At 32.2% G+C, this 42,848-nt stretch carries 40 protein-coding genes and 1 pseudogene (1 of these 41 cut by a window edge); 27 read left to right on the top strand and 14 right to left on the bottom strand.

Annotation, left to right across the window (positions count from 1 at the left end; translation table 11 throughout):
• On the bottom strand, positions 1–1,296 hold a 1,296-nt coding region (locus KA833_RS02275), incomplete at its 3' end, for a YSIRK-type signal peptide-containing protein (RefSeq protein WP_210128258.1).
• A gap of 439 nt (positions 1,297–1,735) precedes the next feature.
• Between KA833_RS02275 and KA833_RS02270 the strand changes: the two genes are divergently transcribed.
• Positions 1,736–2,617, top strand: a complete 882-nt coding sequence (locus KA833_RS02270) for a mechanosensitive ion channel family protein (RefSeq protein ID WP_046206882.1) — start codon at positions 1,736–1,738, stop codon at positions 2,615–2,617.
• A gap of 102 nt (positions 2,618–2,719) precedes the next feature.
• Here KA833_RS02270 and KA833_RS02265 read toward each other — a convergent pair whose 3' ends face one another.
• Entirely contained in the window at positions 2,720–3,454 is a 735-nt protein-coding gene (locus KA833_RS02265) for an NAD-dependent protein deacylase (protein ID WP_210128259.1), read from the bottom strand.
• A gap of 213 nt (positions 3,455–3,667) precedes the next feature.
• Here KA833_RS02265 and KA833_RS02260 point away from each other — a divergent pair, with 213 nt between their 5' ends.
• The 12 genes from KA833_RS02260 (at position 3,668) to KA833_RS02205 (ending at position 13,237) form a co-directional block, all read left to right on the top strand.
• Positions 3,668–4,234 carry a PadR family transcriptional regulator gene (locus KA833_RS02260; protein WP_052722081.1) on the top strand — a complete coding sequence of 189 codons (567 nt, stop codon included), beginning with the start codon at positions 3,668–3,670 and terminating at the stop codon, positions 4,232–4,234.
• A gap of 22 nt (positions 4,235–4,256) precedes the next feature.
• Positions 4,257–5,405 (top strand): FAD-dependent oxidoreductase, encoded by a 1,149-nt coding sequence (locus KA833_RS02255; RefSeq protein ID WP_210128260.1) that lies wholly within the window; start codon positions 4,257–4,259, stop codon positions 5,403–5,405.
• 218 nt (positions 5,406–5,623) lie between these two features.
• Positions 5,624–6,487 (top strand): MurR/RpiR family transcriptional regulator, encoded by an 864-nt coding sequence (locus KA833_RS14030; protein WP_046206885.1) that lies wholly within the window; start codon positions 5,624–5,626, stop codon positions 6,485–6,487.
• Between the two features lie 14 nt (positions 6,488–6,501).
• Complete coding sequence (locus KA833_RS02245; RefSeq protein WP_046206886.1) at positions 6,502–6,801, top strand: PTS sugar transporter subunit IIB; 300 nt, start codon at positions 6,502–6,504, stop codon at positions 6,799–6,801.
• A 36-nt stretch (positions 6,802–6,837) separates the two neighbouring features.
• A complete protein-coding gene (locus KA833_RS02240) occupies positions 6,838–8,133 on the top strand; it encodes a PTS sugar transporter subunit IIC (protein WP_046206887.1) in 1,296 nt (431 codons plus the stop codon).
• Positions 8,134–8,151: 18 nt separating this feature from the next.
• Positions 8,152–8,472 (top strand): PTS lactose/cellobiose transporter subunit IIA, encoded by a 321-nt coding sequence (locus KA833_RS02235; RefSeq protein WP_046206888.1) that lies wholly within the window; start codon positions 8,152–8,154, stop codon positions 8,470–8,472.
• A 295-nt stretch (positions 8,473–8,767) separates the two neighbouring features.
• Entirely contained in the window at positions 8,768–9,856 is a 1,089-nt protein-coding gene (locus tag KA833_RS02230) for a DUF871 domain-containing protein (RefSeq protein WP_210128261.1), read from the top strand.
• A 667-nt stretch (positions 9,857–10,523) separates the two neighbouring features.
• Positions 10,524–10,673 (top strand): stapholysin S, encoded by a 150-nt coding sequence (gene stsA / locus KA833_RS02225; protein WP_107365368.1) that lies wholly within the window; start codon positions 10,524–10,526, stop codon positions 10,671–10,673.
• Between the two features lie 62 nt (positions 10,674–10,735).
• Positions 10,736–11,599: an ATP-binding cassette domain-containing protein gene (locus KA833_RS02220; protein WP_064209936.1), complete on the top strand. Its 864-nt coding sequence runs from the start codon at positions 10,736–10,738 to the stop codon at positions 11,597–11,599.
• Complete coding sequence (locus tag KA833_RS02215) at positions 11,596–12,330, top strand: ABC transporter permease (RefSeq protein WP_192947823.1); 735 nt, start codon at positions 11,596–11,598, stop codon at positions 12,328–12,330. The genes KA833_RS02220 and KA833_RS02215 overlap by 4 nt, the downstream gene beginning before the upstream one ends.
• An 11-nt stretch (positions 12,331–12,341) precedes the next feature.
• Complete coding sequence (locus KA833_RS02210; RefSeq protein WP_064209934.1) at positions 12,342–12,635, top strand: LlsX family protein; 294 nt, start codon at positions 12,342–12,344, stop codon at positions 12,633–12,635.
• Positions 12,632–13,237, top strand: a complete 606-nt coding sequence (locus tag KA833_RS02205; protein ID WP_226955457.1) for a nitroreductase family protein — start codon at positions 12,632–12,634, stop codon at positions 13,235–13,237. The genes KA833_RS02210 and KA833_RS02205 overlap by 4 nt, the downstream gene beginning before the upstream one ends.
• Positions 13,238–13,406: 169 nt before the next feature.
• On the opposite strand, the pseudogene KA833_RS02200 reads toward KA833_RS02205, so the two are convergent.
• Positions 13,407–13,613, bottom strand: a pseudogene (locus KA833_RS02200) (recombinase family protein); the annotation flags it as partial.
• A gap of 389 nt (positions 13,614–14,002) precedes the next feature.
• On the opposite strand from KA833_RS02200, the gene abc-f reads away from it, so the two are divergent.
• Complete coding sequence (gene abc-f / locus KA833_RS02195) at positions 14,003–15,619, top strand: ribosomal protection-like ABC-F family protein (protein WP_210128262.1); 1,617 nt, start codon at positions 14,003–14,005, stop codon at positions 15,617–15,619.
• 520 nt (positions 15,620–16,139) lie between these two features.
• Here abc-f and KA833_RS02190 read toward each other — a convergent pair.
• Complete coding sequence (locus KA833_RS02190; protein ID WP_014287283.1) at positions 16,140–16,235, bottom strand: type I toxin-antitoxin system Fst family toxin; 96 nt, start codon at positions 16,233–16,235, stop codon at positions 16,140–16,142.
• A 188-nt stretch (positions 16,236–16,423) separates the two neighbouring features.
• Positions 16,424–17,257: a LysR family transcriptional regulator gene (locus KA833_RS02185; protein ID WP_064209932.1), complete on the bottom strand. Its 834-nt coding sequence runs from the start codon at positions 17,255–17,257 to the stop codon at positions 16,424–16,426.
• A gap of 118 nt (positions 17,258–17,375) precedes the next feature.
• On the opposite strand from KA833_RS02185, the gene KA833_RS02180 reads away from it, so the two are divergent.
• The 4 genes from KA833_RS02180 (at position 17,376) to KA833_RS02165 (ending at position 21,703) form a co-directional block, all read left to right on the top strand.
• The gene (locus KA833_RS02180; protein WP_210128263.1) at positions 17,376–18,527 is read left to right on the top strand and encodes an MFS transporter; all 1,152 of its coding nucleotides are present in this window, start codon (positions 17,376–17,378) and stop codon (positions 18,525–18,527) included.
• Between the two features lie 369 nt (positions 18,528–18,896).
• Entirely contained in the window at positions 18,897–20,000 is a 1,104-nt protein-coding gene (locus KA833_RS02175; protein WP_210128264.1) for a helix-turn-helix domain-containing protein, read from the top strand.
• The gene (gene yidC, locus KA833_RS02170) at positions 20,000–20,806 is read left to right on the top strand and encodes a membrane protein insertase YidC (RefSeq protein ID WP_348634288.1); all 807 of its coding nucleotides are present in this window, start codon (positions 20,000–20,002) and stop codon (positions 20,804–20,806) included. Before KA833_RS02175 ends, yidC begins: the two co-directional genes overlap by 1 nt.
• 114 nt (positions 20,807–20,920) lie before the next feature.
• On the top strand, positions 20,921–21,703 hold the full coding sequence (locus KA833_RS02165; RefSeq protein WP_070038784.1) for a hypothetical protein: 783 nt from the start codon (positions 20,921–20,923) through the stop codon (positions 21,701–21,703).
• 188 nt (positions 21,704–21,891) lie between these two features.
• Here the strand turns inward: KA833_RS02165 and KA833_RS13965 are convergent, their stop codons facing one another.
• From KA833_RS13965 to KA833_RS02150, 3 genes are all read right to left on the bottom strand, one after another.
• The gene (locus KA833_RS13965) at positions 21,892–21,984 is read right to left on the bottom strand and encodes a type I toxin-antitoxin system Fst family toxin (protein WP_107360142.1); all 93 of its coding nucleotides are present in this window, start codon (positions 21,982–21,984) and stop codon (positions 21,892–21,894) included.
• 344 nt (positions 21,985–22,328) lie between these two features.
• The gene (locus KA833_RS02155) at positions 22,329–22,694 is read right to left on the bottom strand and encodes a cupin domain-containing protein (protein ID WP_210128266.1); all 366 of its coding nucleotides are present in this window, start codon (positions 22,692–22,694) and stop codon (positions 22,329–22,331) included.
• Positions 22,695–22,708: 14 nt separating this feature from the next.
• Complete coding sequence (locus KA833_RS02150) at positions 22,709–23,662, bottom strand: NAD(P)-dependent oxidoreductase (protein ID WP_210128267.1); 954 nt, start codon at positions 23,660–23,662, stop codon at positions 22,709–22,711.
• Between the two features lie 277 nt (positions 23,663–23,939).
• Between KA833_RS02150 and ahlS the strand changes: the two genes are divergently transcribed.
• Positions 23,940–24,788, top strand: a complete 849-nt coding sequence (gene ahlS, locus KA833_RS02145) for an AhlS family quorum-quenching N-acyl homoserine lactonase (protein ID WP_210128268.1) — start codon at positions 23,940–23,942, stop codon at positions 24,786–24,788.
• A gap of 15 nt (positions 24,789–24,803) precedes the next feature.
• Positions 24,804–25,931, top strand: coding sequence for a zinc-dependent alcohol dehydrogenase family protein (locus KA833_RS02140; protein ID WP_192947813.1), 1,128 nt, complete (start codon positions 24,804–24,806; stop codon positions 25,929–25,931).
• A 96-nt stretch (positions 25,932–26,027) separates the two neighbouring features.
• Here the strand turns inward: KA833_RS02140 and KA833_RS02135 are convergent, their stop codons facing one another.
• Together KA833_RS02135 and KA833_RS02130 are read right to left on the bottom strand one after the other, a co-directional pair.
• A complete protein-coding gene (locus tag KA833_RS02135) occupies positions 26,028–27,446 on the bottom strand; it encodes an anion permease (protein ID WP_046206908.1) in 1,419 nt (472 codons plus the stop codon).
• Positions 27,447–27,789: 343 nt separating this feature from the next.
• On the bottom strand, positions 27,790–28,566 hold the full coding sequence (locus tag KA833_RS02130) for a 3-hydroxybutyrate dehydrogenase (RefSeq protein ID WP_145381065.1): 777 nt from the start codon (positions 28,564–28,566) through the stop codon (positions 27,790–27,792).
• Between the two features lie 201 nt (positions 28,567–28,767).
• On the opposite strand from KA833_RS02130, the gene KA833_RS02125 reads away from it, so the two are divergent.
• The 3 genes from KA833_RS02125 to ptsG all read left to right on the top strand — a co-directional run bounded on the left by KA833_RS02125 (position 28,768) and on the right by ptsG (position 32,973).
• Positions 28,768–29,727, top strand: coding sequence for a cation diffusion facilitator family transporter (locus KA833_RS02125; RefSeq protein ID WP_210128269.1), 960 nt, complete (start codon positions 28,768–28,770; stop codon positions 29,725–29,727).
• Between the two features lie 213 nt (positions 29,728–29,940).
• Positions 29,941–30,777 carry a glucose PTS transporter transcription antiterminator GlcT gene (gene glcT, locus KA833_RS02120; RefSeq protein ID WP_064209921.1) on the top strand — a complete coding sequence of 279 codons (837 nt, stop codon included), beginning with the start codon at positions 29,941–29,943 and terminating at the stop codon, positions 30,775–30,777.
• Positions 30,778–30,957: 180 nt separating this feature from the next.
• Positions 30,958–32,973, top strand: coding sequence for a glucose-specific PTS transporter subunit IIBC (ptsG, locus tag KA833_RS02115; protein WP_070658132.1), 2,016 nt, complete (start codon positions 30,958–30,960; stop codon positions 32,971–32,973).
• Positions 32,974–33,058: 85 nt separating this feature from the next.
• Here ptsG and panC read toward each other — a convergent pair whose 3' ends face one another.
• Both panC and panB read right to left on the bottom strand, forming a co-directional pair.
• Complete coding sequence (gene panC, locus KA833_RS02110) at positions 33,059–33,907, bottom strand: pantoate--beta-alanine ligase (RefSeq protein WP_210123909.1); 849 nt, start codon at positions 33,905–33,907, stop codon at positions 33,059–33,061.
• Positions 33,904–34,716, bottom strand: coding sequence for a 3-methyl-2-oxobutanoate hydroxymethyltransferase (panB, locus tag KA833_RS02105; RefSeq protein WP_204179812.1), 813 nt, complete (start codon positions 34,714–34,716; stop codon positions 33,904–33,906). The genes panC and panB overlap by 4 nt, the downstream gene beginning before the upstream one ends.
• 289 nt (positions 34,717–35,005) lie before the next feature.
• On the opposite strand from panB, the gene KA833_RS02100 reads away from it, so the two are divergent.
• The 4 genes from KA833_RS02100 (at position 35,006) to KA833_RS02085 (ending at position 40,208) form a co-directional block, all read left to right on the top strand.
• Positions 35,006–36,502: a glycosyltransferase gene (locus KA833_RS02100; RefSeq protein ID WP_210128270.1), complete on the top strand. Its 1,497-nt coding sequence runs from the start codon at positions 35,006–35,008 to the stop codon at positions 36,500–36,502.
• Between the two features lie 301 nt (positions 36,503–36,803).
• Positions 36,804–37,484, top strand: coding sequence for a M15 family metallopeptidase (locus tag KA833_RS02095; RefSeq protein ID WP_046206916.1), 681 nt, complete (start codon positions 36,804–36,806; stop codon positions 37,482–37,484).
• A 60-nt stretch (positions 37,485–37,544) separates the two neighbouring features.
• Positions 37,545–38,744 carry a penicillin-binding protein PBP4 gene (gene pbp4 / locus KA833_RS02090; RefSeq protein ID WP_040030581.1) on the top strand — a complete coding sequence of 400 codons (1,200 nt, stop codon included), beginning with the start codon at positions 37,545–37,547 and terminating at the stop codon, positions 38,742–38,744.
• A gap of 192 nt (positions 38,745–38,936) precedes the next feature.
• A complete protein-coding gene (locus KA833_RS02085; protein WP_210128271.1) occupies positions 38,937–40,208 on the top strand; it encodes an amidohydrolase family protein in 1,272 nt (423 codons plus the stop codon).
• 199 nt (positions 40,209–40,407) lie between these two features.
• On the opposite strand, the gene KA833_RS02080 is transcribed toward KA833_RS02085, so the two are convergent.
• Both KA833_RS02080 and KA833_RS02075 read right to left on the bottom strand, forming a co-directional pair.
• Positions 40,408–42,816 (bottom strand): heavy metal translocating P-type ATPase, encoded by a 2,409-nt coding sequence (locus KA833_RS02080; RefSeq protein WP_210128272.1) that lies wholly within the window; start codon positions 42,814–42,816, stop codon positions 40,408–40,410.
• Positions 42,809–42,848, bottom strand: partial view of an ArsR/SmtB family transcription factor gene (locus tag KA833_RS02075; RefSeq protein ID WP_073344805.1) — the 3' end only. Its footprint extends 305 nt past the window's final position; only the last 40 of its 345 coding nucleotides appear in the window; its start codon lies off the right edge, out of view — the gene reads right to left on this strand; the stop codon is at positions 42,809–42,811. Before KA833_RS02075 ends, KA833_RS02080 begins: the two co-directional genes overlap by 8 nt.

Here is a 42,848-nt window from a genome sequence, read left to right as displayed (position 1 = left end):
CGGGTTGCTAGGGTTATCCGGATTGCTAGGGTTATTCGGGTTGTTAGGGTTATCTGGGATTTCGCAGACTTCGTTTATATACTCAATTTGCTTCGGACTTAGGTTACTTTTTAGATAATCTAATTGCGCATTATTAATTTCATCTTCGGTAAAACCTTGCGTTCGCATGTTTTCTTTTTTTAATTCTAACTGTCTTTGGAGGTCATCTTCGTTCCACGTTCCACCTACATTTGCACTTGTAGAAAGTAATCCATTACTCAAATTTTGCGGTGTATCAAATTGTTTAGTAAACATTATGCCATAAGCACTATTGGCTTCGATGTTACCAAAATTGACAATTGCTACATTACCATTAAATGTTACGCTTACCGGAGTTAGTATATGTTGATACTTACTCATACCGTTAGTTGAAACTGCAGGGTAATATCGATTTACTACCCAGTTTGATACGTCTGTTGTGGTTACATTTTCATATGGTAGTGTAACTCTCATCTCGGCGTTGTCTATTGCATAATCAGTAGCGAAAACGGCTCTCCAATACTGTGTTTTAGTAGCTTCATTTGGACCATCTTGCCAATGTTGAATTTCTAAATTACCAGGACCATAATTTTCTGTATCTACCGCATTTGGATGATTATTTGGATTTTTAACTTTTTCTTGGTATCCATTATTCGAATAGTCATCTAAATTTGTATCCATGATACTTTTTGCATTTAAATCAACATTATTTGTATATGACGTAGTTACTTCGTCCGCAGTACAATTTTCACCTGTTTTGACACCATTTTGAACAGTTTGAGTACGTTGTGGTATATAGCCGTTTTGTTCTTGGAAATATGTTAAATTGCCATCTTTATCAGCATCTTTATTTATATCTGACGTAGTTTCAACTGTCTTTGAAGTCGTTTCTTGGGTAGGATATTGATTTTCAGCATAAGAAGTTGGCGTATTGTTTGTTACTTCGGGTTGATTTACATCGGATGTATTTTCATTAGTGTTTAGTGTTGTGACTTCTTCTGTCGTATTTGTAGATTCAGTCATATCATTCGTACTTGCTGAGGACTCTGATTCTGTTATTTCTGTTTTATTATCATTTTGATTAGTTGATTCATTAGGTTTAGTGGTTATCTTATTGTTATCCTCGACGAATGTTTGATGAGCTGTTTGTGTTGAATCTAGTTCGCTAGCATTTGCTTCATTGTGCATACCTACCATTAAAAATGTACCCAGTAATATGGATCCAGTACCAATTTTAAACTTTCTTAAAGAAAATCGTTGAAAACTACCATTTTTCATAAAATCATTCCCATCCCAATTTATAAAATTACATCATTCTTTACTATTTATACAGTACAATCTATTATAAAGCAATATAATTTTACAAAGTTTATTAAAAAAATACAAAAGTTGTTAAACGTTTAAATATTAAAGACTGTTATAATGTTATTTTTTAGTAAGAATGACAGATAAAGTAATCAATCATTAAAGATTTTTTATAATTTATATTTACACAAAATAAAGCAGGATAGTGAATATCTATCCTGCTTTTAGACTTCATATTGAAATAAAAGTGTCACTTTATGTTAAAGCAAGTTGTCCAAAACCTTAAAGGGTTTAGATAACTATTAAAGTATGATAACTTTTGTAATGGGAAAAGCAATTTCTTAATAAATCACTACTATTTGATGTATTGTAACACAACCGTATAACGAGCTGAGAATGGAGGAAATACAATATGAATCAATTGAAGCAATTTTTTATGAAGTTGATTGAACCACTTACACAGGTAGAATTTTATCAATCACTCTTAGTCAATATATTAATTATCGCGGCATATATTTTGATGGGTATTATAGTGATTGCCATTGCGAAGAAATTAGTGACGAAATTCTTCAAAGCGAATGCAAAGAAAAAAACACATTATAAAATTAAGCGAAGTGAGACATTATCTACACTAGTTCAGAATTTAGTTAGCTATGTTGTATGGTTTATCGTGCTCACCTCAATATTATCACGCTTTGGGATAAGTGTATCGGCGATTTTAGCCGGTGCCGGTGTAGTCGGTCTAGCGGTCGGCTTCGGTGCACAAACAATTGTCAAAGATATTATCACTGGTTTCTTTATTATATTTGAAGGACAATTTGATGTGAGTGATTATGTGCAAATTAATGCTTCTGGTGTAACGATTGCGGAAGGTACAGTTAAAACGATTGGTTTAAGATCCACACGTATACAATCCGATACAGGTGAAATATATACTTTACCCAATGGAACAATAAGTGAAATCGTCAATTATTCTGCAACAGATGTATCACCACTTGTGATGATACCCGTTTCGCCATCAGAGGATTATGAAATGATTGAGAAAAAATTATTAGATTTTTTACCAACATTAAAAGATAAATATGATATGTTTGTCGCAGCGCCTGATTTATTAGGATTAGACAGCATCGATGGCAATCAAATGATTATTAAATTATTAGCTCATGTGAAGCCAGGCATGCATTTTCCGGGTCAAAGATTGTTGCGTAAAGAAGTTTTACATTACTTTAATGAAGAAGGTATTTCTACACCAAAACCAACGCTGGCAAAATTTGAAGAACCCGAAGTTGAATAATAATGTAATTATAAATAAAGAAGCGTATCTACATGTTAATCGTGCATGTAGGTACGCTTTTTATTTTTTAAACTATGCGAGCACACTAATTTATTTGGAATTTTACGATATCGCAAACAGTTCATTAATGACTGGGACCATATCATCGTGAATTACTAAATTTGCATCACTATCATAAGGTGTAGGGTCTCTGTTAATAATAACTAAGTTTTGACCCTCAAAGTTTGAAATAAGACCGGCGGCAGGCTGAACGACCAGTGAAGAACCTAAAACAACGAGCGTGTCAGCAGATTTGATTTTATGCAAGGCGTCAAAGATCGTGTCTTGGTTTAGCATTTCTCCATAAAGTACGATATCTGGTCTGATGGGACTGCCACAAGTTTCACAATAACGTAAGTTGTGGTGAATCACGTATTGTTTAGAATATTTTTGGTCGCAGTTAATACAATAAAATCGGTTTAGTGTACCATGTAGTTCATCTGTGTGTGAACTCCCAGCATCTGAATGTAGACCGTCAATGTTTTGAGTAATGACACCAAGGGATTGTTGATGCTTTTCAAGTTGTGCAATCCACTGATGAACGATATTTGGTTTTTTATCAGCAAACAGTAAATAATCATGACAAAAATTAATAAAGCCCTCAGGGTCATTTTGGAAATAGGTTTCACTTAATAAATACTCAGGTGAGTAACCATTTTTTGAAATTTCTTCATATAAACCGCCAATAGAACGAAAGTCAGGAATACCACTTGCGACAGATATACCTGCTCCTGTAAAAAATGTAATGCTATTAGAAGTATCGATGATATTTTTTAATGATTCAATATTATGATTCATAAGATCACTCCATTAAAATATTTAGCACTTATTGTAATTTTGAAATTTCAATATTACATTCAAACCAATTTTAAAATGAAGTATTGATTTTAGCAAATTTAGGATTATGAATATATCTAACTAGCAACGGTTATTATTTTTCGATATATCGCTTGACGAGTAACGATATATCGTTTAGTATTTCGATATATCGAAATGGAAGGATGATAATAAATGTTTAATAGATCATTTCACAATAGAAGACATATCATGATGCAACACGGAGAAGGTGGATTTGGACAAGGGTTTGAAAAGATGTTTGCAGCCGCACGCGGCAGGGACCGCTTTTTTAAAAAAGGAAATTTGCAATATAGCATTTTACGATTATTGTTAACCGAACCCAAACACGGTTATCAAATTATTAAAGATCTTGAGGCACAATTTAAAGGATTTTATTCGCCAAGTCCAGGCAGTGTTTATCCTATTCTTCAAATGTTAGAAGATCGTGGATTTGTTTCTGTATCAAAAGAAGGAAAGAAAAAAATCTATACAGTAACAAAAGAAGGTAAGGCATTTTTAGAGGACAATATTGATAATGATGAATTTACAAAACGTATGGAACAATTCAAAAATATGGATATTGACAAGATGAAAAAATCACGTGATGAGTTACAAGCACTTTTCCAATCATTTATGTTAGCAGGACAAAGTGCAATGAAAAATGAAGAGAAATATGAGCAGTTTCAACAATTAATCAAAGAAACTGAAACAAAGCTAATGAATTTTATTGAAGAAAAATAAAAATAATGAAAAAGGTGTAAAAATGAAAAAAGAAAATTTAAATCATATTGCGATTATTGGTGGGGGGCCAGGAGGCTTAATGTTAGGATTACTTCTACAACAACAAGGCTTACCATTTACAATCTATGAACGTGGTTACCCTAATATGCATGCTGACCGAGGTGGTTCATTAGATATTCATGAAGACAGTGGTCAGTTACCATTGAAAGAAGCTAATATTTTTGAAGATTTTCTAATGCATGCGCGCTTTGAAGGAGAGGATACACGAATTGTGCGTAAAGATGGCACGATTTTGTTCGACGAAGACGCAGGAAAAGAAGGTAGTAGACCAGAAATTGATAGAGGTAAGTTATGCGATATCATCCTTGCACAAATTAACCCTACAAATATTAAATATGGTTATAAATACGAAAAGTTAATACAACATGATAATAGGGAAATTGAACTCGTTTTTGAAAATGGGAAGACAGTGATGACAGGATTAGTAATAGGGGCAGATGGAGCCTTTTCTAAAATTCGCCCGTATTTAACAGATGCTAAACCAACGTACACTGGTATATCTATGATAGAAATGAACTCGAATGAAAAAGAACATCCAGACCTTTTGGCATTTAATAAAAATGGAAAGGTTATGGGACTAGGAGGAGATCAAGCGATACTAGGACAACGTAATGGCGATGGTCGTATTATGGCCTATGTAAGTCTTAAGACAACATATGAAATGCTAGATGAATATCGTGCGTTATCACTAGAAAAATTAAAAGAAAGACTATTAGTTGAATTTAGTGATTGGGGTACAGAATTAAAAAAATATATTGCATATAGTTATGATGATATTAAATTTCGTCGTATCTATCAGTTGCCAATTGGTTTGAAATGGATAACACAGCCTAATATCACACTTATTGGTGACGCTGCACACTTAATGAGTCCGTTTGCAGGAGAAGGTGTCAATATGGCATTATATGATGCATATTTGTTAGCACAATCATTCAAAAATAAAGAAAATGTTATTGATATATTGAAGGCTTATGAAAAGAAAATGTTTGAAGTTTCAGAAGTTCATGCTCAAGCGTCTCAAGATAATTTAGAGCTAATGTTTTCAAACGATGGCGCAGAAAAGATGGCAAACTTCTTTATAGATATGGAAGCACAACTCAGTGAATCATAAATTATTCATATCATATATTTAATTTAATATCAGTTGCGTAATATCAAAGGTTTATCTCTAAATCAAAATGGAGGTAAACCTTTAAACATACATAGATCTAAATTCAGCTTGTGAAAAGCAACATTTTCAAAAGTATCATTTTACAAATAAAATATAATTTGACACACGAAATAATATTTTGTAAATTGTAGCTAAGGTGAAACAATATTTAAAAAGGGGTGATAGTCATTCGTAATATTTTAATATTATTGGAATCATCATTAGCGACATTGAATCCCTCGGAATATAGAGTGGCACAGTATATCATCGATTATCCGCATAGAACGATCAACAGTTCAATACAACATTTAGCAGACCTAACAAATGTCAGTGAAGCGACGATTGTTAGGTTATCTAAAAAAATAAAATGTAAGGGCTTTCAAGATTTAAAGATGGAAATTGCTATGGCGTTAAATAGACATAATGAAATTGAAGATGATTATGAAGAACTCAATATTACTGATTCCAATGAAAGCGTGATTAACAGTATTTCTCAAAGTAATGCTAAAGCGATAAGGAATACAGCTCAAATTTTATCACCAGTAGCGTTAGAAAAAGCGGCTTTAATGATACATCAGGCTAGGAAAATTTGTGTGTTTGGTATTGGTGCTTCAGCAATTATTGCAGAAGATTTAAAGCAAAAGCTCACACGCATTGATAAGTGGTGTGAGGTTGGCAAGAGCTATGATGAGCAAGCGACATTGAGTGCCAATGTGACAAAAAATGATGTTATTATTGCTATTTCGAATACTGGCCAAACAGAAGATATTTTGCAGTCATTAGCATTAGCACATAAAGCGGGGGCTCAAATTATTTCCATAACTAAATATAGCAATAATGATGTAGCAGACTTAGCACATATTAACTTGTTTTATAGCTCTTCAGAAAAGCCAGTGAGAAGTGCAGCAATGAGTTCACGTATAGCTATGCTCAATGTCATAGATATTTTATTTGTATCATTAGCCAGTAGAGATTATGAACGACATACGAAATTATTAGAGCGTACACGGCAAGCAGTTAAAGTTAAAAAAAGAAAATATTGAAAGGGTGTTGTTTTATGAAAGTAATAATGGTTTGTTCAGGTGGCATGTCTAGTTCTATGATTGTTGATGCTGTGAAGAAAGAGGCGGCAAAAGAAAATTTTGATTTGGAAATCGTAGCAGTTGGTACCGAAGCATTTGAAAATGAAATTGCTGATTACGACTTAGGTTTAGTAGCACCTCAAGTGAGACATCGATTAGATAAATTTAAAAAAGTCGGTGAAGCAGTTAATAAACCTGTAGATGTCATAGATCCAATGGGCTATACACCGATTGGCGCACCTAAAATTTTAAAGCAAATAAAAACGTATGTATAAGTACTAAATTAAATAAGTAAACAGAGGGTGTATGTTATGCAGAAATTTTTGAAATGGATTGAAAAGGTATTAATGCCACCCATGGCCAAAGCTTCTGAGCAACGACATTTAACTTCTATTCGTGATGGTATTATTGCAACACTACCACTTATCATAGTTGGATCGTTCTTTACTTTATTTGCGTCTCCTCCCATACCAGCTTTAGAAAAATTAGTAGAACCGCATGCTGAGAAGATAATGATCGCTAATAGAATGACGTTGGGACTGATGGCAGTTTACGCTGCATTTTCAATGGGCTATAGTTTAGCAAAATCATATAAAATGGATGGCCAAGCAGGTGGATTACTTTCACTAGCAACATTTTTAATGATGACGTTACCGCTCAACTTAGATGATAAATTACCTAAAAGCGATGCTGTGGGTTATGTGTTGCCTATGGCAGATTTAGGTGGTTCCGGCTTGTTTGTAGCAATCATTTCAATGATATTTGCTGTTGAGATGATGCGACTCGTAGTGAAGTCAGGGTTTACGATTAAAATGCCGGATCAAGTTCCGGGATCTGTTGCACGTTCGTTTGAATCTTTGGTACCTGCAATCGTCATTATCGTTATTTCTTGGTTTGTAAGAGTGATATTAAACATAGATTTAAATGCTATTATTAATAAAATCTTTGAACCTTTAGGTAATTTTGCCGGTGACAGTTTATTAGGTGCTTTGATTCCTGTGTTTTTCATTGTACTTTTATGGTCAGCAGGTATACATGGTGTGGCAGTAATGGGGGCAGTCTTCCAACCTATTTGGTTTTCATTATTAGATCAAAACATAGATGCTAAGGCTGCTGGGGAACCATTACCACATATTATTGTCGAACCATTTTTCCAGTGGTTTGTATGGATAGGCGGTGCAGGAGCGACACTGAGTTTGTGTATATTGATGATATTCTCAAAATCTGAATATTTGAAGAAAGTAGGACGTTTTTCCATTATACCGAGCATATTTAATATCAATGAACCACTTATATTTGGTGCGCCGTTAGTTATGAATCCGATTCTTGCGTTACCGTTTATAGGGATTCCACTTATTTTAACGACGATTACTTATTTTGTATTTAAGTTAGGTTTGATAGCTAAAATCACGATACTTGCGCCATGGACATTACCGGGGCCTTTAGGGGCATTATTTGCAACGAATGGTGACTGGAGAGCACTGGTGTTAGTCGTATTTAATCTTTTAGTAGCAGTAATCATATACTATCCGTTCTTTAAAATGTATGAGCGTAAAATGTTAGAGCAAGAACAAGGCACTACAAATGATACTTTTAACGACGATTAATTGAGATGGGGAGATTTGATGAGTGAACAAAACGAACAAATTATTTTTGAAATTATTTCACATGGTGGTAATGCGAAAAGTTTAGCATATGAAGCTTTGGATGCGGCTACCGCATTTAATTTTGAACAAGCGAATGAACTGATGGCAGAGTCGAAGCAAGAAATGAGTAAAGCACATAATATACAAACAGAATTAATACAGTCTGAAATAAATGGTGACAAAGTGCAAACATCTTTATTGATGATACATGCACAAGACCATTTAATGACAGCGATTAGTGAGAAAAATTTAATTGAAAAAATGATTGAGTTATATCAAAAATTAGAAGAGAAGTGTTAATATGATGCGATTGATTTATTTAATAGTATTATTTTTACTCATATTTTGCTTTTATAAAATAGCCCATTTTATAGTCAATAAATTTCATTTTAATAGATGGTTATTACTGATAGGTATACCATTTATCGTCGTTGTCCCTGTAGTTATATTTGAAAATATTAATTTGTTTGGATGGGGAATAATATTACTTTTATTAATATTTACGAGTATCCTCTTTTTTGAAAAATCTCGTGTATTGATTGAGCAACGTCAAATGCGTGGCATTATATATAAATCAAATAAGGAGTAAATATATATGCATAATTTAGGAATATCAGTTTATCCGACCCAATCAGATTTAGGAGAAATGTGTGACTATATTAAAATGAGTGCAAAATTCGGATTTAAGCGCATCTTCACAAATTTACTTTCGGTTAAAAGTGATGAAGAAGCGGTTTTTAATAAATTTAAGTCAGTGGTGAAAGTTGCTAAAGAGAATGATATGACAGTGATTGCGGATATTAACCATAAAGTTTTTGAAGCATTGAATTTAAAGCGTGATGATTTGTCCTTTTTTAAAACACTAGGCGTATCAGGAATACGTGTAGATGCAGGATTTTCAGCTCAAGAAATAGCGCAGCTGAGTTATAACAAACAGCATATGTATGTAGAGTTAAACATCAGTGTAAGTGATACGTTTATTGAAGATGTGTTAAGTTATCAACCTAATTTAGACAAACTTGTAGGTTGTCACAATTTTTATCCTCAAACCTATACTGGTTTATCATATCAACATTTTGTAAATACGAGTGAAGCTTATAAAAGAAATAATGTTCATACTGCAGCTTTTGTTTCTTCACAAGAAGCAACAGTAGGGCCTTGGATGATTATGGAAGGCTTACCGACATTAGAAAGTCATAGGAAATTGCCTATAGCAGTACAAGTTAAGCATTTATTAATGACGAATTTAGTAGATGATTTTATTATTGGTAATGCATTTGCTTCTGAATCTGAGTTACAATCACTTTCAGAAATTAATTTAGCAATGCCTAGTTTTGATGTTTATTTAAATAACGATATTACTGGATTAGATGAAACTATTGTGACAGAGGAATTTCATTTCAATCGGGGGGATATTTCAGATTATGTTATACGGTCAACGATGAGTCGCGTTCATTATAAGGATGAGCCATTCCCGCCAAATAACACAAAACAAATTAAAAAAGGTGATATTGTGATTTGTAATGAACAATATGGTCACTACAAAGGGGAGCTGCAAATCGCATTACAAGATATGGAAAATCATGGTTATAAAAATGTTATCGGACATGTAAAAAAAGAAGAACATTTCTTATTAAATTTATTAAAACCTTGGCAGTCTTTTGAATTAAAAGTGATATCATAATCTTTGTTTTATAGTGCGTGACTGCTTGGTTATTTAAGTATAAGTGGAAAGATTATAAAAAATAAATTGATTATGCAGTAATCGATAAGTGTGAAAAGTAGTTGTTTCTCACAAAAAGCATGACATGCACTTACGAAAAGAGACTAAGCAATAGAAAAATTTTGAATTGAAACCCAATCAGTGAGACTAGAATAAAGGCACTTTCGTTGAATTCATTATAAATGAATCGTACGGAGGTGTTTTTCTATGTACAGTGTTTTTTATCTAATGAAAATGAAGGATATTGTGCCAAATAAATTAGTGTTAAAGCATATAAGAAACTTTTATGGGATATTAAAATTATTCAATTTCCATTTTAGAGTCTAGCCGATAAATCGGTCTTATATCTCAAAAGAAAACCACTCATTTTAAGAGTAATCTTGATTCATAACATTAAAACTTCTGATAATCATTGGTTATGTAAATTAGACAGCTTTATATAAATATTATTCTGGGTTGTTGAAATTATAATACACTTTTAATCTCGCATTGGAATCAAAGCAATAATATTTTACAGAAAATTTACATTTTTCTGTAAACGATTGACTGTCTTTCTGTTGCGTGATACATTTTAAGTGATTTTAATAGTAAATTTACATCATGTATTCTCAAAATAAAGGATGGGATGATGATGAAAATTAATAATCATTCAATTAATGGATATTCAGACATTAATAGTTCTGAAGCGATGAAATATGCAGGAGGATGTTGTTCTTGTAGTTGTTCATGTTCTTGTAGCTGTTCATGCTCTTGTACATGTGCCTCAACAGCAGCGTAATAAATCAAAGTCTAGGCTTGGTCTATATAGATCAAGCTTTTCTAAATCTTAAAGGTGAGTATATGAAAATTTTAATGACAGTTAAAGATTTAAATGTTGATTTAAATAATAAAAAAATTTTAAACCTTAATAATCGTACTATAGATATTTATATTGAAGATAAAATAGCTCTAATTGGAAAAAACGGTGCGGGTAAAACTACTTTAATTAATTGTTTATTAAATGAGATGAATCACAGTGGTGTCATTGATAGAAAGATAGGTACTAAAGATATAGGGATTGTTTTTCAAGAAAATAAGTATGGAGATTTAATAAAAGTACACGAATTAATTTATTTAGCAACAACTTATAGCAAACGAAGTAAACAATTTAAAGAATTTACGAAAGCTTTCTCTTTAGAAAATCTCATAAATAAATTTGTTAATGATTTATCCTTAGGAGAACAAAAGCGTTTAACTGTAGGATTAGTCTTAAGTAAACAAAAAAAACTATACATATTTGATGAATTAACATCTGGATTAGATTATGAAAAAAGACAAAATTTATTACATAAAACTAAAGAAATTACCCAAAATAAAGCTGTAATTAAAGTCACGCATTACTTTGATGAAGTTGAAAACTGGGCGAATAAATTAATCATATTAGATAAAGGAGAATTATTGTATTACGGAAGTATAGATCAATTTTTTTCAAAATTTTATCATTATGCGCTGATTGAAATAGTTAATCAAGAATTAGATTATTTAGTTAGAGAAGTTATTAAAAAAATAAATGCTGATGTATATTTTAATGTTAAGGTTTTCACCTACAATAAAGAGCAAATGAACGAAGTTATTAATATATTAAATGAACGAAAAATAGAATTTAAAATAAACATGCAAAATATATATTCAACATATTTAATCTCAACTTTGGAGGAAATATGATAAATAAAATTTTGTTAAGTATAAAAATGCAATTTAGAGTTCCTATATCTGTATTTTTTTCATTAATTTTCCCAATAATCATGATGTTAGTTATTATTATGTCTTATGGAAACTTCAATATAGGAAATGGGAGACATTTTATAGATAAATATTTTTTAATTAGTACAAGTATCGGACTACTACCTATTGCTTTTATTAGCTTTCCAATTTGGTTAAGTGAAAGCATTGAGAATGATACACTGAAAAGATTAAAATATTTTGACGTAAATATTAGCAGTCTAATTATTTCTAATATTATTTCATACTGTTTTTTAGCGATTTTTAGTGTTGTTTTAAATATCATTATTGGTAAAGTATTTTTTTCGTTAATTTTACCTAGCACACAATATTTTATAACCTTTTTTTTACAAATTTTTTATAACATCATAGCCTTGTTAATGGTAGGAACTTTCTTAGCTTTGTTAATAAAAAAGAGTAAAATTTTATTACCTTTTGGAATGATATTGCTCTTTCTTACTTATATGATTATTGGCGTTTTTGTACAGTATGGGGAACTACCCAATGTTTTAAAAGAAATAGGGAACTGGATTCCAATAAAATATGCTACAAATGATTTTTATTCAATTTGGACAAATGAATATATGTGGGATTTATCCTTTTTGAAAATAAACTCACTGTATATTTTAGTAACGGGTGCTTTAAGTTTATTTATTTATAAGTTTAAGAAATGAGGATAATAATTATGTTGAAGAAACAAGAAATACGAGTGATTATTGAAATTTTAGCGGGTATCGTTTTATCTGCTATCATAACGGCTATTTCGATTTCAATAGGTTATTTTATTATCAATAAAAATGGTTATGCGCATTTTGATGTAAATTTATTAGGAGTAAATTTATACAAAATACATAATCATGGCAACAGTGGAGAACCAATTATAACGAATATTATGTTTTTAGGTGTAGCCCTATCCATATTGTTAGTCATCATTATTGAATTAATTGTAGCAAGTAAAAAAAGAGGTAAAAAGCAATGATTAATTATCAATTAAAGGGAATGTTTAACCAGCATTCACTATTTAAATTAAACGAGGATAATATTGCAAATAATGATAATCGAAATAACTTTGCTCAAATTATTTTAGGGAATCAAGAATCAGAATCTTTAAAGTACTTACTAAATGTAAATCATCAGAGGCTCAGTGATTTTAAAAGTATGTTAGCTTATAATGAATCGAATTATGCAGCTTTAGTTAGCGAACATCAAATTTTGAATGAGATTAATGATGAAGATACAAGATTGCTTCCTAAAAGTGATAAAAAAATAAAAGAATCTTTTTATAATGTTTTAAATCATAGAAAAAGCACAAGAGAATTCACATCTTTTGAAATGGCTAGTAAAGAACTATCAACAATACTTAAATTTTCTTTTGAAATAGCGTCTAGAAAAGTGGATTATGAGGATATAAAAACAAGTACTCGATTTTATGCATCGGCAGGAGGGTTATATCCTATTGATATATATCTTTATATCAACAACGTAGAGGACTATGACAAGGGCATTTATTTATACCAACCGATAAGTCACTCATTATTAAAAATTGTGGATCAAAAGGACATAAAAAAGATGATTTATTAGAAGGCAATAATATAGATATAGGAAATTGTAATTTTTTAGTCTTTTTTGGCTATAATTTTAATTCTAGTTTTTTGAAATACGGAGAATTAGCGTTATTAAATAGTTTGATAGAGATCGGTTGTATGTCTCATAATTTTGGTTTAGTCATTACATCCTTAGGATATACAGGGTTACGTCCTAGTCTATCTAGTCTCCAAACGACAATCGTATCCCCTGACCTCGCAAATTCAATTGCTTTATCTAAACCAGGTCGCTTACTTTTTGAACCACTCATATGGTCATTAAATATCTTTTCACAACCATATGTATTTAATCGATCCTCCTGTAAATTTTAATTTTGTAATCCAGTTGAAACTCTTGCATAACCTATTTTCAAAATACAAACCTCCTATATACACATTCAGTGTACCATAACTTAATTACAAGGTCTTTTGTGAACATAGATTTTTGTTGGGTTTTTGAACACATAATTCTATGTAATACTTACTTATTTTGACATAAAACAAGAGTGTACAGAAAATGGTTATTTTCTGCACACTCTTTAAGTTACCAATTTTTTATTGTAAAATATGTATAAATTATATTTGAGGAGGTGTCTAAATGTTTCTTATAGCTTATTGTTGCAGATATTTACAAGTCATACGCAACAAATTTTCGATTTTAATTCCAAAATTGGTGAAGTCTGTCTTTTTTGAAATTAATCATCGATCTATAAGGAACTGACACTATATATTTCTTCCTTATAGATAACATGGAGGAAGAAAAATGAATATACTAAATGCCTCGAATGTTTCTAAAAAATATGTAGAAGAAACTTTATTCGACAATATTAAGATGACCCTCAATTCTGGTGAAACGATAGGGTTAGTAGGACGTAATGGCGAAGGAAAGACCACTTTATTGAAGTTACTAGCTGGGATAGAAACACCTTCCCTAGGCGTTATTAGTTGGAAGAAAAATGTGAGAATAGGTTATTTAAACCAAATACCTGATTTTGAAAAAAATACAAGTGTTTATCAATGTTTAAAATCTGTATTTCAAGAGTTAAATACTATATCAAAGCAACTTGAAACGATAGAAAATAAAATGACTGAAGGTATAGAAAACATAAGTACACTAATATCTCGCTATGGTGAATTACAGACATATTATGAAGAAAATGGTGGTTATGAGATAGATGCTAAAATACGTAAAGTGACACATGGTTTAAATATCGTTCATTTACTTGAAACAGAGTGGGGAAACTTATCAGGAGGAGAACGTACAAAAGTAGGCCTTGCTCAAATGTTACTTAAGCCTACAGACTTGCTACTTTTAGATGAACCAACAAATCACCTTGACTTTAAATCTATAGAATGGTTGGCTAACTATATAGAAAGTTATAAAGGTGCTGCTGTAGTTGTTTCACACGATCGTTACTTTTTAGATGAAACAGTCAATCAAATTATGGAAATAGATCAAAAAACACTTCATACTTATAATGGAAATTACTCATATTTTGTTGAAGAAAGAGAAAAAAGACTATTAACTGAATTCGAAACCTATAAAACACAACAAAAGAAAATTAAAAAAATGAAAGCGTCTATAAAGCAATTAAGAACATGGGCAAGCCAAGCCAAACCACCGAATGCTGCAATGTATCGTCGAGCTAAAAGTATGGAAAAAGCTTTGAATCGCATTAAACGGTTAGAAAAACCAACTTTAGATTCAAAGAAAATGAATATGGACCTAGAAGAAGGTAAGCGTGTTTCTAATCGAGTTATTGAAATGGAAAATGTTGCTAAAGGATATGGCTATTTATTATTTGAAAATGTAAATATGTTAATTCGAAGAGGTGAACATGTCGCTATTATAGGAGAGAACGGTACTGGTAAATCAACATTGTTGAAACTAGTTTTAGGAATTACTTCAGTAGATGAAGGTTCAATTAAAACTGCAAACAATTTAAAAATTAGTTATCTTTCACAACATGAATTTGAAAGTGATAACAATGATACTTTGTTGAATACAATTCGTGAAAAAGTCAATGTATCAGAAGATCAAGCTAGACATATTTTAGCTCATTTTATGTTTTATGGTAAAGACGTGTTTAAAAAGGTTAATGATCTAAGTGGAGGGGAAAAAATAAGATTAAAATGGGCACAAATTGTAAACACTGATTATAATTTACTTGTTTTAGACGAGCCTACAAACCATTTAGATATAGATGCCAAGGAAACCATAGAAGATGCTTTATTAGATTATGAAGGATCTATAATTGCAGTTTCACATGATAGATATTTTCTTAACAAACTATTTAATACTACTTACTTGTTAAAAGATAAAACATTAGAGAAGTTTGAAGGTAACTATGATTATATTAAAGAAAAAGAATTTTTATAAGTAATTGATACTTTAAGATTTAAAAGGATAGCTCTTAGCTATCCTTTTTCTCATTTATTAAGTAAAGTAATTCTCATATATCCAGTAAAGTGACAAATTGCTGTAATTTCAACAATCTGATTTGTATGTTTAGGGTGTGCCTATAATAAAAATTATATAAAAATATGCCTATTAATTTGTTTTTAATTTTTCACTAAATATAAATAAAAGAAAGCAGAAAAAATAAATAGAATCATGAATAATGATCCAGCTAATAAAGCGCTTGTTGCACGCTCATTATAAAGTCCTTTTATTATATATAGTATAGCTGTAAAAGAAAAAGTGATAATCATTGCAGCAAAGAAAATTATTGTTAAAAGTCCTACAAACTCTCTATATTATTTCATCCTCCTGTATATACACTGATTGCATTCCTAATCACTATGGTGTTATAATATCTTTAACAAAGATTATCAGGCATGTATGCACCAAATCCCCTTACTATGGCAGTAGTAAGGGGATTTTTGGTGTGACTAGTCGCCTATTCGTCATTACGCTTGCGTAGCCAATGCGCAAATAGCGCAACGAGACAACCACTTGCTGCTGTGGTCATGATGTTTACAAAGATTTCAGACATCGCGTATGCACCTCCTCTCTACGTCAAATTGACGCCTGAGAGATAGGCGACTACATTATTATATCATCTGTAAACACGCAAACATATGCACTCCGATAAGTTGAATTATGTACTTAAAATGATAGGAATTATCACGCCAATATTTTATACAGAAGATAATAAAATAATTTGGTTCGTGCTTAATCTAATTACACCTCAGGTAACATTTCAAACACAGTATCCAACGTTTTTTTATTGTATGCTATTAAACCTACATGTCTTGAATAATTTCCCAATTTAGAAATTTGAAGATTCATGCTTTCAACTCTAGTTGTTAAAGATTTAGGTATTATTGTAATACCTTGCCCCGTTTTCACACTCGCAAATATGGACTCTAAATTATCTTTGTATTCAATTTCCAATTTCATTTCAGAAAAATTTTTTCTTATAAAGGTCAAAGTGTCACAAGGGGGAGTCAAAACAAAAATTTTATAGTTTTTAAGTGTGTCTACAGCTATACTTTCGTTATTAATTAATCCGAAATTTCTTGAATAAACAATCATGTAATCTTCAGAATACACATATTTATAAAACAATTTTTGACTCTCATTAGATGTAATATCTCCAATTATCACATCTATATCTCCACTATATAGATGTTCTAGCAATATCTGTGTGTTATTTTCAATTTTAATTTCTATATTATTATTCAACATTTTTTTCTGACTATTTTCTAACTTATATAAAGAGAAACTAGGAAGTAAACCTAGTCTTATGTTCGAATTAATTGATTCAAAAATTTGTAACTTTAAATTTTTCAAATTTTGCCTTACTATAAGTAACTTTTCTAATACTATCTCCCCGTTTTCAGTTAGAAATATACCTCGAGAAGTTCTATAGAACAAGTCACTTTCAAAATATTCTTCAATACTTTTGATTCTTTTACTAAGTGCTGGAGTACTGATATTAAGTATTTTAGATGCTTGATTAAGACTTTGATATTCAGCAACTTTGATAAAATCCTCTATATATTCAATATTCATATATTACGCTCCCTGTTAACTTTTCTTTAATACCACCCTTAATATATTCATTATTCCATTAATTACAATATTATACTACGCTAAATGACATCAAATATTTGTAAGAAAGGGTTAAATCATGAAGAAAATTTGGATTTTAACGTTAGGCATGTTTGCTTTAGGTATGGATACTTATATTGTGGCAGGACTATTACCTGATATGGGAAAAAGCTTTAATAAAAGCAGTGCTGAAATAGGACAAGGCGTTACTGTTTTTACATTGTTTTTTGCTTTATCTGCACCCATATTTTCAACACTATTGGCTAAGTATTCTGTTAAAAACATACTTTTAATCGCACTACTGACCTTTGTGGCAGCTAATTTAATTACGATGTTATCTTATAACTATTCAACATATATCTTATCTAGATGTGTAGCTGGATTAGGGGCAGGACTATTCTCACCTATGGCAGTTAGTTCGGGGGGGTATTTAGTAAGCCAAAAAAATAAAGGCAAAGCATTAGCTTTTATAGTTGGCGGTATGAGTGTAGGAACTGTAGTTGGCGTCCCTTTAGGGTTACAATTAGCTGATTTAATTAATTGGAGGTTTGCCATAGGGTTAATTGTAATTGTAAGTATAGTTGCGTTTATTAGTATATCTATTTTACTTCCTAATTTTAATATGCCTGCAGCACCTAACTTGAAAGATAGATTTTCACTTTTTATAGATATACATGTATTAAGGGTGGTATCTGTAACTGTATGTGCTGCAATTGCCAGCTTAGGATTATATACCTACCTCTCTCAGATAATAAGCGCAGCTGTTTCACCACACTATATTTCACTTTTTTTAACGACTTGGGGAATAGGGGGATTATTAGGAAGTTTTGGTGTAGGTTTAGTCATGGATAAATTTAAAAACACTCAAATTTTAATGCTTATTATTTTAGTTGCTTTAAGTATAAGTATAGCGTTAATTCCTACTTTAATTAAAATACCTATTTTAGGACTTTTGCCTTTCTTACTATGGGGAGCTATGGGATGGGCGACACAAGCACCTCAACAGCATATATTATTAAAAAAGCATGCTGAACATGGAAGTGCATCTGTAGCTTTAAATAGTTCATTAAATTATTTAGGCAGTGCTATTGGTGCTGCATTAGGTGGTTTATTACTTGCGCAAGGAGGATCATTGAAGACTTTAATTTATGGTGCATTTACTGTGATTATTTTAGGAATTATTATTCAATTAATAAACATCAATATTGATAGAAAAAATGGAGAAACTTAAATCAGTTATATTAACTGCTCTACTGTATTGAATAGTAGGGCGCTTTTCTTTGAAAAGGTATCTATACGATACCTCTAACATTTCATTATCATTTACTGTATATACTACTCTACTTTTTGACTATTTTATCTATTGTAATATCAAGTGAAATGGACAATTAAATTTTTTAATTTACTCATATCATTTAATGCGCCCTTTTATGGATGAAACTTGATGATAGATTAATTCTTTTATCCATCTCTTTTTATAAGTGATGGTTTTTAGCATTCTATAGTTTCTCATATGGAAACTTTGTTTCTATATGTTGATATATAAGAAATATACCTTATTTAAATTTTTTAGTAACATTAAATATAAGAGGTGTTATGTATGATTCAAATATCTAAAACAATCAAACAAGAACGTTTAAGGCGTGGAATGACTCAAGAAGCACTAGCTGAATATCTCAATACAACAAAAACAACTATTTCTAAGTGGGAAAACGCCACACTGTATCCTGATATTACAATGTTACCAAAACTAGCAAAAGTGTTTAATATTTCAGTGGATGACCTGCTCAACTATAGTATTACTATGACAGATGAAGAAATTAAGGAAGTATCTATATCATTATCTAAGATAATCAATAAAACTAGTTATGAAGAATATGTATCAACTGTACGTGATTACTATATTAGTCATTGTAATGAATTTAAGTTTCTCAACTCATTGTTAGGGATTTTAGCAAATAATATTTTATATTGTGAGAACGAGACACAAGTTAAAGAAACAACAAAATTGGCACATGAAATAATTAAAACGACAGAGGACAACTCGGAATCTATATATTTGAAAAGACATGCACAAGGATACCAAATATTAATGTATATGTTTGAAGGTGACTATTCATCAGTTATAGATAATACACCTGATTTTGATTTAAAAATTGGTGAAAATGCTACTTTAACTTTAGCTTATTTACAAAAAGGTAATATTTCAAAAGCAAAAAATGTAATTCAGACAGATATGTACCAATCTCTCATGATTTATATGCATGACTTTGCTTTAATGCTTACTTATGACTTATATTCTATTCCAATAGAATATTTAGAATCTAAGCTTCATTATATAAATAAAGCTTTTAATGTGGATTATTTGTACCCATACTTAAGTATGAATTGCTATTATAAATTTGCATTATATTACGTTAAAAATGATGATAATAAAGCCATTCAATATTTGAAGCAGTATTGCCAATGCTTTGATTATTTGACCCAAGATTTTGTGTATCAAAAAGATGAATTTTTTAATGAAATCGATGAGTGGCTAAATACTTTACCATTAGAGAATCGCTTACCAGCAAATTATGAAAACACTTTGAATACAGCAAGTTCTAGGATTTTAGAAAATGAGGATTTTATGACTTTGGATAACTTTAAATCTATAGAAGAAGATGTACACAGAATATATAACAAAGGAATGAAAAATAATTGATACATAGAAAAAAGCTAATAGCATTACTATTATTAAGTTTCACTTTGCTTTCAGCTTGTGATTATTCAAAGTCAGAAAATAGAAATGGCTTTTTCTATAATACTTTTGCAGTATCCATGGATCATCTTTTACACTGGTTAGGCTCTATATTTGATAACAATTATGGATTAGCAATCATTGCAATCGTGTTAATCGTTAGAATTATCATGCTACCCTTCATGTTAGCTCAATCTAAAAATGGACATTTGATGCGTAAGAAAATGGAAATCGTGAAACCTGAATTAACTAAGATACAAGAGAAAATAAAGGAAGCGAATACGCAAGAAGAAAAAATGGTAGCGAATCAAGAAATGATGAACAAATATAAAGAATACAATATGAATCCTATGAAGACAATGTTAGGATGCTTGCCATTACTTATACAAATGCCTATTTTATTTGGACTGTACGTTTCATTAAAATGGCCTTCGAGTGGTGGTTTAACTGAACATACTGATTTTCTTTGGTTTAATTTAACACAGCCTGATATTTGGATTACTATAATTGCTGGTATTTTGTACATTATACAACCCTTAATAAATATGGAAAATATGCCTAAAGAACAACGTTCAATGGGTTATATCATGGCAATTATTTCTCCTATATTCATCATATATATTTCAATCACCTCAGCTTCGGCTTTAGGGCTATATTGGACGATTAATGCTGCATTTTTGATTATTCAAATGTTCTTTTCAAATAAGTATTATTCGAATTTAGCTACAAAAGAGGCTAATCAATTGAAAAGAAAAATTGAAAATAATTAGCATGTTAACTAAATATAGTTAGCTTTCAAGCGATACTTATTGAACTAACAAAACTATACTATGTTATATTGCATTAAGGAAAAAAATTCAATATTTTTGAAAGGAGTTATAAAGTTGCCTGTCTTAGTATTATTCGTTGAAACAATTTTAGTAACAATATTTATGATTGGTAGCATGGTGGGATTTTTTAATAACTCCATTTCCCCATGGATATTAGTTATTTTTTGGGTGGCGAGCATTATTGTTTTATTGGGAACTATTATGATAAGACGTTACTCTAAACGAAAATATAAAAGAGAACTTACGTTATATGAAAAAAGTCCTAACTTAAGAAAGAATGAATATTTTTATCAAGCCCCATTGTACATATTCGATGGTATACATATCAAAGTTCATGGTATGAGCGATACGATATGGACTCCATATTTTAATAATAATCTTCAAAAATGGCTAAGTGTATTTGATATTTTCCCTGTTTATGGTGTTAAACTTACATCACTAGATCATAATATTATGTTAAAAAGAATTAAATTATGGTCTTTAAGGCCACATTATAGTGTCTTTGTTGATGGAAAAGAAGTGGGGATGTTACAGATGATAAAATTGTTAAAAGGAGGAATAAAACAACAAACTCCTTATGTTTTTTCAGACAGTAACGACACATATAATTTTAATAATCCTTATTTTTCAACTAAAACAATGATAACAGGAAAAGAAAACAATGAAATATTAGCAGCGCAACGTTCATTTTTTGATTTAGGTAAAAATATAGTAACTCGACGGAGAGGAGAAAGTCACAATATAGCAATTGGTTCAACTGAATCAGTTATACCTTACCCTAACGAACTTTGGATTGCTCTATACATTCAAGTCATGATAAATAAACAAAAGGATTAATAGTGAAACATTTATTTTATTAAAAGAGTGTATATTTGCACATCGATAGTGTATCGCATTTAAAGCATTTTGCATTCCTACTCACTATGATGTTATAATATAAATAACGAATAGAAAGTCCGTAGATATACACCGAGCCCCAACCTATTGCCGTAGGTTGGGGCTCTTTATGTGATATGGATAGTCGCCTATTTATTGCGTTGGTTTAACCGATAGGTAAACCAAGCTACAATACATCCGGTTATCACAGGTGCAATTACCGTTACGAATAAAAAGTCCACAGACACTCACCTCCTTCCGTCGAAAACATCGCCGGAAGTTAAGGCGACTTCATTATTATATCATTGGTAAATATGTAAGCACATCTACTTCCCACAAGTTGAATGATGTTAGTAAAATAGGGGATAAATGAAGCAATAACAGAAATATATATACAAGAGCAAGAAAAAACATGATAAAAATACATAAATCAAGTGTTAAAGAATATAAGGGTGCATATAAGTGTTATTAAAGTAAGTCAAATACCACTTAAGAGCCCTAGCCACTAAAGCAGACTTATAGCCCAAAAGAAAACCACCCGTGAAACAGGTGGTTTTCTTTTTATAAAAATTAAAATATGTCGCACTTATTGTGCACAGTCATATGGGTTGAAGTCTAATGGCATTGGTGTAGCAAAACCTAACATGACAAAGTCTTCATCACCGGTGTTAGTCATGCCGTGCGCATCTCCTGGGAATGAAACGAATATATCTCCGGCATTAATGGGTTTTTGTTCATTATCATTTGTGAAAAATGTGCCTTCGCCTTGTAGTACAATCCAAACATCATCTGCATCTTTATGTGTGTGACAAGGTAATGATTGTCCTGGTTTAAGACACCAAACCGCACCAGCTGAATGTCGCGTTTCATAAAATATGGTTTTTTTCGCTGCATCGTCAGAAAAATGTTGTAACTCATTTATTTTAAAAAAGCGATTGGATGTTTGTGACATATTTCTCACTCCTGTCAGTTTACAATATAGTTTGGTTGTTCACCGCTCAGTTGCTTAACTACGTTAGATGCTGCAATATCAGCCATCATGTCTCTTGCTTCAAATGTTGCATTGCCAATATGTGGTGTGATAACTACGTTTTTCATTGATTTCAGTGCTTCAGTAATTTTCGGTTCAAACTCAAACACATCAAGTGCTGCACCTTCAATAATACCTTCTTCTAGGGCTTTTACTAATTCTTCTTCATAAACAATTGGACCTCTTGATGCGTTGATTAAATATGAAGTTGGTTTCATTTTTTTGATCGCATTATAGTCAATCATGTGCTTTAACTTTTCATTATATGCACAGTTTAAAGTTACAAAGTCTGAACGTTTTAAAAGTTCGTCTTGTGAAACATATTCTGCATTTAATTCAGCTTCTTTATCTTCATAACGTTTAGGACCTGAATAAAGCACATTCATATCAAAACCTTTAGCACGTCTTGCAACGGCAGTACCAATTTCACCTAATCCAATAATACCAATTGTTTTACCAGATACTTCACGTCCTCTAAAGAATAACGGTGACCAACCGTTAAATCCTTCATTACGGCAAAGTTGATCTCCTTCAGGAATACGTCTTGCAACAGCAAGTAAAATACCCATTGTTAACTCTGCAGTTGAATTGGTTGAAGCAATGGGTGTGTTTGTCACATTGATATCGTGTTCACGCGCAGCTTCTATGTCAATATTATTAAAACCAGCACCATAGTTAGCTATGATTTTTAATTTTGGTGCAGTTTCAATAACTTTTCGGCTCACGTTAGTAGATAATAAAGTGATTAATGCATCTACATCTTTAATTTTTTCTATTAATAATGCTTCGGAAATTAGCGTTTCACCAGTGTACATATCTACGTCAAAATGTTGTTCAAGTTGTTTAAGCCCAGCTTCTGGGATAGCACCTGCGATAAAAATCTTCTTCATAAAAATCGTCTCCTCCTATTATGTGAAAATATTCACAATACTTAATTTAAGTTTAACATTATTTAGTGTTTTGGGTATGTAAAAAGTGCCAAAGTGTATTGTGTGTTTTGTGTGATATGGACAAACTGCATTTGTACGTAGAAAAGTGTCGAAAGTTGATTGAATTTCAAGTGAAAATATAATAATTCATTTTTATATAAGTGTTGAGTGCAAGTATTAGTATATTTATGGAAAACCCTTACATTTTAGTGTAATATTATACTAAGAGGTGATTGGTATGGTGAATATAAAAAAAGACCGTATGAAAATATATGTGTTGGATAATGGGCGAATGAAAATGGATAAAAATTTAATGATTGCAAATTCAAACCAAGCGACATTAGATAGTCCAAATAAAGAAAATGAACTACATGAATTTCCTGTTTATACCGTTTTTATAGATCATCCTGATGCTAAGATATTATTTGATACTGCTTGTAATCCGAATTCAATGGGCGAGGAAGGACGATGGATTAATGCAACACAAAAAGCGTTCCCTTATTTTTCTGATGAATCATGTCACTTACCAAATAGATTAGAGCAATTAGGTGTCGATCCTAAAGATGTGGATATAGTTGTAGCTTCCCATTTACATCTTGATCATGCTGGTTGTTTAGAGTATTTTACTAATGCGACTGTAATTGTTCACGATGATGAATTCAGTGGTGCAATGAAGTGCTATGCGCGTAATCAACAAGAAGGTGCGTACATTTGGAGTGATATCGATGCTTGGATTAAAAGTGATTTGAGTTGGCAAACTATAGCGCGAGATCAAGCACATCTAAACCTTGTAGATGGTGTGAAAGTACTTAACTTTGGTAGTGGACATGCCTGGGGAATGATTGGTTTGGAAATTGAAACTGAAGAGTTAGGAACACTCATCTTAGCCTCTGATGCTATTTACACACAAGAAAGTATGGAACCTAAATTACAACCACCTGGTATTCTTTATGATTCAGTTGGTTGGGCAAATTCAGTGGAATATATTAAGCGCCTTGCTCAAGAAAAGAATGCAGAGATTTGGTTTGGCCATGATGGTAACCAATTTGAATCTTTTAGAAAGTCTACGGATGGTTATTATGAGTAAAGGATGTGTGAAGCAATGAAAACAAAAGCTGCAGTATTATATGAAATGGGTGTTGAAGGGCCATATGAAAAAATGAAGCCTTTAAAAATAGAAACTTTAAACCTTGATGCCCCTAAACAAAATGAAGTGCTAATTAAAATTCATGCCGCGGGTTTATGTCACTCTGATTTGTCAGTAATTAATGGGAGTCGTCCAAGACCAATGCCTATGGCGCTTGGCCATGAAGCTGCAGGTGAAATTATAGAACTAGGTGAAGGTGTTAGTGATTTTGAAGTTGGAGATCACGTTGTCTGTACTTTTATCCCTAGTTGTGGCAAATGTATACCATGTCGTGAAGGAAGACCAGCATTATGTGAAAATGGTGCAGCTTCCAATGAGAAAGGTGAGATGATAGAAGGTGGGTTCCGCCTATCTAAAGAAAAAGATGTCATACATCATCATTTAGGTGTTTCTGGATTTTCAGAATATGCTGTTGTCTCAGAAAATTCAATAGTTAAAATAGATCCAGAAATTCCTTATGAAAGAGCAGCAGTGTTTGGTTGTGCTGTCATTACAGGCATAGGTGCTGTTATAAATACAGCTCAGATTAGACCGGGGAGTAACGTAGCGGTAGTGGGTCTTGGTGGCATTGGACTCAATGCTATAATAGGTGCGAGACTGGCTGGTGCTAATGAGATTATTGCTTTAGATATTAACGAAGATAAATTTGAAATTGCTAAAACTTTAGGTGCAACAGCAGTGTTTAACTCAAGTGATGAAAATGTGATTGATGATGTTAAAACATATGTAACAGGTGGCGCTGAATACGTGTTTGAAACAGCAGGTGTAGTACCTGCAATGCAAGTAGCATACGCGATAACAAAACGGGGTGGTTCAACAGTGACCACAGGTTTACCTGATCCAAAAGCAGAATTTTCATTTCCACAAGTAACGTTAGCTGCTGAAGAGAGGACGATTAAAGGTTCATATGTTGGAAGTTGTGTTCCTGATCGTGATATACCAAGATTCGTGAGTTTATATCGTCAAAACAGACTCAATGTTGATCCATTAATCAGTGATATTATCTCATTAGATCAGATAAATAAAGGGTTTGATCAATTAGCAAATGGCGATGCCGGTAGAATTATTATCAAAATGTCTTAATTAATAATTCAAAATATATAAAACAAAGGTTAAGTTGCGCGTAAAATCAACAAACAACTTAACCTTTTTATAATAGAAAAACGTTGTGAGTTCATATTACATGATACCAATCATTTTCATCCAAATTGATCCTATGCCAATCCAAACGATAAAGTAAACAATACCGAGAATAAAATTCATTGTCCACCAACGTTTTTGGCTTATATAATCAGCAGAAAATAGTATCGGTGCAGGACCGCTACTATAATGTGTTGTTGAAGCTAATAGGTTACCGAAGAAACCTAATATTAAAGCGCTGAATAATGGCGGTGCACCAGCGGCGACAGCGACTCCTAATAGTGCAGCATACATCGCACTAACATGTGCCGTTGCGCTTGCAAAAAGATAGTGTGAATAAAAATAGAAAACAATTAATAATATGAGCACGATTGGCCAACTAAAATTACCTAAGCTGGATGCAATTAACTTACTTAACCAAGGGATAAAGCCCAGTTTATTAAGTTGATCAGCCATTAATACAAGCACTGAAAACCAAATTAATGTGTTCCAGGCGCCAGTTTCATTTAAAATATCTTTCCAATTTAAAACGCCTGTAATGAGTAAGAGTGAAAGTGCAATAAATGCTGTTAATGTAGCATCTATTTGAATGACACTTCCAGTAATCCATAAAGCGAGTGCTATGATAAAAATAGCAATCATAAATTTTTCTGGAATGGATATTTTACCCATTTTCATTAATTCTTTATGTGCCCAGTTTTTAGCATTTGGCGTTTTTTTAATACTGGGTGGATATATTTTATAAATAATGAACGGTACTATGATCAAAGAAATCAAGCCTGGCACAAGTGCAGCTAAGAACCAGTTCATCCATGTTATATGTACATTCGCAGTGCTTTCTGCAAGGTTTTGTGCGAGCGGATTACCAGCCATCGCAGTTAAAAACATTGCAGCAGTAATTAAATTACCTTGAAATTCAGTGAAAATTAGAAAAGCACCCATTTTTCTTTCTGTACCTTTTTTTGGGTCTGAGCCAAATGATTCAGATAAAGATTTAATAATTGGGAACATAATACCACCTGCACGTGCAGTATTACTAGGTGTTGCCGGTGCTAATATAAGATCTACGCCTACGAGTGAGTACGCGAGTCCCAAAGTCTTTTTACCAAAAAGATTAACGAATTGTAATGCGATACGTCGTCCTAAGCCTGTCTTCACAAAGCCTCTTGAAATAAAAAAAGCTATGACAATGAGCCAAATACTATTATTGCCAAAACCTTGTACGGCATTTTTTATATCAGAGACGCCTGTAATTACCATGACAGTAAAACCTAGTATAGATACAGCTCCAATAGGCATTGGTTGTGTGATACAAGCAATAATCGTTGCCACAAAAATAGCAAACATATACCAAGCTTGTATACTAAGTGAATCTGGTTTGAAAGGGGTGAGCAGCCAAATAAGTATACCGATCACTAAAGGTAAAATGAATTTACGGTACTTTATTGAGTTTTGCATACTACAATTTCCTTCTTTCCATACAGGTTACTTACTACAGTTATCAATTTATACTTATAAAAAAGAGATGTAAAGAAAAAAAGGTTATAGACAATTAAATGCTGAATGATTCATTTTGTGAATCAAATTATTCGAAGTTTTGAGGTATATTAGAAAAACTAGAAATCAGTTTACGTACTTATACGAAAATTGATCATGGGAACAGGGCTAATATGGGGTTTTACACACTCGGGAAGTCTTCGGTTTGTCTGCGCGTACTGTGCGCTCATGCTCATATATATTATAAAAAGACGACTTCTTTACAAATTTTAAATAAAGCAATCGTCTTTGTAATTGTTAAAAATTATTGTGCTGTATAGCCGCCGTCAATTACGATTGCTTGTCCAGTGACACTTTGAGCTTTATCGCTAGCAATGAATACAGCATAATCAGCAACTTCTTGAATATTTACAAGTTGTTTTTGTGGAATTAATGGGAATAGTACGTCTTCTAATACTTGTTCAACACTCACATTTCTTGTTTTGGCAAGGTCATTCATTTGGCCTCGAACGAGTGGTGTATCAATGTATCCAGGACAGATCGCATTGACTGTCACACCATCTTCGGCTGCCTCTAAAGCTGTAACTTTTGTTAGACCGATGATGCCGTGTTTGGCACTGTTATAAGCAGATTTGCCAGAAAATCCTACAAGTCCGTTGATAGAAGACATGTTTAAAATTCGTCCGTATTGTTGTTGCTTCATTAGCGGAAGTACATGCTTTGTCATAATAAAAGTACCAACTAGCATAATATCTATCATTTGTTTGAATTTATCAGTTGGAAAATCTTCAATATTTGCCACGTTTTGAAGTCCTGCGTTGTTAATTAAAATATCAATTTGTCCATACTGTTTTACGGTTTTATCCACTAATGCTTCTACATCTTTTTCATTAGAAACATCCGCAGTAACACCAATACAATCAAAGCCGTTTGATTTAAATGATTCAACTGTACGATTTAATGCATCTTGATTAATATCGGTAAATACAACTTTTGCACCTTCATTTAAAAACACCTGAGCAATTTCCAACCCAATGCCACTCGCTGCACCTGAAATAATTGCGATTTTGTCTTTTAACATATGTTTGCCTCCCTTTTTATATCATATTTAGCTTACATTTGTTCAATGGATTAGTAAAATAAAGGATTTAATTGTGCTATATATGCTCTTTTTGTGGGAGTTCGATTATAGAAAGACAAACAATTCAATAATAATTATATTTTAACAGAAAATAATAGTATAATTCATTTTAGGAAGAAGGTATAATTTAGTGTAGTTAAAATGAATAGGAGGCTAAAGTTATTGAGTAGGAAAGAATATTTTCATCACGTTGATCATCGGAAAAAGCAACAAAACTCTAAATTAACACTGTGGATAACATTTATTATTACACTGATATTTACCATAGTAGAGTTTGTCGGTGCCATACTTTCAAATTCTTTAGCATTGTTATCTGATTCGTTTCATATGTTAAGTGATGTTATCGCATTAAGTTTGTCTATGGTTGCGATATATTTTGCAACGAAAAAGCCTACGTCACGTTTTACATTTGGTTATCTGAGATTAGAAATCTTAGCTGCTTTTTTAAATGGTTTAGCATTAATGATTATTTCATTATGGATACTGTATGAAGCAGTTAAGCGTATGATTTATCAACAACCAATTGAAAGTGGTGTTATGGTTATCATAGCCACGATTGGTTTATTCGTTAATATCGTTTTGACAATCGTGCTTGTACGTTCTTTAAAACAGGAAGACAATATCAATGTTCAAAGCGCATTATGGCACTTCATGGGGGATTTATTAAACTCAATCGGTGTTATTGTTGCTGTCGTGTTAATCCACATAACAGGATGGCAGATGATAGATCCAATCATCAGTATCATCATTTCCTTAATCATATTACGTGGTGGATGGAAAATTGCTAAAAATGCTTGGTTTGTATTGATGGAAGCTGTGCCTGAAAAGTTCGATATTGATAAATTAATTGCTGATATGAAAAGTATAAAAGGGATTGATGATGTTCATGAATTTCATTTGTGGAGTATAACCACGGAACACTTTTCTTTAAGTGCCCATGTTGTACTAAGTGCTCCATCTGAGGATGAATCATTTAATGTCATAAATAATGTTTCTAAATTATTGGAAAATAAATACAATATCAAGCACACAACGTTACAAATTGAAAACCTTAGCATCAATAGTCATTCTAAGACATATTATGAAAATTTGAAATCATAACTATTCAGTGTTTGTAGAAATTTAATTTGTTGAATGTATGATTATATAGACAGAGAGAAATATAAAATTTAAATAAGCTTTCATTATCACGATAGAGAAAAACACCATCTTTTTTATAAAATATGATTAATTTGAAAGAGCTACATCTTCTTAGTTTTAATTTATTGGAATACACTATATAATTTTAAGCAATAACTTAGAAAGGTGTATATGATGGGTCAATATCAAATTACAAAACCATTAAACAATAATGTTATTATTTGTATGCATCAAGAGCGTGAAGTGGTACTTATTGGCAAAGGAATCGGGTTCAATAAGAGACCAGGGATGGTTGTAGATGATGAGACAATGATAGAAAAAGTTTATGCGCTAGAACAGAAAAAGCAACAAGAACATTATAAAGCACTTATTGAACATGCCGATGATTCTGTCATTCAAGCGATTATTGAAGCGATTAATATGATTACTAATACAGATTTAGAAATTGATGATAATCGCTTAATTGTAGCGTTAACGGATCACATTATATTTGCATATAAACGACTCATGCAAAACCAATATATTAATAACCCTTTTGCAATCGAAACGAGACATCTATACCCTGAAGCTTATAAAATAGCTGCTTCAGTTATCTATAAACTCAATTCAGTATTGTCACTTCAATTTCCAGAAGATGAGGTTGGGTTTATAGCATTACATATTGCGTCTAATATGGAAAAGCTAACAATGAGCGAAATGAATAAAATTAATGATTTAATCAGTAAATGTATTCAAATTGTGGAGCATGATTTACACCAATCTATTGATACGACGTCTGTACAATATCAAAGATTTATTAGACATATTCAATTTTTAATTAGAAGACTGAGTATAGGGGAAACGATCAAGTCGCAAACTGAATTTGAAAAGATGTTGAAAGCGCATTATCCGCTGTGCTATAATGTTGCTGTCAAAATAATGAAAATGATGCAAAAACAGTTAGGTGTCACGGTATACGAAGCAGAAGTTATTTATTTAACGTTACATATCAACCACTTAACACAACAATAAATAAGCACGTGTAACTGATTCGATCAGGCATGAGTACTTAGACAGAGCAAAAGCTCAGTTTATTTACTCATGCCTTTTTTTGTGCCTTTGATCTTGTTTTGACGAAAAATAAAGGGACTTATAATATATTATGTTTTGTACATGAACGTTACATAGTTTCTTGAAAATGGAGGATATATTATGTGGAAGAAATTTTTTGGTCAGCTTCAACGTATAGGTAAGGCTTTGATGTTACCTGTGGCCATTCTACCAGCAGCCGGTTTGTTATTAGCTTTTGGGACAGTTTTACAAGGAGACGTTTTACAATCTTATCTCCCATTTATTAAAGCAGATGGATTTCAACATGTTGCTCAAATGATGGAAGGCGCAGGGGTTGTCATTTTCGATAATTTACCTATGATTTTTGCATTAGGCGTGGCTATCGGTTTAGCTGGCGGAGATGGTGTTGCTGCGATTGCTGCATTTGTAGGGTTTATGATTATGAATAAAACCATGGGTGCATTTTTAGGTATTACATCAGATAATGTCAGTGATGCTGCTAGTGGTTATGCAAATGTACTAGGCATACCTACCTTACAGACAGGTGTGTTTGGAGGGATTATCATTGGGGCGTTGGCTGCATGGTGTTATAACAAATTCTATAATATTTCATTGCCAAGTTATTTAGGGTTTTTCGCTGGTAAACGCTTTGTACCGATTATGATGGCAACGTGTTCTTTCATTCTTGCATTTCCGATGGCGTGGATTTGGCCAACCATTCAATATGGTTTAAATGCATTCAGTGAAGGTCTCTTAGAATCTAATACAGGTATAGCCGTATTCTTATTTGGTTTTATTAAACGTTTGTTAATACCATTTGGTTTACATCATATTTTTCATGCACCGTTCTGGTTTGAATTTGGAAGTTTTAAAAATGCGGCTGGACAAATTATTCATGGAGACCAGCGAATTTTTATTGCTCAAATCACTGAAAACGTACCACTGACAGCTGGTAAATTTATGGGTGGGGAATTTCCGGTAATGATGTTTGGACTACCTGCTGCTGCTCTAGCAATTTATCATTCGGCAAAGAAAGAAAATCGTAAAGTGGTTGGTGGTTTGATGTTATCAGGTGCCTTAACATCATTTCTTACAGGTATAACAGAACCGTTAGAATTTTCGTTCTTATTTGTAGCACCGCTCTTGTTCTTTATTCATGCAGTGCTAGACGGCTTTGGCTTCTTAATTATGTACTTATTGAATGTACATTTAGGCTATACTTTCTCAGGTGGATTTATTGATTTCTTACTGTTGAATATCTTACCTAATAAGACAGCTTGGTGGCTTGTTATTCCAGTAGGCATAGTCTATGCAATACTTTATTACTTTATATTTAGATTTATTATCAAAAAATTAAATTATAAAACGCCTGGTAGAGAAGATAAAGAAATGCAAAATAATTCTGTATCAGTAAGTGAGTTACCATTTAAAGTTTTAGATGCAATGGGTGGAAAAGAAAATATTAAACATCTTGACGCATGTATTACACGTTTAAGAGTAGAAGTTAATGAAAAATCTCAAGTAGATGTTGAAAGTTTGAAACAACTAGGTGCTTCAGGCGTACTAGAAGTAGGCAATAATATGCAGGCGATTTTTGGGCCGAAATCAGATCAAATTAAGCATGATATGGCACAAATTATCGCTGGTAATATCACAAAACCAGAAGAGACAACGATTGAAAGTGAAGCGATGAATGAATCAGTTACAGTTGAAGGTGAAACGATTTATGCACCACTTAAAGGTCGTACAATACCGTTGGATGAAGTACCAGACCAAGTATTTAGTGATAAATTAATGGGTGATGGTCTTGCGATTTATCCAGATAATGGAGAGGTTGTGGCACCGTTTGATGGCACAGTAGAGTTAGTCTTCCCTACCAAACATGCGATAGGTTTAAAATCTGAATCAGGTGTAGAAGTGTTAATACACTTTGGTTTAGAAACTGTTGGATTGCAAGGAGAAGGTTTTACAGTACATGTAGATTCTGGAGACACGATTGTAAAAGGTCAATCACTTATGACTGTAGATTTAGACTATATTAAAACACATGCAAAAAGTGACATTACGCCGATTATCGTAACTAATTCTGGAGAACACGAGATTAAAACAACACATGACGGTGCAGTCGACACAGGAGAAGTGTTAATTAAATTATAATATATATAAAACCTCTTAATTCACAATATCGTGTAATTAAGAGGTTTTTTGTAGAAAAACAGTATTAATCTTATCATTCAATCAATTAATCTCCGATAATCATATTATCTATTAAACGTGCTTTGCTGAATTTTACAGCTAGTGAAATGAAAATTTTCCCTTTAATGTGTGTGATTGCTTCTAATTCTGGATAACTATATATAGCTACCGTTTCTATGTTACCGGATGTATGCTGTTCAATATATGTTTTAGCTGTGTCTATTAATTTGGCACTATCACGCTCTCCTTGAAGATATTGTTCGTTTGCTAACTGTAAGCTTTTATATAGTGCAGGCGCTTCTTGTCGTTCTGTATGCGTCAAATAAACGTTGCGTGAACTTTTAGCGAGACCATCAGATTCACGTACTGTATTAACACCAATGATGTCTATTGGATGATTAAAATCCATGACCATTTTTTCGACGATAGCTAGTTGCTGTGCATCTTTTTTGCCGAAATACGCACGTTGTGGGCGAATAATGTTAAATAACTTGTTAACAACTGTGATGACACCATTGAAATGGCCAGGACGTTGTGCACCTTCTAAAACAGTGGCGAGCCTACCAGCATTTAACTTTATCGTAGGTTCTTCAGGGTACATCTCTTCTGCTTCAGGATAAAAGATATAGTCTACACCAACCGATGCTGCTTTAATTTTATCTTGGTCTATATTCCTAGGATATGCATCAAAATCTTCATTTGGTCCAAACTGTAGTGGATTTACAAAAATGCTGATGATTGTAACATCATTTTCCATTACGGATTGTGACATCATTTCCAAATGGCCTTCGTGTAAAGCACCCATGGTTGGAACAAAGCCGATGGACTGATTATTTTCTATTAAATTTGCACTTAGTTTACTCATTTCTTGAATAGATGTAATTAATGTTGTCATTCTGATACCTCATCCATAATTTGTTTTTTATACGTATGTGATTCATCAGGAAATATTTCGTTTTTGACTTCTTTATGATACTGCATTAAAGCTGCTATGCCGCTGGAAAAGTCTCCATATTGCTTGACGAATTTAGCTTGGTGTGGCACTTCATAGTTCAGCACATCATGATAAACCAATACTTGTCCATCAGTATCCTTACCTGCTCCTATACCAATCACTGGGATGTCTAAATTTTTGGTGATTTGTGCAGCTAAATCACTCGGAACAGCTTCTAAAACGAGCATAATGGCGCCAGCTTGTTGTACAGCGTAAGCATCATTTATGAGTTGCTGTGCTGTTTCTTTTGTATTGGCTTGCATCTTGTACCCAGTAATACCAACGCTTTGTGGTGTAAGTCCTAAATGTGAAACGACTGGTAGACCAATGTGATTACAATTTTTTATAAAATCAATTAAATGTGCACCTTCAACTTTGATTGCATTTGCATTAGTTTGTTTGTATAAATCTATAGCATTTTCTAAATCAGAGTGTTCGCTGATGCCAACAGCGCCAAAAGGAACATCAACAACCATAAATGTATTAGGGGCACCACGTCGCACAGCTTTCGCGTGATGGATCATATCTGACATTGTTACTTGAACTGTACTTTCATAACCTAAGACAGTCATACCTAAAGAATCACCAACTAAAAGGGTATCGATTTGTGCAGATTCTGCTTGTTTTGCACTAGGATAGTCATAAGCTGTAACCATTGAAATTTTATTTGCGTGCTGTTTCATATCAATTAAATGTTTTAATGTTAACAATTAAACTCAACTCCGTTGTCTCAATATTTTTATATTTAATCATATATTAACGAATGTATTCAAAAAATAAAATTAATTTAATACATCTTTTTATACTTGATAAATAAATTAAAATGTTTTCTACGAGGAAAATCGACTAAATTGCAAATAATATTAGGTGTGTAATACATATTAGTTTATAATAAATAGTAAATAATAAGTAAAATCACAATATAAATTATTAGTTTTAAAATTTATTAAAGCAAATGATATCAATAATAGATTTTAGGGATAAGAATGAGGGGAAATCATGATTTATACAATAACGAGCACATTACCACCAGTACATGGAGGCAGAACTAAAGCATTGCTAAGCCGAATAAAATTAATAGATAGTGAATTGGGAATCAAAAGTAAAATTTTAACAACGAATTATAATGCCAATTATCCATCTGTTTATGAAAAGTTTATAAATGAAGGAAAGGTGACAGAACATACAGAATTTGAAAATTTATATGATTGGCTGAGTGGTTTCAAACTTTTAGAAACGCCAAAGACTAAATTTAAAAAGCAACCAAAGTATCAAACGATGGACCGGGAACTCGAAGGGTTGGAAAGCAAAAGTTTTAAAGATGGAAATGTTATGAGATATTACAAAAATAATAATTATGTATTGTACAGAAAATATTATGACAATAGCAATATAGTTCAACTTGAAGATTTTATGTCATCTATTAGTAAAAAACGGTTAGAACGTTGGGAATATAATGAATTTGGTCAATTGCATAGAAAGATTTATTACACGCATAAACCTTTTTCAAAATTATGTGAAGTTTATTTTGATACATACGGAGCTATATACTGTAAAAAATTTTTTAATACAGAGCGAGAAAGTTTAGATTATATCCAACTTTATAAAGATGATAGACCTTACTTATCCTTTAATAGTGAAAAAGCATTATTTAAATATTATTTCGACCATCGGTTCAGTGAGGATGATGTGGTATTTAATGATGCTAGACTTTTAGATGAACCATTATTAAATCAAACCCATGCGACTAAAAATATTTTAGTTTTTCATAATAGTCATTTGAATGGACAACAAATGAAAGGTTCATATAAATTTGCACTCAATCATTCTGAAAAAGTAGAAAAATATTTAATATTAACTGAAAAGCAAAAAGAAGATATTTTTAGCCAAGTATCACTAGATGAAAGACAATTATCAGTAATACCACATTCGATTAAAACTTATAAATCACTTGCAAACGAAAATAAGTTAGATCGCTTTGTTTTTATAGGTAGATTAGGTTTTCAAAAACAAGTAGACCATTTAATTAAAGCGTATAAGCAATTTTTAGATTATGGCTATGATACGAAATTATCCATATTTGGTATGGATGAAGATGGACAGAAAAAAGTGTTGTTGGATTTAATTGAGCAGTTTGGCATTCAGGATCAAGTAGAAATCAACGCTTTTACGAATAATCCTTTGAGAGAATTTCAACAATCAAAAGCCTCACTTTTAACAAGTAAATTTGAAGGATTTGGTTTAACTGTCATGGAGAGTATCGAAGTTGGTTGTCCAGTAATTGCTTATGATGTGAGATATGGACCGTCAGAGATTATAAATCATGGTGTGAATGGTTATCTCGTTGAGCCAGATAATATTAAAGCGTTTGCTGACTGTATGGCTAAAATCATCGATGAGCCATTTAATAACGTACAGACTAGACCCGAACTTAGTCATGATAAAGCTGTAGAAAATTATAAAAAACTATTTCAAGACATCGGGTATACTAAATAATAAAATTTTTTCTGTCTCTCTTTATCATATATTAATCAGTATGTTTCTGCTGCATATTTTACAAAATAAAACATATACGAAAAAACAGTTGTCATTGCTTAATCAAAGCAGTGTCACTGTTTTTATTTTGTTATTATCCATTTGAAGGTTGGTCGTTGTGATTTAAAATATTAATAAATTGAATAAAATACTTGTCTCTTATATACAGCGTGTTATATTAATGTTAATTGCAATTGTTTTTTAAACTATTTTATTGTTCGTCAATATTTGTTTTGATTATACTTTTTAAAAAGGAGTAACAATGAATAAATTTAAATTATTGATTATCATGTTGTGTTTAGTCTTAGTTGGATGTTCTGCTCAAGAAAATGAAGCTGAGCATAAAGACAGTAAAAATCATGAAAAACAGCAAAGTAGCAATAGTGAAAATAAGCATCACAAAGAAGTGAAGCATGGTGTAACGTATATTGATGATATTTTAATTGTGAACAAAGATATTTCGTTACCAGAACATTTTAACCCTGGAGAAAATAAAAAAGCACGTCATGCATTACAGAAACTTTTAAATGATGGTAATAAACAAGGATTTCAATTATCAAACGCTAGTGGTTTCAGAAGTTATCAAAGTCAAGAACAGTTATTTGACCAATATGTTCAAAGAGATGGAGAAAAAGCAGCCAATAAATATAGTGCGAAACCAGGACATTCTGAACATCAAACTGGATTGACATACGACATTGTTTCTGAGAATACAGACACCAACTTTAAAACTTCTTTTGGTAAGACCGAGGAAGGTCAGTGGCTCAAAGACAATGCTTACAAGTACGGTTTTATCATCAGATATCCCAAGAATAAAACACATATTACGGGATACCAATATGAACCGTGGCATATCAGGTATGTTGGAAAAGATACAGCTAAAAAATTATATAAAAGTAATGAAACATTAGAAGAGTACTTAGATCTATATCCCAAAAAATAAGGTCAAATTCGAAATGTGCTTGATTAGTTAATATAAATTTTTAGAGAGGAATGGTCATCATTGTTTAAGAAATTAAGTGTGGTGATGCTAAGTTGGTTGCTCACTTTAACTGTTATTGCACCAACAACGACAATAACTGCTGAAACAGAAAAATCACCGAGTTCTAAGCAAAGTACACAATATAAACCAGAAAGTGTTAGTGTGACAGCACAAACAGGTCAAATTTTATATCAAGATAAAGCTGAAAAAGTAACGGATCCGGCTTCGTTGACTAAAATGATGACGATGTATTTGACATTAGATGCAATTGAAAACGGAGATATAAAACCTACAGACAAAATAAAAATCACTTCTGATTATGAAAAAATGTCTGTATTACCTGATTTGGCTAGTGTTCCTTTAGAGAGAGGAAAGTCATACTCTATCAATCAATTTCTTAGACAAATTACTTTAGAGTCGAGCAATGCAGCGACACTGATTCTAGGGGAAAAGGTGAGTGGTTCAACATCAAAATTTACAGATGAAATGAACCACAAGGCAAAAAAACTCGGTATGAATCATACGCGTTTTGTGAATCCTACAGGTGCTGACAACCATCTTTTGCAACAATATGCACCCAAGCAATATCAAAAAGAACGTAAAACACAAACTACTGCAGATGATATGACCATTCTAATGCAACATTTATTAAAAGATCATCCTAAAATATTAAAATATAGTTCTAAAACGACAGATAAACAATTTGGAACAAATTTAAAAACAAAAAATCTTTCTCTAAAGGGACAACGATTTGAATTAAAAGGTGCAGATGGATTGAAAACTGGAACAAGCGATGAAGGTTATAGTTTAGCGTTAACAGGTAAACGCAATGGTTTACGTCTCAATGAAGCGATTCTCAACGTGAAGCCATATCCAAGTATGAAAGCTAAAAATGAACGCCATAAAATTGCCAATGCGCTTATTAATAAACAATTTAAAAAATATGAATACCGAAAAGTATTAAGTGAAGGCGAACATGAAATTAACGGAAAAACGTACCAAGTTAAGCAGGATTTATATGATGTAGTTCCTAAAAAAATGGATCATTTAAAGTTTAATGTGAATAAAGAAGGCAAGGTATATGTGGCATATAAGCGTCAATTTATGAAAGGTTCGCATGCCCCCCAAGTAGATGCTACAGTTAAAAAAGAAGACAATAAATTTACTGCATTTTTCAAAAATTTGTTTAGCAAAGATGCGCATAAAATGTCCCAAATATAATCTGTATATTTCTAATTAAATCATTCAATTTATCTGCTGATACCACGATTGTGTGACGTGTGTCAGCAGATTTTTTGTTGTTAATTAAGTTCAATCTATTAAGTTGGTATTCATTGCAAACATATTCACTGGGTAATCATTGCTTATACATGTATTAAGGCTTATGGTAGAAGTGTATAGGAGGTTTTATAAATGCGTAAAAAATTCATTAATGCATCAATTTATAAGTATGATGAAGCTTCAGAAATTTTAGTGGAAAACGGTAAGTTTAAAACATTTGGAAAGAACCTTGGTGAAGCGGATGAAGTAATTGATTTAGGAGGCGCTTTAGTCTTGCCACCATATGTAGATGCCCACCTTCATTTAGATTATTATTTTACAGGACAAGACACTCAAATCAAAAACACATCTGGGACGTTATTTGAAGCAATTGATTTATGGAATGATTATAAAAAAGGCACTACAAAAGAAGAGATGAAATCACGTATGCGTCAAGCAGTCAAAGACGTTGCAAGCTATGGTACACAATATATACGTGCTCAGACGGATTGTACTGACCCCAATTTAACGGGCATCAAAGCAGCACTTGAAGTAAGGGATGAATTGAAAGATAATATTACAATTCAGGTCGTGGCGTTTCCTCAAAATGGTATGTACGCTTTTGAAGCGCAAGGTAAAACGGGTCGTGATTTAACTGAAGAAGCCTTAAAATTAGGTGCAGATTGTGTCGGTGGTATTCCACATAACGAATGGAGCCCAGAAGAAGGAACGAAATCAATTAAAGAAATCGTTAGACTTGCGATTCAATATAATAAATTAATTGATGTACACTGTGATGAAACAGATGATGTACAAGCACGTTTCTTAGAAATATTAAATGCTGAAGTGATGAAACAAGGTTATGGAAATGCTACGACAGCTTCACATACTTGCTCATTTGGTTCAGCAGATGATGCTTATGCATTTCGAATGATGGGTCTATTTCGTCAATCAGGTTTAAACTTTGTCTCATGTCCAACCGAAAATTTATATTTACAAGGTAGGCAAGATAGTTATCCAAAAAGAAGAGGTTTAACACGTGTTAAAGAGTTTGTAGATAATGATATTAATGTTGCTTTTGGTCAAGACTCAATTGTCGATTTATGGTACCCAGCAGGGTCGGGTAATTTAATGAATATCTTAGATAATGGCTTGCATGCCTCACAATTAATGCGAGAAGAAGATTTCCCACGCAATTTCGACTTAATTACTTATAACGGTGCAAAATTAATGCATTTAGATGAGTATTACGGATTATCGGAAGGTAAGCCAGCGAACTTTATCGTGTTGGACGCACCAAATGTATTTGAAGCACAACGTCGACGTGTTGACTGTCTTGCTTCGATACGTAATGGTGAATATCTATTTAGAAAAGAAAAGCCGAAATATACAACTGCATTAGATATTGATCGCCAAACAAAATAATACGTGTAGTTGCATCGTATAAGATAAAATGCTGAGACAATAGAAAGTCCCAGCATTTTTTGTGTATTCATGGCGTGTATTGAAGTGTGTATTTTATGAAACTATAATGACGCTCCATTCGTTGAGATAATATTTTAGTAGTAAAAAAGTTTATATAAATATAAAAATTATAAAAAGCGAGCACTTGAACTGTGCTCGCTTATTGTTTATCTTTTTTTAAATTTAATAATCTCAATGAATTTAAAATAACTAGGATAGCAGCGCCAGTATCGCTGAGGACAGCTAACCATAAAGTTAATAACCCAGGAAATACTAATATGAAAGCAATCAGTTTAATAATCACTGAGAAGTAAATATTTTGCTTGATAATTGTTTTGGCTTTTTTACTAATAGAGATAGATTTTGGAAGTTGCTGTAAGTTATCTGACATCAAAACAATATTTGCTGTTTGCATTGCAGTATCAGATCCGACGCCTCCCATTGCAATTCCTACATCACTTTGGGCAAGTGCAGGTGCATCATTGATACCATCACCAATCATACCAACACGATAACCACGTTTTTGTAAATCTTCAATTGCTGATAATTTATCTTTAGGCATTAATTTTGCATAAGTTTCACGAATACCTGCAAGAGTTGCAATTTTGTTGGCGGTCTCTTGATTATCGCCAGTTAACATAACTGTATTTTTAATGTTGTATTTCTGCAACTGATGAATAGTTGATTTTATATTTTCTCTTAATGGATCTTCAATCGTGATCAAACCATATAATGTTGTCGTTGAGGATATGATAATGATTGTGTAACCTTGTTTTTCATAATGACTAAACAGTGATGCATGTGATTTTATTTTGGGATTAATGGACTCAATCAAACTTTGATTTCCTACATAAACGATTTGATTATCTATTTTACCTTTGATGCCTTTACCAGTTATATTTTCAAAATCTTTAACATGTTTGGGTGAAATATTTAATTTAGTGGTGTGGTCTACAATAGCTTTACTTATAGGATGTGTTGAATAAGCTTCCAAGCTAAGTGCAAGCTGTAATAGTGTTTGTTCATCACTTTCCATATGTTTAACAGCTGTTACCTTAGGTTTTCCTTCAGTGAGTGTACCTGTTTTATCAAATGCTAATGCATTTAAAGAACCTAATGCTTCTAAATAATTACCACCTTTAATAAGTACACCATTTTTTGCCGCATTGCCAATCGCTGTCACTATAGCAACAGGCGTTGAAATGACCAACGCACATGGACAAGCGATAACAAGTAATTCTAGTCCTTTATAGAACCATTCACCCCAGGAACCTAATGTAAGCATAGGTGGTATAACCATTACTAATAGCGCTAATACAAAAGCAACAGGTGTATAAATTTCTGAAAACTTGTCTATAAATGCTTGTGCAGGTGCTTTGTTTGCTTGTGCTGCTTCTACCATATCAATGATTTTTGACAGTGTAGTATCTGCTACTAATGTAGTAACTTTGATTTTCAATGTACCATTTTCATTAATGGAACCAGCATAAACGTCATCATTCGTTGTTTTATCAACAGGTATAGATTCTCCGGTAATAGGTGATTGATTTAAGCTAGATGTTCCCTCAGTAATAGTGCCGTCTAATGGTATGCGTTCTCCAGGCTTTACAAGAATAATATCGCCAACGTGAATCTCATGTAAATCTTTAGATATAATACCTTCTTTAGTATATAAGTTGGCTGTTTTGGGCGTTAATTCCATAAGTGATTGAATGGAATTTCTTGTTTTGTCTATCGAAATTGTTTGTAACAAAGTACCAATTGTGAATAGGAAAATAACAATAGCACCTTCGAAAAACTCGCCGATCAGCATAGCGCCAATAACTGCAACTGTCATTAAGACGTTCATATCCAAACTTTTGGATTTTAATGAATAAAACGCACTTTTAAATGGTTTCATGCCGCTAACCAATATGGCAATTGTATATAAAATGTAAGAAAATCCAATTGGTAGTGATGTTATTGACATTAATAGCCCGAGTATTATAAATATGGCAGAAATGATTGGTTTGGTAAATAATCTTAATTTCTGTTCCTCATCTTTTTTATTGTTTTGTAAAGTGGCAGTATAGCCAATCTTAGCGACTTCTTTTATAATATTTTTTTCATTTTGGCCATCGATATTGGCTTGAAGTTTACCTGTAGAAAAGTTAACTTGTGCATCTTTTACATAGGGAAGGTTCAAAACATGTTTTTCAACGGTTTTAGCACAATTTCCACAGTCCATGCCTTTAATCATAAATATTGTGTTTTGTGTTGATTGTGGTTGAGTGTTTTGAATATCATAACCTAGTTTTTCCACAGTTTTTATAATTTGGTTTGTCGTATTTGCAGTACTCACTTCGGCTGTTAATTTACCAGTAGCGAAGTTAACTTTTGGATTGTAAACAGCATCTAAGGGTACGAGTGCTTTTTCTATCGTTGTGGCACAAGAACTACAATCGATACCATTAACTTGAAAAGTAACTTTCTGTAATGTGTCAGTAGCGTTTTTTATATCTTTTGACACTTTTTCATTGTTCGCATTTTGACAAGTGTTAGTGCAACAAACATCAGATGATTTATTCATCAGCATCATCCATTCTTAAGTTATTATGGTAT

It is taken from the genome of Staphylococcus sp. GDY8P67P (assembly GCF_017892545.1).
In the GTDB taxonomy this organism is placed as follows: Bacteria; Bacillota; Bacilli; order Staphylococcales; family Staphylococcaceae; genus Staphylococcus; species Staphylococcus ureilyticus.
This window is presented reverse-complemented; position numbering and strand designations above follow the sequence as displayed.

Excerpts from the sequence above, each read along its gene's own strand:
- KA833_RS02270 (WP_046206882.1), top strand. The coding sequence starts at position 1,736 with ATGAATCAATTGAAGCAATTTTTTATGAAGTTGATTGAACCACTTACA.
- KA833_RS02265 (WP_210128259.1), bottom strand. The coding sequence starts at position 3,454 with ATGAATCATAATATTGAATCATTAAAAAATATCATCGATACTTCTAAT.
- KA833_RS02260 (WP_052722081.1), top strand. The coding sequence starts at position 3,668 with ATGTTTAATAGATCATTTCACAATAGAAGACATATCATGATGCAACAC.
- KA833_RS02255 (WP_210128260.1), top strand. The coding sequence starts at position 4,257 with ATGAAAAAAGAAAATTTAAATCATATTGCGATTATTGGTGGGGGGCCA.
- KA833_RS02245 (WP_046206886.1), top strand. The coding sequence starts at position 6,502 with ATGAAAGTAATAATGGTTTGTTCAGGTGGCATGTCTAGTTCTATGATT.
- KA833_RS02240 (WP_046206887.1), top strand. The coding sequence starts at position 6,838 with ATGCAGAAATTTTTGAAATGGATTGAAAAGGTATTAATGCCACCCATG.
- KA833_RS02235 (WP_046206888.1), top strand. The coding sequence starts at position 8,152 with ATGAGTGAACAAAACGAACAAATTATTTTTGAAATTATTTCACATGGT.
- KA833_RS02230 (WP_210128261.1), top strand. The coding sequence starts at position 8,768 with ATGCATAATTTAGGAATATCAGTTTATCCGACCCAATCAGATTTAGGA.
- stsA (WP_107365368.1), top strand. The coding sequence starts at position 10,524 with ATGATGAAAATTAATAATCATTCAATTAATGGATATTCAGACATTAAT.
- KA833_RS02220 (WP_064209936.1), top strand. The coding sequence starts at position 10,736 with ATGAAAATTTTAATGACAGTTAAAGATTTAAATGTTGATTTAAATAAT.
- KA833_RS02215 (WP_192947823.1), top strand. The coding sequence starts at position 11,596 with ATGATAAATAAAATTTTGTTAAGTATAAAAATGCAATTTAGAGTTCCT.
- KA833_RS02210 (WP_064209934.1), top strand. The coding sequence starts at position 12,342 with ATGTTGAAGAAACAAGAAATACGAGTGATTATTGAAATTTTAGCGGGT.
- KA833_RS02205 (WP_226955457.1), top strand. The coding sequence starts at position 12,632 with ATGATTAATTATCAATTAAAGGGAATGTTTAACCAGCATTCACTATTT.
- abc-f (WP_210128262.1), top strand. The coding sequence starts at position 14,003 with ATGAATATACTAAATGCCTCGAATGTTTCTAAAAAATATGTAGAAGAA.
- KA833_RS02190 (WP_014287283.1), bottom strand. The coding sequence starts at position 16,235 with ATGTCTGAAATCTTTGTAAACATCATGACCACAGCAGCAAGTGGTTGT.
- KA833_RS02185 (WP_064209932.1), bottom strand. The coding sequence starts at position 17,257 with ATGAATATTGAATATATAGAGGATTTTATCAAAGTTGCTGAATATCAA.
- KA833_RS02180 (WP_210128263.1), top strand. The coding sequence starts at position 17,376 with ATGAAGAAAATTTGGATTTTAACGTTAGGCATGTTTGCTTTAGGTATG.
- KA833_RS02175 (WP_210128264.1), top strand. The coding sequence starts at position 18,897 with ATGATTCAAATATCTAAAACAATCAAACAAGAACGTTTAAGGCGTGGA.
- KA833_RS02155 (WP_210128266.1), bottom strand. The coding sequence starts at position 22,694 with ATGTCACAAACATCCAATCGCTTTTTTAAAATAAATGAGTTACAACAT.
- KA833_RS02150 (WP_210128267.1), bottom strand. The coding sequence starts at position 23,662 with ATGAAGAAGATTTTTATCGCAGGTGCTATCCCAGAAGCTGGGCTTAAA.
- ahlS (WP_210128268.1), top strand. The coding sequence starts at position 23,940 with ATGGTGAATATAAAAAAAGACCGTATGAAAATATATGTGTTGGATAAT.
- KA833_RS02140 (WP_192947813.1), top strand. The coding sequence starts at position 24,804 with ATGAAAACAAAAGCTGCAGTATTATATGAAATGGGTGTTGAAGGGCCA.
- KA833_RS02135 (WP_046206908.1), bottom strand. The coding sequence starts at position 27,446 with ATGCAAAACTCAATAAAGTACCGTAAATTCATTTTACCTTTAGTGATC.
- KA833_RS02130 (WP_145381065.1), bottom strand. The coding sequence starts at position 28,566 with ATGTTAAAAGACAAAATCGCAATTATTTCAGGTGCAGCGAGTGGCATT.
- KA833_RS02125 (WP_210128269.1), top strand. The coding sequence starts at position 28,768 with ATGAATAGGAGGCTAAAGTTATTGAGTAGGAAAGAATATTTTCATCAC.
- glcT (WP_064209921.1), top strand. The coding sequence starts at position 29,941 with ATGGGTCAATATCAAATTACAAAACCATTAAACAATAATGTTATTATT.
- ptsG (WP_070658132.1), top strand. The coding sequence starts at position 30,958 with ATGTGGAAGAAATTTTTTGGTCAGCTTCAACGTATAGGTAAGGCTTTG.
- panC (WP_210123909.1), bottom strand. The coding sequence starts at position 33,907 with ATGACAACATTAATTACATCTATTCAAGAAATGAGTAAACTAAGTGCA.
- KA833_RS02100 (WP_210128270.1), top strand. The coding sequence starts at position 35,006 with ATGATTTATACAATAACGAGCACATTACCACCAGTACATGGAGGCAGA.
- KA833_RS02095 (WP_046206916.1), top strand. The coding sequence starts at position 36,804 with ATGAATAAATTTAAATTATTGATTATCATGTTGTGTTTAGTCTTAGTT.
- KA833_RS02085 (WP_210128271.1), top strand. The coding sequence starts at position 38,937 with ATGCGTAAAAAATTCATTAATGCATCAATTTATAAGTATGATGAAGCT.
- KA833_RS02080 (WP_210128272.1), bottom strand. The coding sequence starts at position 42,816 with ATGAATAAATCATCTGATGTTTGTTGCACTAACACTTGTCAAAATGCG.